The 57671-nt window shown below is 70.4% G+C and carries 51 protein-coding genes and 1 tRNA gene (1 of these 52 running past the window's edge); 34 read left to right on the top strand and 18 right to left on the bottom strand.

Annotated features, from left to right (window positions below):
- From IM770_RS08595 to IM770_RS08570, 6 genes are all read left to right on the top strand, one after another.
- A protein-coding gene (locus IM770_RS08595) for an alpha-N-arabinofuranosidase (RefSeq protein WP_203580732.1) crosses the window boundary here: on the top strand, nt 1–1039 show its 3' portion. Its footprint begins 488 nt before the window's first position; 1039 of the gene's 1527 nt are visible here — the last part of the coding sequence; the start codon falls outside the window, past its left edge; the stop codon is at nt 1037–1039.
- A gap of 34 nt (nt 1040–1073) precedes the next feature.
- The gene (locus tag IM770_RS08590) at nt 1074–2075 is read left to right on the top strand and encodes a LacI family DNA-binding transcriptional regulator (RefSeq protein WP_203580731.1); all 1002 of its coding nucleotides are present in this window, start codon (nt 1074–1076) and stop codon (nt 2073–2075) included.
- A 94-nt stretch (nt 2076–2169) separates the two neighbouring features.
- On the top strand, nt 2170–3156 hold the full coding sequence (locus tag IM770_RS08585; RefSeq protein ID WP_307785412.1) for a carbohydrate ABC transporter permease: 987 nt from the start codon (nt 2170–2172) through the stop codon (nt 3154–3156).
- Nucleotides 3153–4037, top strand: coding sequence for a carbohydrate ABC transporter permease (locus IM770_RS08580; RefSeq protein WP_203580730.1), 885 nt, complete (start codon nt 3153–3155; stop codon nt 4035–4037). The genes IM770_RS08585 and IM770_RS08580 overlap by 4 nt, the downstream gene beginning before the upstream one ends.
- A 75-nt stretch (nt 4038–4112) precedes the next feature.
- The gene (locus IM770_RS08575; protein ID WP_203580729.1) at nt 4113–5375 is read left to right on the top strand and encodes an ABC transporter substrate-binding protein; all 1263 of its coding nucleotides are present in this window, start codon (nt 4113–4115) and stop codon (nt 5373–5375) included.
- 94 nt (nt 5376–5469) lie between these two features.
- Complete coding sequence (locus IM770_RS08570; protein WP_203580728.1) at nt 5470–6654, top strand: alpha/beta hydrolase; 1185 nt, start codon at nt 5470–5472, stop codon at nt 6652–6654.
- Nucleotides 6655–6911: 257 nt separating this feature from the next.
- Here the strand turns inward: IM770_RS08570 and IM770_RS08565 are convergent, their stop codons facing one another.
- Nucleotides 6912–7766, bottom strand: coding sequence for an alpha/beta hydrolase (locus IM770_RS08565; RefSeq protein WP_203580727.1), 855 nt, complete (start codon nt 7764–7766; stop codon nt 6912–6914).
- A 224-nt stretch (nt 7767–7990) separates the two neighbouring features.
- Here IM770_RS08565 and IM770_RS08560 point away from each other — a divergent pair, with 224 nt between their 5' ends.
- The 3 genes from IM770_RS08560 (at nt 7991) to IM770_RS08550 (ending at nt 11426) form a co-directional block, all read left to right on the top strand.
- Nucleotides 7991–8584 carry a TetR/AcrR family transcriptional regulator gene (locus IM770_RS08560; RefSeq protein WP_203580726.1) on the top strand — a complete coding sequence of 198 codons (594 nt, stop codon included), beginning with the start codon at nt 7991–7993 and terminating at the stop codon, nt 8582–8584.
- A gap of 211 nt (nt 8585–8795) precedes the next feature.
- Complete coding sequence (locus IM770_RS08555; protein WP_045301792.1) at nt 8796–9083, top strand: HU family DNA-binding protein; 288 nt, start codon at nt 8796–8798, stop codon at nt 9081–9083.
- Nucleotides 9084–9395: 312 nt separating this feature from the next.
- Nucleotides 9396–11426: a bifunctional copper resistance protein CopD/cytochrome c oxidase assembly protein gene (locus IM770_RS08550; protein ID WP_203580725.1), complete on the top strand. Its 2031-nt coding sequence runs from the start codon at nt 9396–9398 to the stop codon at nt 11424–11426.
- A gap of 104 nt (nt 11427–11530) precedes the next feature.
- On the opposite strand, the gene IM770_RS08545 is transcribed toward IM770_RS08550, so the two are convergent.
- The 3 genes from IM770_RS08545 to IM770_RS08535 form a co-directional block, all read right to left on the bottom strand.
- Entirely contained in the window at nt 11531–13315 is a 1785-nt protein-coding gene (locus tag IM770_RS08545) for a SulP family inorganic anion transporter (RefSeq protein WP_203580724.1), read from the bottom strand.
- A 109-nt stretch (nt 13316–13424) separates the two neighbouring features.
- On the bottom strand, nt 13425–14576 hold the full coding sequence (locus IM770_RS08540; RefSeq protein WP_307785411.1) for a hypothetical protein: 1152 nt from the start codon (nt 14574–14576) through the stop codon (nt 13425–13427).
- An 85-nt stretch (nt 14577–14661) separates the two neighbouring features.
- Entirely contained in the window at nt 14662–15495 is an 834-nt protein-coding gene (locus IM770_RS08535; protein ID WP_203580723.1) for an NAD(P)/FAD-dependent oxidoreductase, read from the bottom strand.
- A gap of 54 nt (nt 15496–15549) precedes the next feature.
- Between IM770_RS08535 and IM770_RS08530 the strand changes: the two genes are divergently transcribed.
- Nucleotides 15550–16086: a helix-turn-helix domain-containing protein gene (locus IM770_RS08530; protein ID WP_203580722.1), complete on the top strand. Its 537-nt coding sequence runs from the start codon at nt 15550–15552 to the stop codon at nt 16084–16086.
- Between the two features lie 9 nt (nt 16087–16095).
- Nucleotides 16096–17460 (top strand): ATP-dependent DNA helicase, encoded by a 1365-nt coding sequence (locus tag IM770_RS08525; protein ID WP_203580721.1) that lies wholly within the window; start codon nt 16096–16098, stop codon nt 17458–17460.
- Between the two features lie 207 nt (nt 17461–17667).
- Here IM770_RS08525 and IM770_RS08520 read toward each other — a convergent pair whose 3' ends face one another.
- Nucleotides 17668–18330, bottom strand: coding sequence for a biliverdin-producing heme oxygenase (locus IM770_RS08520; RefSeq protein ID WP_203580720.1), 663 nt, complete (start codon nt 18328–18330; stop codon nt 17668–17670).
- A 45-nt stretch (nt 18331–18375) separates the two neighbouring features.
- Nucleotides 18376–18702: a DUF2470 domain-containing protein gene (locus IM770_RS08515; protein WP_203580719.1), complete on the bottom strand. Its 327-nt coding sequence runs from the start codon at nt 18700–18702 to the stop codon at nt 18376–18378.
- Nucleotides 18703–18783: 81 nt separating this feature from the next.
- Between IM770_RS08515 and IM770_RS08510 the strand changes: the two genes are divergently transcribed.
- Both IM770_RS08510 and IM770_RS08505 read left to right on the top strand, forming a co-directional pair.
- The gene (locus IM770_RS08510) at nt 18784–20052 is read left to right on the top strand and encodes a serine hydrolase domain-containing protein (RefSeq protein ID WP_203581059.1); all 1269 of its coding nucleotides are present in this window, start codon (nt 18784–18786) and stop codon (nt 20050–20052) included.
- Between the two features lie 170 nt (nt 20053–20222).
- On the top strand, nt 20223–21206 hold the full coding sequence (locus IM770_RS08505) for a Gfo/Idh/MocA family protein (RefSeq protein WP_203580718.1): 984 nt from the start codon (nt 20223–20225) through the stop codon (nt 21204–21206).
- A gap of 100 nt (nt 21207–21306) precedes the next feature.
- Here the strand turns inward: IM770_RS08505 and IM770_RS08500 are convergent, their stop codons facing one another.
- Together IM770_RS08500 and IM770_RS08495 are read right to left on the bottom strand one after the other, a co-directional pair.
- Entirely contained in the window at nt 21307–22413 is a 1107-nt protein-coding gene (locus tag IM770_RS08500; RefSeq protein WP_203580717.1) for a LacI family DNA-binding transcriptional regulator, read from the bottom strand.
- Entirely contained in the window at nt 22410–24716 is a 2307-nt protein-coding gene (locus IM770_RS08495) for a heparinase II/III domain-containing protein (protein ID WP_307785410.1), read from the bottom strand. The genes IM770_RS08500 and IM770_RS08495 overlap by 4 nt, the downstream gene beginning before the upstream one ends.
- Nucleotides 24717–24904: 188 nt before the next feature.
- Between IM770_RS08495 and IM770_RS08490 the strand changes: the two genes are divergently transcribed.
- The 9 genes from IM770_RS08490 to IM770_RS08450 all read left to right on the top strand — a co-directional run bounded on the left by IM770_RS08490 (nt 24905) and on the right by IM770_RS08450 (nt 35737).
- Complete coding sequence (locus IM770_RS08490) at nt 24905–27001, top strand: DUF2264 domain-containing protein (protein WP_307785409.1); 2097 nt, start codon at nt 24905–24907, stop codon at nt 26999–27001.
- Nucleotides 27002–27051: 50 nt separating this feature from the next.
- Entirely contained in the window at nt 27052–28359 is a 1308-nt protein-coding gene (locus tag IM770_RS08485; protein ID WP_203580716.1) for an ABC transporter substrate-binding protein, read from the top strand.
- A 155-nt stretch (nt 28360–28514) separates the two neighbouring features.
- Nucleotides 28515–29450 carry a carbohydrate ABC transporter permease gene (locus IM770_RS08480; protein WP_203580715.1) on the top strand — a complete coding sequence of 312 codons (936 nt, stop codon included), beginning with the start codon at nt 28515–28517 and terminating at the stop codon, nt 29448–29450.
- Nucleotides 29426–30412: a carbohydrate ABC transporter permease gene (locus tag IM770_RS08475; RefSeq protein WP_443673271.1), complete on the top strand. Its 987-nt coding sequence runs from the start codon at nt 29426–29428 to the stop codon at nt 30410–30412. The genes IM770_RS08480 and IM770_RS08475 overlap by 25 nt, the downstream gene beginning before the upstream one ends.
- A gap of 4 nt (nt 30413–30416) precedes the next feature.
- Nucleotides 30417–31169: a ferredoxin-NADPH reductase gene (locus IM770_RS08470; RefSeq protein WP_203580714.1), complete on the top strand. Its 753-nt coding sequence runs from the start codon at nt 30417–30419 to the stop codon at nt 31167–31169.
- Nucleotides 31166–32179 carry a hydroxyacid dehydrogenase gene (locus IM770_RS08465; RefSeq protein WP_307785408.1) on the top strand — a complete coding sequence of 338 codons (1014 nt, stop codon included), beginning with the start codon at nt 31166–31168 and terminating at the stop codon, nt 32177–32179. Before IM770_RS08470 ends, IM770_RS08465 begins: the two co-directional genes overlap by 4 nt.
- A 126-nt stretch (nt 32180–32305) precedes the next feature.
- Nucleotides 32306–33214 (top strand): sugar kinase, encoded by a 909-nt coding sequence (locus IM770_RS08460; protein WP_203580713.1) that lies wholly within the window; start codon nt 32306–32308, stop codon nt 33212–33214.
- A gap of 112 nt (nt 33215–33326) precedes the next feature.
- Nucleotides 33327–33989: a bifunctional 4-hydroxy-2-oxoglutarate aldolase/2-dehydro-3-deoxy-phosphogluconate aldolase gene (locus IM770_RS08455; protein ID WP_203580712.1), complete on the top strand. Its 663-nt coding sequence runs from the start codon at nt 33327–33329 to the stop codon at nt 33987–33989.
- Entirely contained in the window at nt 33986–35737 is a 1752-nt protein-coding gene (locus IM770_RS08450; protein WP_203580711.1) for a glycoside hydrolase family 35 protein, read from the top strand. The genes IM770_RS08455 and IM770_RS08450 overlap by 4 nt, the downstream gene beginning before the upstream one ends.
- Nucleotides 35738–35750: 13 nt before the next feature.
- On the opposite strand, the gene IM770_RS08445 is transcribed toward IM770_RS08450, so the two are convergent.
- The gene (locus IM770_RS08445) at nt 35751–36416 is read right to left on the bottom strand and encodes a hypothetical protein (RefSeq protein ID WP_203580710.1); all 666 of its coding nucleotides are present in this window, start codon (nt 36414–36416) and stop codon (nt 35751–35753) included.
- Between the two features lie 84 nt (nt 36417–36500).
- On the opposite strand from IM770_RS08445, the gene IM770_RS08440 reads away from it, so the two are divergent.
- Both IM770_RS08440 and IM770_RS08435 read left to right on the top strand, forming a co-directional pair.
- Nucleotides 36501–37370, top strand: coding sequence for a carbohydrate kinase family protein (locus tag IM770_RS08440; protein ID WP_203580709.1), 870 nt, complete (start codon nt 36501–36503; stop codon nt 37368–37370).
- Between the two features lie 120 nt (nt 37371–37490).
- Nucleotides 37491–38243 carry a class I SAM-dependent methyltransferase gene (locus tag IM770_RS08435; RefSeq protein WP_203580708.1) on the top strand — a complete coding sequence of 251 codons (753 nt, stop codon included), beginning with the start codon at nt 37491–37493 and terminating at the stop codon, nt 38241–38243.
- A gap of 164 nt (nt 38244–38407) precedes the next feature.
- On the opposite strand, the gene IM770_RS18245 is transcribed toward IM770_RS08435, so the two are convergent.
- The 5 genes from IM770_RS18245 to IM770_RS08410 form a co-directional block, all read right to left on the bottom strand.
- Entirely contained in the window at nt 38408–38689 is a 282-nt protein-coding gene (locus IM770_RS18245; protein WP_372430669.1) for an HNH endonuclease, read from the bottom strand.
- A gap of 1298 nt (nt 38690–39987) precedes the next feature.
- Nucleotides 39988–40158, bottom strand: a complete 171-nt coding sequence (locus IM770_RS08425; protein ID WP_203580706.1) for a hypothetical protein — start codon at nt 40156–40158, stop codon at nt 39988–39990.
- An 88-nt stretch (nt 40159–40246) separates the two neighbouring features.
- Nucleotides 40247–40876, bottom strand: a complete 630-nt coding sequence (locus IM770_RS08420) for a hypothetical protein (protein WP_203580705.1) — start codon at nt 40874–40876, stop codon at nt 40247–40249.
- 207 nt (nt 40877–41083) lie between these two features.
- Nucleotides 41084–41569, bottom strand: coding sequence for a tetratricopeptide repeat protein (locus IM770_RS08415; protein ID WP_307785407.1), 486 nt, complete (start codon nt 41567–41569; stop codon nt 41084–41086).
- Nucleotides 41566–42093 (bottom strand): GNAT family N-acetyltransferase, encoded by a 528-nt coding sequence (locus tag IM770_RS08410; RefSeq protein ID WP_203580704.1) that lies wholly within the window; start codon nt 42091–42093, stop codon nt 41566–41568. The genes IM770_RS08415 and IM770_RS08410 overlap by 4 nt, the downstream gene beginning before the upstream one ends.
- Before the next feature lie 71 nt (nt 42094–42164).
- On the opposite strand from IM770_RS08410, the gene IM770_RS08405 reads away from it, so the two are divergent.
- Nucleotides 42165–42779, top strand: a complete 615-nt coding sequence (locus IM770_RS08405; RefSeq protein WP_203580703.1) for a hypothetical protein — start codon at nt 42165–42167, stop codon at nt 42777–42779.
- A gap of 57 nt (nt 42780–42836) precedes the next feature.
- On the opposite strand, the gene IM770_RS08400 is transcribed toward IM770_RS08405, so the two are convergent.
- Nucleotides 42837–43622 carry a nucleotidyltransferase domain-containing protein gene (locus IM770_RS08400; RefSeq protein ID WP_203580702.1) on the bottom strand — a complete coding sequence of 262 codons (786 nt, stop codon included), beginning with the start codon at nt 43620–43622 and terminating at the stop codon, nt 42837–42839.
- A 31-nt stretch (nt 43623–43653) separates the two neighbouring features.
- The gene (locus tag IM770_RS17910) at nt 43654–45756 is read right to left on the bottom strand and encodes a DapH/DapD/GlmU-related protein (protein ID WP_239065972.1); all 2103 of its coding nucleotides are present in this window, start codon (nt 45754–45756) and stop codon (nt 43654–43656) included.
- Nucleotides 45757–46007: 251 nt separating this feature from the next.
- Here IM770_RS17910 and IM770_RS08390 point away from each other — a divergent pair, with 251 nt between their 5' ends.
- A complete protein-coding gene (locus IM770_RS08390; protein WP_203580701.1) occupies nt 46008–47207 on the top strand; it encodes an NAD(P)/FAD-dependent oxidoreductase in 1200 nt (399 codons plus the stop codon).
- Nucleotides 47208–47226: 19 nt separating this feature from the next.
- Here IM770_RS08390 and IM770_RS08385 read toward each other — a convergent pair.
- Nucleotides 47227–47300: transfer RNA gene (locus IM770_RS08385), tRNA-Gly, on the bottom strand.
- Nucleotides 47301–47470: 170 nt separating this feature from the next.
- Nucleotides 47471–49288 (bottom strand): family 43 glycosylhydrolase, encoded by a 1818-nt coding sequence (locus IM770_RS08380; protein WP_203580700.1) that lies wholly within the window; start codon nt 49286–49288, stop codon nt 47471–47473.
- Between the two features lie 293 nt (nt 49289–49581).
- On the opposite strand from IM770_RS08380, the gene IM770_RS08375 reads away from it, so the two are divergent.
- The 8 genes from IM770_RS08375 to IM770_RS08340 all read left to right on the top strand — a co-directional run.
- Nucleotides 49582–50295 (top strand): GntR family transcriptional regulator, encoded by a 714-nt coding sequence (locus tag IM770_RS08375; protein ID WP_203580699.1) that lies wholly within the window; start codon nt 49582–49584, stop codon nt 50293–50295.
- A 96-nt stretch (nt 50296–50391) separates the two neighbouring features.
- A complete protein-coding gene (locus tag IM770_RS08370) occupies nt 50392–51360 on the top strand; it encodes a sugar phosphate isomerase/epimerase family protein (RefSeq protein ID WP_203580698.1) in 969 nt (322 codons plus the stop codon).
- Between the two features lie 44 nt (nt 51361–51404).
- Nucleotides 51405–52352 (top strand): 3-hydroxyacyl-CoA dehydrogenase family protein, encoded by a 948-nt coding sequence (locus tag IM770_RS08365; RefSeq protein WP_203580697.1) that lies wholly within the window; start codon nt 51405–51407, stop codon nt 52350–52352.
- A 123-nt stretch (nt 52353–52475) separates the two neighbouring features.
- Nucleotides 52476–53846 carry an ABC transporter substrate-binding protein gene (locus tag IM770_RS08360; RefSeq protein ID WP_203580696.1) on the top strand — a complete coding sequence of 457 codons (1371 nt, stop codon included), beginning with the start codon at nt 52476–52478 and terminating at the stop codon, nt 53844–53846.
- 76 nt (nt 53847–53922) lie between these two features.
- Nucleotides 53923–54846, top strand: coding sequence for a carbohydrate ABC transporter permease (locus tag IM770_RS08355; RefSeq protein WP_203580695.1), 924 nt, complete (start codon nt 53923–53925; stop codon nt 54844–54846).
- On the top strand, nt 54843–55784 hold the full coding sequence (locus tag IM770_RS08350) for a carbohydrate ABC transporter permease (protein WP_203580694.1): 942 nt from the start codon (nt 54843–54845) through the stop codon (nt 55782–55784). Before IM770_RS08355 ends, IM770_RS08350 begins: the two co-directional genes overlap by 4 nt.
- Nucleotides 55785–55813: 29 nt before the next feature.
- Entirely contained in the window at nt 55814–57334 is a 1521-nt protein-coding gene (gene arfA, locus IM770_RS08345) for an arabinosylfuranosidase ArfA (RefSeq protein WP_203580693.1), read from the top strand.
- A 90-nt stretch (nt 57335–57424) separates the two neighbouring features.
- Nucleotides 57425–57671, top strand: a 247-nt coding sequence (locus IM770_RS08340) for a dihydroxyacetone kinase subunit DhaK (RefSeq protein ID WP_203580692.1), incomplete at its 3' end; no start/stop codon positions are given.

The following is a 57671-nucleotide window of genomic DNA, read 5'->3' as shown; positions in this document are numbered from 1 at the left end:
GGACGAGCCGTGGACGGTGCCGTTCTGGGGCATCGGCAACGAGGCGTGGGGGTGCGGCGGCAACTTCACCGCACCGCAGTTCGCGGCGGAGGCCCGCCGCTATGCGACGTTCTGCCGTGATCACGGCGGCAACAAGCTCTACCGGATCGCGGCCGGCGCGTCCGACGACGACGTCAGCTGGACGACCGCGCTCATGGAGGCGCTCAACTGCCTGGGCTGCCAGCGCGACCCGAAGAACATCTTCCAGGCCATCTCGTTCCACTACTACACGCTCGCCGGCACGTGGGAGCACAAGGGCAGCGCGACCTCGTTCTCGACCGATGAGTACTACGCCACCATGTCGAAGGCGCAGGACGTCGACCGCATCATCCGCGCGCACGCGCGGATCATGGACGCCTACGACCCCGGCAAGAAGGTCGGGCTCGTGCTCGACGAGTGGGGCACGTGGTGGGACGTCGAAGAGGGCACCAACCCGGGCTTCCTCTACCAGCAGAACACCGTGCGCGACGCCCTTGTGGCCGCCGTGCACTTCGACGCCTTCCACCGCAACGCCGACCGCCTCGTGATGGCGAACATCGCGCAGACCGTGAACGTGCTGCAGGCGATGCTGCTGACGGATGCCGCAACCGGCGCCCTCGTCCTCACGCCGACGTATCACGTCTTCGAGATGAACCGAGGTCACCACGACGCCACGTCGCTCGCCGTGCACGTGCTGGACGCGCCCGAGCCGCGCGACGCGGACGGGCGACCGCTGCAGGTGCTGTCGGCCTCGGCCAGCACGACCGGCTCGACCGCGCTGCTGTCGCTCAGCAACCTCGACGCCGAGGCATCCCTCACCATCGAGGTCGACCTTCGCGGCCGGCCCGTCGCCTCCGCGTCGGCCAGGGTGCTCACCGGCGACTCGGCCGCCGCGCACAACACCGCGGAGGCGCCCGATGCCGTCGCGCCCGTGGCGCTCGAGACCGAGCTGGACGCGGGGACGCTCCGGGTCACGCTGCCGGCGCACTCGTTCGCCACCGTGGCGCTGGAACTGGCCTGACGGTTCGCGGACGGTGCGCGGATAGAGTTCAGCAATGCCCACCCTGCACGACGTCGCCAAGGCTGCCGGCGTCTCGCCCATGACGGTGTCGAACGTGCTCAACCAGCACCCGCACGTGCGGGCGGAGACGCGTGAGCGGGTGCTCCGGGCGATCGACGAGCTCGGCTATCGCGTGAATGTCGCAGCCCGCAACCTGCGAGCCGGGCGCACCAACACGATCGGCTTCGCCGTGCCCGAGGTGGAGTCGCCGTACTTCGGTCAGCTCGCGTCGCGCATCATCGCGCGAGCGCACGACGCGGGCTACCGGGTCGCCATCGAACGCACGGGCGCGGACCGCGACAACGAGCTGTCGGCGATCACCTCGTCGCGCACGAGGATGTATGACGGGCTGATCCTGGAGGCGGTCGGCCTCGGCTCGGCGGACCGAGATCTGCTGCACACGGATGTCCCCATGGTGGTCCTCGGTGAGAGCGTGTTCGGCGCACCGGTCGACCACATCGCGCTCCCCAATGAGGAGGGCACTCACGCCGCGACGCTGCACCTGATCGACCGCGGCTGCCGCCGGATCGCGATGGTGCTCGGCGACGAGCTGCACCGGCTCAGCGTGACGTCGCTTCGGCACGCCGGCTACAGCCGGGCGCTCGCGGAGCGCGGGATCGCGACCGATCCGTCGTTGCTCGCCGTCACCCATGAGCTCACCGCAGAGGGCGGGCGCCTGGCGGCCCACCGGCTGGTGGATGCGGGCGCCGAGGTCGACGGCATCGTCTGCATCACCGACACGGTCGCCCTGGGCGTCATCCGCGGGCTCGCCGATCGCGGTCTCACCGTGCCGGGCGACGTTCGCGTGATCGGATTCGACGACCTGCTGGAGGGTCGTTACAGCGTTCCCAGCCTCTCCACCATCGACCCCGACGGCGACACCGTGGCGCAACTCGCCGTCGACCTCCTGCTCAAGCGCCTCGCCCCCGACCCGCACTGGGAGCCGCGCGACCACGTCACGAGCTTCCGCCTCGTCGAGCGCGAGTCGACCGCATGAGCCGCCGATGAAGATCCGTCCGCCGCTCTAGACCGCGTTGTAACGATACAGCTAGCATTCGAACCGCGAACCACACCTGATCGAAGGAGATCATGTGACAATCACCGAGGAAAGACCGCAGGCGGAGACGCGCGCGATCGTGACGGCGGGCCGGCGGATGTCGCGCTGGCTTCGTCAGCCCGTCGGCGGCCACGGCCCCGTCTACCGAGGCGACCGGATGCGCCTCAGCCTGTTCCTGGTGCCGATGATCATCGTCTTCATCGTGCTCTTCGCGATCCCGCTCGCGCAGTCGATCTGGTGGAGCTTCACGGATTTCGACGGGTACGGGTCGGACCCCCAGTTCGTCGGTCTCCGCAACTACGCCAACGTCTTCACCGACCCCTCGATGCTCGCGGGCCTGAGCTTCACGCTCCTGTTCACCGTCGCCACGACGATCATCATCACGGTGCTGGCGATCCCGCTCGCCGTCGTCCTCGACCGCGCGTTCTTCGGTCGCAACGCCGTCCGTGCGATCTTCTTCTTCCCCGCGATCCCCTCGGTGGCGATCCTGGGCCTGGTGTGGGGGTTCATCCTCAACCCGCTCGGCTCGGGCGCGCTCAACTCACTGCTGATGTCGGTCGCCGGGATCGGGCCGATCCCGTGGCTTTCGAACAGCACGCTCGCGCAGATCAGCGTGATCGCGGTCGCCGTGTGGACCAGCACGGGCTGGCACGCGATCCTCTACCTCGCGTACCTGCAGTCGATCCCCGGCGACTATTACGAGGTCGCTCGCATCGACGGCGCCTCGGGGCCGCAGCGCTTCTTCCACATCACACTGCCCCTCCTCCTGCCCGCGATGACGGTGAGCTGGCTGCTCCTCATGACCGGCGGGCTCAAGGTCTACGACCTGCCGATCACGCTGACCAAGGGCGGTCCCGGCTTCTCGACCTTCACCATCACCCAGACGATCATCCAGAACGGCGTGTCCCAGGCGAAGTACGGGCAGGCATCCGCGCTCGCGGTCATCTTCATGATCGCGGTCGGCGCGATCGTGGCTCTGCAGCTCTTCCTGTCCCGTCGCCTCGAGGGGAGGTTCTCATGAGCACGCGCGAGATCGCAGCGCCCCCGGCATCCGCTCCTTCCGTCACCGCTCCGCGACGCCGGCAACGGGTGCTGTCACGCCCGGGCGCGATCCTGACGAGCCTCATCATGATCCCGCTGGCGGTGCTGGTGGGGCTGCCGTTCTACTACCTCGTGGTCAACACGCTGAAGACGCAGGCCGAGACCACGGCGTCGCCGCTCGCGCTGCCGAGCACCTTCAACCTGGACAACTACATCGAGGTGTTCACCGAGGTTCCGGTCGCGCAGGCGTTCGTCAACACGCTGTATGTGACGGTCGCCTCGATCCTGCTGATGCTGCTGGTCGGGTCGATGGCGGCGTTCTCCGTCATCATGCGCACGTCGCGGCTCATGGTCGTGCTGCTGGTCATCGCGTTCCTCGTGCCCGGGCAGGTCACCCTCATCCCCCTGTACCGGCTCTTGAGCGACGCCCGCCTCGTCGACACGCTCGAGGGGCTGATCATCCTGTACTCTGCCGGCGCCGTGTTCTGCTACTTCCTCATCGTCGGTTACATGCGCACGCTCCCCGGCGAGGTCATCGAGGCGGCCCGCATCGACGGCGCCGGCCCGTGGCAGATCTACTGGCGCATCGCGCTGCCGTTGATCCGGCCGATCCTCGTGACGGTGGGCGTCTTCCAGACCATGTGGGTGTGGAACGACTTCCTGCTCCCGGTCGTCTTCATCAGCTCGACCGAGAAGCAGACCCTCGTGCTGCAGACCTACAAGGCGGTGGGCGAGTTCTCGACCGACTGGCCGATGTTCCTGACGCTCTCGGTCATCGTCCTGATCCCGATGGTGATCTTCTTCATCGCGATGCAGCGCCACATCGTGCGCGGCCTCATCGCCGGAAGCGTCAAGGGCTGAGATGCACCGCTCCGCGCAGCGGTCACCGCGGGCGACCCGCGACCTGTAACGATCCAACAACCGAAAGGCACGGCAATGACGCACACCTTCCCCGCCCCTCGCACCGCGCTCCGGCTTCTCGCCGGCGGCGCGGCCCTCGCCACCGTGGTCGCCCTGGCCGGGTGCTCGGGTGAACCGGCCGACGACCGCACCGTCGTCAGCTTCTTCTCGTGGTCCAACGAAGAGACGATGACGCCGGTGATCGAGGCCTTCGAAGAGGAGAACCCCGAGATCCGCATCGAGTTCTCGTCGGCGCCTCCCGTCGCCGAGTACATCTCGACGCTGCAGAACCGTCTCGGCTCGAACACGGCGGCCGACGTGTTCGTCATCGCCGCCGAGAACAAGACGAACCTCATCGAGGGCGGATTCGTCGAGGATCTCAGCGACGAGCCGTTCATGGACGTCGCCTCCGAATTCAACACCGCCACCTACGCCGGTCCCGACGGCGAGGCCTACGGCCTGTCGCTGTCGTCGTGGGCGTCGGGGATCATGTACAACCAGGACCTGCTCGCCGAGCACGGGTTCGACGAGTTCCCGACCGAGTGGGACGACTTCGTCGACATGCTCGCGACGCTGAAGGACGCCGGCGTCGTGCCGTTCCTGGAGTCGTGGCAGGGCTTCCCCACCTCGCTGGGATCCGCCGTGGGGCTCGCCAACTTCCAGCAGGGCGGCGACGTCGACGCGCAGATCTTCGCGGGCGAGTCGACGTTCGAAGACCTCTGGACCCCGCCGCTCACCCCGTGGGACGAGCTTCTCCAGCAGGGGCTGCTGAGCCCCGACATGGTGGGCCTCACCGGCGAGCAGGTGCGCGACGAATTCGTCGGCGGCCGGGTCGCGATGATCACGACGGGCCCGTGGGACGTCGGCACGATCCGCGAGGCCAACCCCGATCTGAACTTCACCTTCGCGGGCGTGCCGCAAGAGGGCGGGGAGCCCTTCTTCACCGGCGCCGCATCGCCGGGGTACGCGATCAACACGGCGGCGAAGGAGCCCGAGGCCGCCAAGACCTTCCTCGAATTCCTCGCCAGTGAAGACGGCGTGCGGATCTTCCAGGAGCAGACGAACGACATGACGACGACGTCCAACTACACCCCGACGATCGACGAGTCGCTCGAGGTGCCGTTCCAGGCGCTGCTCGACGGCAAGTTCTACCTGCCGATGATCTCGTGGCCGAACTACCAGGACGCCCTGTACACGGAGCTCGTCGCCCAGATCCAGCTGATGGCGCAGGGCCAGGCCACTCCGGCCGACGTCGGGGCCGCCCTCGACGCGAAGCTCGCGCAGGAGTCCGGCGAGTAGGCCGGGCGTGCGACGGCCCGGAGTTCCACGGAACTCCGGGCCGTCGCTTTGTCAACCGCCGTGCGGGCCGCGCCGCTCGCGCGAGGATGGGACCATGCGGCTGGATCCGTTCTTCGACGAGCGCCTCAGAGTGCACCGCAAGCACCTGTTCGACAAGGCCACCGGCGCGATGCGCACACGGCTGGCGGCGCTGTGGCCGTTCCCGCGCGTCGCGGCGCCGACCGCCGCCGCTGAGGCGAGCGCGGCGTCGGCCCCCGGGGCGCGCGCGTCGTCGGCGGGCGCGGCACGCGCGTCCGCTGCCGCGACGGGTGCGTCGTCCGCCACCGGGACTGCGGCGCCGGCAGCCGCGAAGAAGCCCGCCCGCCCGGCCGTCGGTCCGCGCGCGCAGGCCCGCGCGCGCAAGCGCCGCGCCGCTCTCGCGTGGGACCGCACCGAGCTGCGCACGGTCGGGGTGGCCGGCCCCGAGGTGCGCATCGCCGAGCACCGCGTGGAGGTGCCCGGTCGTCCCGCCGTCCGCGTGCGGATCTACTTCCCGCCCGAGGCGGACGACACCCCCGTGCCCGCCGCACTCGCGTTCTACGGCGGAGCGTTCCGCATCGGCGGCATCGACTATCCGACGACGGATGCCGCCTTCCGCCGCCGAGCCGTCGACGCCGGGGTCGCCATCGCCGCCGTGGACTACGCGCTGGCGCCCGAGCACCAGTACCCTGTCCCGGTCGAGCAGGGCTACGCGGCCCTGCGGTGGCTGTTCGCCGAGGCCGGGGACCTCGGCATCGACCCTGCGCGCATCGGGGTGCTCGGCACCTCGGCCGGGGGCAACATCGCGGCCGCGGTGGCGCTCATGAACCGCGACCAGGGTGGGCCGGATCTCCGCCTGCAGCTGCTCGAGGTTCCCGTGGTCGACCTCACGGGGGCGCACCTCGACCTGGCGGCCACGCGGGCCCTCGGCATCCCTCGATTCATCGCAGTACGCGAGCTGCGCTCGGTGGCCCGCACCTATCTGCCCGCGGCGGCCGCGGCACGAGAGCCGTACGCGTCGCCCCTGCGGTCCGCCTCTCTCGCCGGGCTGCCGCCGACGGTGATCCTCACCGCCGAGTACGATCCGCTGCGCGGGGACGGCGATGCGTACGGGGCCGCGCTGCGCGCCGCCGGCGTCGACGCGAGCGTCGTCCGCTATCAGGGCGTGACGCACGACACCTCGATCTTCCTGGCCGTCCTGCCCGCCGCCCGCCGGTGGCACGACGACATCGTCGCCGCACTCCGCCGCCTGCACTCCTGACCGACGCCGACCCCGGCCGGGAATCTCGCGGTGCCGATCTGACCTCAGCCGGCGCGGCGTCACGCAGCGCCGTGAGCCTCGCGCTGCACCGGGGGTCGCGCGCGGACATGCGAAGGGCCCGGGGTTCCGGAGAACCTCGGGCCCGGGCATCCCACCGCGGACACCGATCGAGACACCACTCGACCGTCGAGGCACCAGGCGGGCTGGTGGATCGACGGCGGAGTGGTTCCCCGTCGGCGCCGGGGCGGGGCATCCGTCTACTTCGCCGCCTCCGTCTCGGGAGCCTCTTCGGTCTCGCGCACCTGGTGCGTGGTGGCCCATTCGAGCGCGTAGTCGGCGATCTCCTCCCAGCCGTCCTGGCTCACCAGTCGGTGGGTGCGGCCGGCGTACTCCTTGTACTCGACGATCGCGGGGCTGCCGGACTTCTGATACTTCTTCACGATCGCCTTGCCGATGGCCGGCGGCACCACGTGATCGATGTCGCCCGTGATGATGAGGAGCGGGGCCCGGTCGGTGCGGCCGTAGTCGACGTGCGTGACGCCGCCCTTCTCGTTCAGCACCGACGAGACGCCCTCGAAGAAGACCTTGTTGTAGGAGTTGACCGCGTACTCCTCCCAGAGCTTGTCGGACTCCTCGCGCGGCAGGTCGTTGCCGAAGGTGAAGTGGAAGTGGCGCTTGCTGAGGGGCTTGGCGCCGTTGATGCCGAACGGGTTGGACAGGATCGGGGTGCCGGTCCAGAGCGTCGAGAGCGGGAGGCTCGTCACGCCGGCGGTCTGGCCGGGGGCGACGCCGACGTACGCGACTCCGAGACCCCGGTCGGCGAGCATCTGGGTGAGGACTCCCCCGAAGGAGTGGCCGATGATGATCGGCTTCTCGGGCAGCTGGCGGATGATGCGCTCGTAGTTGTCGGCGATCTGCTTCAGGCCGATGCCCTTCAGCGGCTCGGGGTTGTTGCGGATGTCTTCGACGGCGCGGTCGTCGATGCCGGGCCAGCCGGGGACGATGACCTGGTGGCCGGCGGCGCGGAAGCGGTCGGCCCAGGTGTCCCAGCTCTTGGGGGTCATCCAGAGGCCGTGGATGAGGACGATGGGGGTCTTGGTCGTGGTGTTCATTTCCTGCTCCTTGTGTGCGGTGCTGCGGTGGGCTATCTGTGGGTCTCAGGTCCGGAGCTGGTGTGTTCCGGCTGATGTATCCTGATGGTAGACCGAACGTTCTATCTACACAAGACTATTCCCAGAAAATCTCAGAAAAGATTCTGAGCAGAGTTCGCGTCACGGTTCCCCGGCCCGGTCAGGGCCGGAAACGATGGCACGATGGAGGGAATGGAGGGGGATCCATGAGCACCACCAGCGCCGCGACAGCCGCGGCATCCCGCCCGGCTTCCGCCCGTCAGCGACTGCTGCAGGCGGCCACCGACCTCTTCTACAACGAGGGCATCCACTCGGTGGGCGTGGACCGGATCATCGAGGAGGCGGGCGTCACCCGCGCCACGATGTACAAGCAGTTCGCGGGCAAGGAGGGGCTCGTCCTGGCGTATCTCGAGGGCGAGGACGAGGGCCTCCGCACCCTCTTCGCCCAGGCCGCAGAAGCATCGGACGATCCCGCCGTGCTCCTCGACCTCGTCGTCGGCGGGATCGAGCAGGACATCCGCGACCGGCACACGCGAGGGTGCCCGTTCATCAACGCCGCCGCGGAGTACCCCGATGAGGGACCCGTCCGCGAGCTCATCGCCGATCACCGCCAATGGTTCCGCGAGACCCTCCGGCGGCTGGCCGCTGGTGCCGGGCTGCGTGACCCGGAAGGGGTCGCGGCATCCCTCGTCCTGCTCCGCGACGCGGCGCTCGTCGGCGGGTATCTCGACGGCCACGACCGCGTGGGCCCCGCGTTCGCCCGCACCGCCCGCGACCTCATCGCGTCGCACAAGGCCTGAACGCTGTGGGCGTAATCGCGGCTCACGAGTCACATCTGTCACTCTTTTCACACGACACGCGGTCGTAATCGGCGGAAATCCGCAGAAATACGCGGTTCTGGCGGTCAATTCGGGTACATTCGGTCCCGGTCGACAGGACCAGCCGGGGGGCGAAGCCATCCGGTCCGAGCAATGACAAGACGGCACTCGTCGTCTTTGGAGGACATACCAAATGGCCGACAAGACCATCACCAAGACCGAGCTCGTCGCGAGCATCGCGAGCGCGACCGGCCAGAGCCAGTCCGCCGTCTCGGGCGTGCTCGACTCCCTCTTCTCCACCGTCTCCGACGCGGTCGCAGCCGGCAGCAAGGTTTCGATCCCGGGCTGGATCGCTTTCGAGCAGGTCGCCACGTCGGCCCGCACCGGCCGCAACCCGCAGACCGGCGAGGAGATCAAGATCCCCGCGGGCAAGCGCGTCAAGGTCACCGCGGGCTCGAAGCTGAAGGCCGCCGTCAAGTAATCCAGACGAGACCTCTGGAGAGGGGATGCCGCGACCCGCGGCATCCCCTCTCTCGTTCTGTGCGCCGCCCGAAAGCCTCTCCCTTGCCGCGGACCCTGGCCCGGTCCCTGTTCCTGTTCTCCCCGCGAGAATCCATCTGCAGGACGAGACCCTGGGTGTTGACCGCGGTCTCGTCGTCCAGATGGATTCTCGCGGCAAGGGACCGGAGCCGGGCGGGACCGGAGCCGGGCGGGACCGGGGCCGGGGCCGGGCGGGACCGGGGCCGGGCGCGGGCGGACGAGGCGCACAGGCGGCGCGACGTAGGCTGGACGGGTGAACTCCCGCGCGCTGCGGGCCGCCGGGCCCGCGCTCCTCGTTGTGGCCGCGCTGGCGGTCATGGTGTGGGCGCTCGCGTTCGGCGGCGGCGCGGACCCGCTCGCGATCGCCGACCCCGGCCCGTTCGTGCGCTGGGGCCTGCCGACCGCGAAGCTCTTCGTCAACCTCGCGGCCGCCGGCATGGTGGGCGTGCTCGTGACCGCCCTGTTCGCCCTCCGGGCCGGGGAGCGCGAGTTCGACATCGCGCTGGACACTGCGTCGATCTCAGCCGCCGTCTTCACGATGGCCGCGGCCGCCACCGGGTTCCTCACGTTCATCGATGCGTTCAACCCGGTGCTCAGCTTCGGGCCCGAGTTCGGAGCCCAGCTGGGCCGCTACATCGTCGAGACGGAGGTGGGCCGCACGTGGCTCATCACCACGATCGCCGGTGCCGCGCTCACCGTGCTGACCTTCGCCGTGCGCTCGTGGACCGCGACCCTCTTCGTCGCGCTGCTGGCCGCGGCATCCCTCGTCCCGATGGGCACGCAGGGCCACTCCGGCGAGGAGGCGTTCCATCACGAGGCGATGACCGCGCTCATCCTGCACATCCTCGCCGCCGCGGTGTGGCTCGGCGGGCTGCTCCTGATCGTCATCGTGCGGCCGCTGCAGTCCCGCGACGACAGCGCCGTCACCGTCGCACGGTATTCGAGCATCGCGCTCGCCGCGTTCGCGGTGGTGGCCGTGTCGGGTACGGTGCGCGCCGCGATCGGCCTGCAGGAATGGTCGGCGCTCATCTCGCCGTACGGCGCGATCCTCGGGCTGAAGATCGTGGCGCTGGTCGCACTCGGCCTCTTCGGAGCCTGGTACCGCTCGCGCCTCATCGGGCGCATGCGGACGTCGGATGATGGCGATGGACGACCGCGGACGACGTCCGCCGTCGCACTCGAGCCGGCGACCGCCACCCGCGCGTTCTGGAGCCTCGTCGTCTTCGAGCTCGTGCTGATGGGCGTCGCGAGCGGTGCCGCGGCGGCGCTCGCACGCACGCCTCCGCCGGTGGCGCCTCTCATCCCGCAGACGCCCACGCCCGCGGAGCGTCTGACCGGCGCGCCCTTGCCGCCCGAGCTCACGCTCGAGCGCTGGGTCACGGCCTGGAACGTCGACCTGCTGTGGGCGACCGTCGCCGGCTTCGCGATCTTCTTCTACCTCTCCGGCGTGTGGCGCCTGCGGCGACGCGGCGACGCCTGGCCGGTCTACCGGACCATCGTGTGGGTCGCCGGCTGGCTGCTGCTGGTGTGGGTCACCGGCGGTGTCATCAACGTCTACCAGGACTACCTGTTCAGCATGCACATGGTCGGGCACATGCTGCTGACCATGGCGATTCCGCTGCTGCTGGTCGCGGGCGCCCCGGTCACTCTCGCCGCGCGCGGCATACGCAAGCGCGAAGACGGCACTCGCGGCGGTCGCGAGTGGATCCTGTGGGCCGTCCACTCCCCGGTCGCGCGGGTGCTGACCAACCCGTTCGTCGCGGCGGGCCTCTTCATCGGCTCGCTGTGGGTCTTCTACTACACGGACCTCTTCCGGTGGTCGCTGTACGACCACCTCGGTCACGAGTGGATGATCGCCCACTTCCTCATCACGGGCTATCTCTTCGTGCTCACGCTGATCGGCATCGATCCGGTGCCGTACCGGCTGCCGTATCCCGGGCGCCTGCTGCTCCTGATCGGCATCATGGCGATGCACGCCTTCTTCGGCATCGCGATCATGATGCAGGAGGGCCTCATGGTCGCGGAGTGGTTCGGCTCCATGGGACGCACGTGGGGTGAGACGCCGCTCGAAGACCAGTACACCGGCGGCGGCATCGCGTGGTCGATCGGCGAGATCCCCACGCTGATCCTCGCGATCACGGTCGCGATCCAGTGGAGCCGCAGCGACGACCGCGAGACGAAGCGCCGCGATCGTCACGCGGATCGGACGGGGGATGCCGAGCTCGAGGCCTACAACGCGCGCCTCGCGGAGCTCGCCGAGCGCGACGCCCGCACCCGCGGCTGAGAGGACGCCGGCCGTACCGCGGTCGGAGCCGTCGGCGTATCGCCCGCGGATCTCCTCGGATCGGCGGCGAGCAACTCCTCTCGGATCGCGCAGATCTCCTCGGATCAGCTGCGATGCGGCGTCGGCTCGTCGCCCGTCGCGCCGGAATCCGGGGCGGAGTCCGGGGCCGCGGCATCCCATCTCGTGCCGCTGAGGTCGCTCCGCAGCGTGCCGGTGAGCTCGTCGACGGCGGCTCCCACGGTCGGCGCGAAGCGGTCGGGCGTGAACCGGCTCGTGAGCCCGTAGCGGACGAGCGTGTCGACGACCGGTGACTTCATCTCGGCGATGATGAGACGGATGCCGCGGGCACGGAGGAACTCGTCGAGCTCGATCAGCTCGTCGGCCGCGGTGGTGTCGATGTCGGTGATGGGCTCGGCGGCGAGGATCACCGTCCGCACGTCGGCGCCGGCCGCGCGCACGCGAGAACGGACCCAGTCGTCGAAGATGGCGCCGTTCGCGAAGAACAGCGGAGCGTCGAAGCGGACGATGACGATTCCGGGCACGCGCTCGCCCTCGGGGTTGCGGGCGAGGTCGTGGTAGCCGCGGAGACCCTCGACGCGACCGAGCTCGGCCCGGTACGGCCGCCAGGAGCGGTTGACGAAGGCCACGAAAGACAGCCCGATCGTGATGACGATCCCCTCGAGCACGCCGAACACGAGGACGCCGAGGAAGGCGGCCGCCGACAGGAGGGCGTCCACGATGTTGACGCGCACCAGCCGCACGACTCCGCGCACGTCGATCAGTCCGATCGCCGCACTCGTCACGACGGCGGCCAGCGTCGCCGAGGGGAGGAAGTCGGTGAGGCCGGGAAGCGCGAGGATGAACACCACCAGCAGCACGGCGCCGACGACACCGGTGAGCTGCGTGCGGGCACCCGCCTGATCGGCGACCGGCGTGCGGGAGGACGACCCCGACACCGGGAACCCGCCGAGCGCACCGCCCGCGACGTTCGCGATGCCGAGACCCGCCATCTCCTGGCTGCCGTTCACGCTCTCGCCGCGGCGGGCGGCGAACGTGCGCGACAGCACCGCGGTGTCGGCGAACGCGATGAGCGCGATGCCCGCAGCGGGGAGCGCCAGGGCGGCGACATCCGCCCACTCCAGACCGCCGAGCGCGGGGGCGGGCAGTCCTTGAGGGAGGGCGCCGACGACGGGGAGACGTTCCGAGAAGCCGAGCACCGCGACGAGCACCATCGACAGGACCACGACGACGAGCACGCCCGGAACGCGGAACTTCACCGCCTTCAGCGCGAAGATCACGATGAGGGAGCCGACGCCGAACGCGGCCGCGAGCGGGTCGACGGAGCCGGCCAGGATCTCGTCGACGATCGCCACGGCGCCGCCCCACAGCGACGAGGCGTCGACCGAGAAGCCGAGCAGCTTCGGCAGCTGCGACACGATGACGATGACCGCGATCGCGTTGAGGTACCCCACGCGGATGGGCTTGGAGAGCAGGTCGGTCACGAACCCGAGGCGCACGAGGCCGGCGAGGATCAGCAGCGCTCCGACCATGATGGCCAGGAGCCCCGCGAGGGCGACCGCGCGCGACTGGTCGCCGAGGGCGAGCGGCAGGATCGCCGCGGCGATGATGGGCGCGAGCGACGAGTCCGGCCCGAGCACGAGCACCCGCGACGGCCCGAAGATCGCGTAGGCGAGCAGCGGCACGATCGTCGCGTACAGGCCGGTCACGGGCGGCAGCCCGGCGACCTCGGCGTACCCCATTCCCGCCGGGATGAGGAGGGCGGTCACCACGATCCCCGCCCGCACGTCGGGCCACAGCCACGCGCGGCGGTAGTCCCGCACGGTCGCGACCGCCGGGATCCAGCGTGCGATGCCCGTGATCGTCGTCATCGTGCCCCCGGCACCATCTTGGCGGACCCGTGCGCGCCGCGCTCGCCGATTCCGGCGAGGCCGCCGTCCGTGCGGCGTCGTTGCGCACGGTGCCGCGGCGTTCGTGCGCTCAGTTGGTGTCGGGGCCGGTGACCACGATCGTGGCGGTGCCGTCGGGGCGGATCGCGATGGTGCCCTTGACGACGAACGGCACATCCTCGCTGACGGAGCGCACGCGGCCGTCGAAGAGGGAGCGGATGTCGACCTCGATGTGCGCGACGGCCTCCGTGGGGAGGATCGACCAGCCGGCGCCGTCGGCCTCGACCGACACGGTGGGCTGCTGCACGATCGACCACTTCGGGAGCGAGTCGATGCGATCCTGCACGAAGTAGCCGAACGGGCAGGCGGTGGGCTGCAGCACCTCCTGCGTCGCGCACGAGGTGAGGAACTCCTCCACCTTCTCCTGCACGACGCTGAGGAAGTTCTCGGTCGGCTGGGCCTGCACGTTCACCGGGATCGCGCGGAAGGGGCTGTCGGAGAGCACGGCCACCCCCGGGGTGGCGGAGATCGCCGTGTCGACCGACACGGAGTAGAGGCCGGGCGAGAAGACCAGCAGCGACACCGGGGCGGCGGGGTCGGCATCCGCCCCTTCCGGCGATACCTGCCGCTTGTCAATCTCGAAGCCGTTCACGTCGAAGACCATCGAGCCGGTGACGCCGAGGTTCATGACCGCCAGCGGGCTCTTGGCGAAGCGCCAGGTCGGGGCGAGCCCGATCGAGCCGTTGCGCTCGACCGTGAACGTGGTCTGTCCCTCGTAGCCGCGGGCCTCGTAGGCGACCGTGACGCGGGTGAGGTCGCCGTCCTGCTCGTGCGAGACCACGCGCACGTCGCTGATCGGTGCCAGCGCGGCGCTGCGCAGGAGCGCGTCGGAGGCGGTCGGCGGGAGCCCCGCAGCCTCGAGCTCGGCCGAGCTCACGGCGACACCCGGGAGCGCGAGCGCGTCGGCCGCGCGGCCCTCGGCGAGCAGGTCGCCGTAGCGCTCGACGAACGCGGACGGACTGTAGAAGTGACGCTCGATCGCACCCCAGGCGGCGAACACCGCGGCGACCAGCAGGGCGCCCACGATGCCGAGCAGCGTGAGGTCGAGCGCGAGGCCGGGGCGCTTGCGAGGCGGCTGGATCAGCTGCGTCGGGGCGGGTGCGGAGGCGTTCTGCGGGGTCGCCACGGTGGCCGGCGGCGCGCTCGCGCGACCGGACGCCGTGTCAACAGCCCCCTGGTCCACCCGCCCAGTCTAGGAAAGGGTGCCCGGGAGGCCCCTGTGGACGCAACCGTGCGACACGCGGCGGGCGTCTGACGCGGGCGGCGGCTCAGGCCATGATGTCGTCGCGCACGGCGCTCGCACCGGCGAGCTGGCCGGAGGCGATGGCGGCCGCCAGCGACACCATCGGTCCCGGCAGGGCGGCGAGGTGCGCCATGTCGCCGCCCGCGTACACACCCGGAGTCGTCGTGCGCCCGAGCGGGTCGATCTCGACGCCGCCGCCGGGAAGGATGCCGCAGCCGAGCTGCTCGGCGAACGGTGCGCGCTGCGTCGCGGTCGCGGCCGTGAAGACGCCGGCGACCCGCTCCACGCTCCCGTCGGCGAGGCGGAGTTCGAGCGCGCCGTCGACCTCGGCGACCTCCGCCACGTCGGCGGGACTCGCCAGGAAGGCGGACGCGACCACGGGGCGCAGCATCCGTTCGATCATCCCGGCGTGCTCGCCCTCGATGACGATGCCGACGCGCTGCCCGGCGAATTCGTGCCCGTGGCAGAACGGGCACTGCGCGACGCGGCGGCCCCACTGCTCCGCGAGGCCGGGGACGGCGGGCAGCTCGTCGCGCATGCCGGTGGCGAGCACCAGCCGGCGCGCGTGCGCGACGCCGTCGGCGGTGGTCACCGCGAAGTCGCCGAGCGACCCGCCGACTGCGGTGACCGCCGTCGTGCGCACCTCGACGGTCGCGTAGGCAGCGAGCTCGGCGCGGGCGATGCGGCGCAGCTCGGCGGGGTCGCGGCCGTCATTGGTGAGGAGGTTGTGGGCGTGCTCGACCGTCGCGTTGCGGTACTCGCCGGAGTCGAGCAGCAGCACGGTGCGGTGCATGCGGCCGATGGTCAGCGCGGCCTGCAGGCCCGCGGGGCCGCCGCCGATCACGATGACGTCGTACATGGGTGATCCTCTCGTCGGGTTGCGTCGGAATCGATCCTGTGACTTCATGTCGACATGAAGTCAAGTCTGCCGATCGGCGACGCGGCGGCGAGGTTCTCGCTGCCCACGCACGTGCTGCGGCACTGGGAGGACACGGGTCTGCTCCGGCCGGCCCGCGACGGGGGCGGTCGGCGCCGCTACGGCGACGACGACCTGGTGCGGATCGGCGTGATCGTCCGCAGCAAGAACGCCGGTATGAGCCTCGAGCAGATCGCGGTGCTCCTCGACGAGCAGGCGCCCGAGCGGCATCGCGTGCTGGAGGAGCACCTCGCCGATCTCGAGCGCCGCATGGCCGACATGGAGCGCTCGCGTCTCATGACCGAGCACGCGCTGCGCTGTCGGGCCCACGACATCACGACATGTCCGCGGTTCCGCGCGATCATGGACGAGGTGGTGGCGGGCACCGGGCGGTGGCGCGAGGCGGAGCCGCCCGCCGACGGAGGACCGTGGGCCGGCGCGAGCGATCGGGCGGCCGGCGCCGGCCCTGTGGACAGCGGGGCGGTGTCCACCGATCACGGCGCGCACGGCCGGGGCGCGGCATCCGCTCGTTAACATGAGTCGGTGAACACTCCGCCTCTGTCTACCGAGCAGGAGGCGCTGTTCCGGCTCATCGAAGACACCCGCGAGCATGTGTTCGTGACCGGCCGGGCCGGCACCGGCAAGTCGACGCTGCTGCAGCATCTCGCCTGGAACACGAGCAAGCAGATCGCGGTCTGCGCGCCGACGGGCGTCGCGGCGCTGAACGTCGAGGGCCAGACGATCCACTCGCTCTTCAAGCTGCCCCTCGGGATCATCGGCGCGCACGACGAGGACCAGTCCGACGCGACCCGCAAGCTGCTGAACGCGATCGACACCCTCGTCATCGACGAGATCTCGATGGTCAACGCCGACCTCATGGACGCGATCGACCGCTCGCTGCGCAAAGCCCGCGGGCGCCGTGCCGAGCCGTTCGGCGGCTGTCAGATCGTGATGTTCGGCGATCCGTACCAGCTCGCGCCGGTGCCGCCCCGCGGCGACGAACTGCGGTACGTGCGCGACCACTACCGCTCGTTCTGGTTCTTCGACGCGAAGGTGTGGGTGGGCGAGGCCGCCGGCGACGGCATCCTCGACGTCGGGTCGTACGGCGCCGACCTCAACATCCGCGAGCTCATCGACATCCATCGCCAGTCCGACCCGGCGTTCAAGGCGATGCTCAACGCGGTGCGATACGGGCGCGTCACCGCCGACATCGCCGAGGTGCTCAACACGACGGGTGCGCGCACTCCCCCGGATCCCCTCGACGGCGAGCACCCGATCATCACGCTGGCGACCCGCAACGACATCGTCAACAACATCAACCGCCGGCACCTGAGCGAGCTGGTGGGGCGGGAGCAGACGGCGACCGCGGAGGTCAACGGCGACTTCGGACGGGGGGATGCCGCGTACCCGGCCGATCTCGAGCTGAAGCTGAAGGTGGGTGCGCAGGTGATGTTCCTGCGCAACGACACCGCGTCGTTCGGCGAGCCGCCGCGCTGGGTCAACGGCACGATCGGCACGGTCACCCGCATCGCCGGCGAGACGGTGCGGGTCGACGTCGAGGGCGAGGAGTTCGACGTCGAGCCCTCGGTGTGGGAGAAGTACCGCTACTCGTACAACCCCGGCTCGAAGACGCTGTCGCGCGACATCGTCGCCGAGTTCACGCAGTTCCCGCTGCGGCTCGCCTGGGCCGTCACCATCCACAAGTCGCAGGGCAAGACCTACGACCGCGCGATCATCGACCTCGGCTCGGGCGCCTTCGCGCCGGGGCAGACGTATGTCGCGCTGTCACGACTCACGTCGCTCGACGGGCTCTACCTGTCGCGCCCGCTCCGCCCGCGCGACATCCAGGTCGACCCCGATGTGCAGCGGTTCATGCGGTCCGCCGTCCGCGGGACGCCGGTCGCCTGAGGCGCTTCGACGCGCTCGGCGACGTGTGGCGGGCTCAGCGGGCGGTTGCCGGGCCGCGGCCGGCGGGGGCCCGTCGTTCCGTGTGGACCGAAAACCTGGTCGGCGACGCCGACGCGCCGGTGACGGATGCCTGTGGCCGGCGTGTCGCGGTGCGGGCCAGGTTTTCGGCCCCGGGGCGAGCAGGCCGGGGCACCGGCGCCGGGTCGGTCAGGCGACGTGGGCGGTCTGGGTGGCCTTCGCGGTGGCGAGGTCTTCGAACAGCTCGGTGTTGAAGCGGTACGCGAGGAGCACCTCGTCGATCACGCGCTCCTGCTCGGCGGCATCCCACGGCGCGGCATCCAGCTGCTCGCGGTAGACGTCCTTGAAGGCCTTCGGGTCGGCGATGTCGTCGAAGACGTAGAAGCCGATGCCGTTGGTCTCGAACCCGAAGCGGCGGGCCATCAGGCGCCCGATGAACTGTCCGCCCGAGAGATCGCCGAGATAGCGCGTGTAGTGGTGGGCGACGAACCCGCCTGCCCATGTCGCGCCGACCTCGTTGATGCGGTCCACGTAGCGCTGGGTCGTCGGCAGGGGCTCGATCCGCTCGCGCCAGTCGGGGCCGACGAGGAACTCCAGGTCGGCTTCGAGCGCGGGCAGGCGCGTCAGCTTGTCGGAGATGAACACCGCGGCGACGGGGTCGTTGCGCATCTGGCCGGCGGTGCGCTCGAGCGCCTCGTAGATGAACCAGTGCTGCACGACGAGCGCGATGTAGTCCTCGCGCGTGCCCTCCCCCTTCATCAGGTCGGCCATGAAGCCGGAGTGCTCGCTCGACGAGTGCGAGCTGCTGGAGCGCTCGCGCAGCGCGGCGGAGAACGGGATCGGGTCGCTCATACCTTCATGCTAACTGAAGATAAGGCGAACCTAACTGCTAATTTCCTACGCGTGCGGTCGCGGCTCGACGCCGAGGCGGCGGCAGGCCTCGTCGTACAGCGCGACGATCTCGCGGCGCACCTCGCGCCGCTCCGAGATGGGTCCTCCGGGCCACGGCACGGCGACCTCTGCGGTCGAGCCGTCGGCGAGCGTCGCCTCCCACACCCCGCGGTCGCCGTCGAAGGCGGTCATGCGAGAGCCCGTGACCGCGGCATCCGTCACTCCCGCGTCCGCGGCGAAGGCCCGCGCGATCAGCAGGTTGTCGTCGCCGTGATCGCCGTTCATGTGGCCGAGCACGCCCGTGAGCGCGGCGTCGTCGAAGAGGAAGGTCATGATGTCAACCCTACGGACCGCCGTGCGGCGACCGGCATCGAGGTGTGTTTGAATTCATTGCACGATCATCGGGGGGTGAGAATGCGGACCCGATCCACTCGACGCCGCGCCATCGCGGTGGTCGCCGGTGCCCTGGCGTCTGCGCTCTTGCTCGCGGGCTGCTCGTTCGGGGGCGAGGTCGAGCCCGATCTGCCGCCGCAGGCGGCCGCGTCGCTTCCCGACGAGACCGTGCAGCAGCTGACGGATGCCGTCACCCATGCGATGGGGACCACCGGGTCGTCGGGTGCCATCGTGGGCGTCTGGGCGCCGTGGAGCGGAACGTGGGTCGCGGGTCTCGGCACGCAGCGCCCCGACGGCGGCGGAGACGTGAGCGCCGACCTGTCGTTCCGCGCCGGCAAGGTGACGCGCGCCATGACGTGCGATGTGCTCTACGAGGTCGCGTCCGCCGGCAAGGTCGAGCTCACCGACAGCGTCTCCGACTACGTCTCGGGCGTGCCCGATCTCGCCGACGTCACGCTGATCCAGCTCTGCGACGGCACGTCGGGCATCGGCTCGTACTCCGGGCAGCTGTACTCCTCATGGCTCACCAACCCCGCTCGCCAGTGGGAGCCGCGCTACCTCGCGAGCTTCGGACTGGGGCAGCCGCGCAGCGGCGCACCGGGAGCGGCTTATCGCGACTCCGACGCCGGCTACGTGCTCCTCGGCCTGGCGCTGCAGCGCGCGACCGACATGTCGGCCGCCGACCTGATCGAGACGTACGTCGCCGGCCCGCTGGGCCTCGACGCGACGGCGCTCGCGGCGCTGCCGTCGACGGGGGTGCTCAAGGGCGGGCAGTCGGTCAACAACGCCGAGGGGGCGCTCGACTGCGCCCAGCCGCTCGATCTCACGGAGGCGTCCACGAGCAGCGGGTTCACCGACGCCGGCGTCGTCACGAACATCGAGGACCTCGGCCGGTACGTCCAGGCGCTGGCCTCCAGCGCGCTCGTCGAGGACGACGACCGCTTCTCCGCCCCGGTGCCCGTCACGGCCGACGGGCCGTCGTGGTACACGGCAGACGGCGGCGCCCTGTTGGCGGGATCGCTCATCGGGCAGTACGGCAAGGTTCCGGGATACCTCACGGCCGCGTTCGCGGACCCGACGACCGGACTGACCGTCGCGGTCGTGCTCAACAACTCGGCCGCCGACGGCGCGGTGGGCGAGCACCTCGCGTGGGAGCTCGCCGCGATCGCGTCGAAGGCGCCCGCGGCCAGTGGTGAGACGATCCCCGAGGCCGGGCTTCCCTGGACCGCCGAGCAGTACCACGAGGCTGTCGCCGCCGCGGCGGTCTGCACGCCTCCGGCCCCCGAGTGAGCGTCGGATGAGCGCCGGACCCGGCTCCGGCGCGCCGGGCCGCGAGCATCGGCGCGATCCGCTCGTCCGCCCGTGCGGCGCGCGACGCGGCCGAGCCCCTCGCGTGACGCCGGCGCGCGGCATCCGTCGACGGAACCGCGGCGTCCGCGCGGGTCGCTAGCATCTGCATCATGACGCAGACGAGGTGGGCCGTGCTCGGGCCCGGGGCCATCAGCAGGGACTTCGTGGTCGGGCTCCGCGCCTCGGAGCACGGTGTGCTGCACGCGGTGGGCAGCTCGTCCGCCGAGCGCGCCGGGGCGTTCGCGGCAGAGCACGGCGCGGCGGCATCCGGGACCTACGACGAGATCCTCGCGCGCGACGACGTCGACGCGGTGTACGTCGGCACGGTCCACACCACGCACGCCGAGCTCGCGATCCGCGCGCTCGAGGCAGGCAAGGCGGTGCTGTGCGAGAAGCCGGCGAGCCCGACGCTGGCGGAGGTCGAGCTCATCCTCCAAGCGGCCGAGCGCGCCCAGCGGCCCTTCCTCGAGGCGTTCAAGACGCGTTTCGGCCCGTTCGCCGACGCGTTGCGCGAGCTGGCCGCGGGCGAAGAGCTCGGGCCGCTCGATCACGTCGCGGGTGCCTTCGGCTTCGACGCCGGCACGCGGCAGGGGCGCCTGTTCGACCCGGCGCTGGCGGGCGGAGCGATCCTCGACGTCGGCTGCTATCCAGTGGCCCTCGCCGTCGACCTCGCCGCGGCGGCGGGTCAGCCGATCGGCCAGCCGGTGTACCACGGGTTCGATGCGGAGGTGGTGGCGGGCGTCGACGGGTGGGCGACGGCCGGGATCGGGTTCGGCGCGGTGGCCGCCGAGGTCGCGACCTCCGTGGTCGAAGACCTGTCGGACCTCGGGCTGCTGCACTTCGCCGACGGCGATGTGCTGCTCCCCAACGTGTGGGGCAGCCGCACCGAGAGCCCGTCGACGCTGATCGTCCGGCGCGGCGCGGACGAGCGCGTGGTTGAGCTCCCGGTGGTGCAGCCGATGGCGGCCGAGGCGGACGCGCTGTCGCTCGCGCTCACGGAGGGCCGCCTCGAAGTGCCGCAGATGCCGTGGTCGCACACCCGCGCGGTCGCGCGCGTGCTCACGGACTGGCGCGCGGCCGCCCTCGCCGGCTGAACAGAACCCCGGCGAGTCCGTGCGCGGCGGGTGCGGCATCCGTCCCCCGCACGAACTGCTCTCTCCGCGGGCGGCCCGGGCGCGGGTCGATGGAGTCGCGTCAGGCGCTGCGCGGCGGGGCGGTCGAGCCGCGGACGTTCAGCGTCGGGTTGAGCACCACGCGATGCACGGGACGGGTCGGGTCCTCGATGCGGCGGGCGAGGAGGTCGACGGCCGCGCGGCCGACCGACGCGCGCGGCGGGCTGACGGCCGTGAGAGCCGGGGTGAAGAGCTCTGCCACTTCGTCGTCGTACGCCACGATCGACAGGTCCCCCGGCACCGAGATGCCCCGGTTCAGCGCCAGATCGACGAAGGCCATCGCCTCGGGGTCGGAGTGCACGAGAAGGGCCGTCACCGAGTTCGACAGCGCGACATCGAGAGCGGCGTCCACCACCGCCGAGAAATCCGGGCTCGTGAGCGGCGGCAGGCTCGTCTCGAAATGGTCGGCCGGGGTCAGACCGAGCTCGGCGCACGCAGCCTGCCATCCGGCGGCGATCTTGCGCGAGGTCGGCGACTCCCGGGCGATGATGAGGCCGACGCGGCGGTGCCCGAGCGACGCCAGGTGGCGGGCGGCCAGCACCGCACCGAGCGCGTGATCCGTCGTCACGTTCTCGACCGGGCTGCCGTCCGGCAGCCGCACCGCATCGCGCTCGACGAGGACGCTCGGCACACCGCTCTCTGCCAGCCACTGCACGACATCCTGCGCGTGGGGAGTGTCGGTGTTGGGGGCGACGACGAGTCCGCGCACGCCCTCCGTGTGCACCAGCCGCTCCAGCACCGGGCGCTCGTCCTGCAGTTCGTACGACGCTCCGCGCAGCACGAGACGGAACCCCTGACGCGCGGCTTCGGCCTCCGCCCCCCGGGCGACGCTCGGCCAGTAGAAGCTCAGCGACGGCACGAGCATCGCGATCGATCCCGTGTGCGAAGAAGCGGACGGATGCCCGGGCTCACCGTGCTCGAACGAGCCGGCAGCCGGGACGGCGCCGCCGTGGACGCGCACGAGCAGCCCCTCGCGCTCCATCTGCGCGAGGTCGCGGCGAAGCGTCACCGGGGCGACGCCGAGCTCGTCCATCAACTGCGCCACCCGGACGGCGCCGTCGCGCTCGAGCGTCGCCATCACGTGCGCCCGCCGCTCGGCGGCCAGCAGCGCCGGTGTCTGGTCGGTCATCGGGCGTCCTCCGCGTTCGTCAGGTCCAGTTCTACCGTCACCACGACGCCGTCGCGCGCGCTCACGTCGAGATCGAGCCGGGTGAGTCGCGACCCCCACACGCTGGTGAGCATCGGATCGTCGAGCTCGCGCACGACGAGCGCAGCGTCGACGCCGTCCGGCCACGAGACGCGCACCGGTGCGGCCCCGCCGAGAGGCGTGACGACGACGGATGCCGCGTCCCGGCGCACGTCGCCGGCGAGCAGCATCCGCACCTGGGTGGGCGCGTCGCTCCGGGGCGTTTCGTCTCGCTCGTTCCTCGCTCGCTCAACGGCCGGGGGCAGGGGTTGCGGTCGTTGAGCGGAGGGCGCTCCAGTGCCCGCAGACGAAACGTCTCTAGCGTGCGGGATCGTCCGGGGCGTTTCGTCTCGCTCGTTCCTCGCTCGCTCAACGGCCGGGGGCAGGGGTTGCGGTCGTTGAGCGGAGGGCGCTCCAGTGCCCGCAGACGAAACGTCTTGAGCGTTCGCGCGGGTTCGGGGCGTTTCGTCTCCCGCAACGGCCGGGGGCAGGGGTTCCGGTCGTTGAGCGGAGGGCGCTCCAGCGCCCGCAGACGAAACGTCTTGAGCGTGCGGGATCGTCCGGGGAGCGCCCCACGCGTCCTCGATGACCACGCGACGCGCCGGCCGCTCGAGCCGGACCGCGCGCTGCCACGGCCCCGCCGCACCGGCGTATGCACCCGAGAGCTCCAGCGACAGCGACGAGGCATCGGCGCCGACCCAGGCGTCGACGGCCGACGCGGCGAACCCGGCGCCCGGGCTCTGCTCGAGGCCGCCGATCACCGGCACGTTGTGCCAGCCGCTCTGCATGGTCCAGATCTCGTAGCGATCCGGCCCGAAGGTCTGCAGCGTGTAGGTCGGCCGTCCGGCGTCGACGATCACCGGCACGCCGTCTGACGCCACCACGAACGATCCGACGTCGTTGTGATTGTGGTGCTCGCCGTTGTGGCCGCCCTTCACGGCGACGGTGAGGCCCGCCGCGGTGCCGCCGTTTTCGCGGGCGACCAGAACCTCGGTCGAGGGCAGCCACACATCGCGGGGGAACGGCGAGGGCTCCTGTTCCGCGCCGACCCACGCCGGGTCGGTGATGCCCCGCAGCAGGCGGCCGAATCCCTCGTGCTCGGTCGCGGCGGGGATGCCTGCCCGGCGATGCGACGCGGCGTGGGCCGCGGCATCCGTGTCTCCCGCCGTCTGTGCCGCGCGATGGAGGGCGTGCCACGGCTGATCCGCGGGCGGGCGGGCCTGTCCGTCGGCGAGGTTGAGGTACCAGTCGCCGCCGAGATGCATGCGGTGCGGGAAGGCGACCGTCTCGCGCAGCGCCGGGATGCCCGAGGCGTCGAGCACTCCCCCGGTCGCGTGGCGCACGAGGTCGAGGGCCTCGAGCGCACGGCAGGCGCCGTTCCACCAGTACGCGTAGCCCTCGTCGATCGCGCCGTCGGCGGGCAGCACCGAGACGTAGCGGTCGATGCCCTCGAGCGCGAGGGCGACGATGCGCGCGCGCTCGGCGACCTCGGCCGGATCGTCCAGCAGGCGCAGCGCGGCGAGGAGCACGTTGCCGTGGATCCATGGGTTCCAGTTGTGGACGTCGCCGTCGAGCCCCAGCCAGTGCCAGTCGCGGCGCCGCGCGAACGGCTCGAAGACGCGCACGCGCGCCTCGCGGCGGATGCGGGAGCGGATGCCGGGATACCGGGCGTCGAGGCGGGCGCCGAGGAGCTGGTCGATCCAGGTCAGCAGGGCGACGGCCTCCCCCGCCCCGAGGTCGAGGTACGGCGCCGTCACGGTCGGGAGCACGGAGCCGCGCTCGCGGAACGCGTCGTCGTGCGCGGGCCAGCACCATGAGGTCTGCTCGCAGATGAGCCACACGCCGTCGAGCACCTCCCCGAGCCACACCGGACCGCGCTCGGGGTCGTCGAGGTGGTGCGCGGCGGCGATCGCGGCACGTGCGAGTCGGCGCTGGCGCTCGAAGACGACACTCTCCCAGCCCTCGCGGTCGCCGTCGTCGTGGAGACGCGCCGCAGCGGTGGCGAGGGGGATGCCCCACGGCCGGGCGAGGTCTTCGCGAGCATGGCCGAGGATGTCGGCGACGCTGACGGGGTCGGCGCTTCCGGTCGGACCCCACACGGTCCGATCGGTCGCGGGTGCGACGGGGAGCGCGCGCTCCGGTTCGGCGAGGAGGGTGGCCAGCGCCGCCTCGAAGCCCGCGATGTCGGTGCCCGACTGGCGGAGGTACACCGACGCCAGCGCGCCTTCGAACGTCGTGGTCGTCACTGGTGCTCCTCGTCGATCACCGTGGTGCGGTTGCCACGGATGGCGACCGCTCCGTCAGTGAAGCGATCAAAAACGATCATAACGAATCTAAATCAGCCTTGCAATGAACGAATCGGGTTGCTACAGTCCCAAACGTTCGCTTTCCGCTGATTCCTTCAGCGGCGGCACAAGGCATCGAAGGAGATCCCGTGACGGCCCCACACCCCACCGCGTCGGCGCGCATCTCCGCGGATCGCGGCTGGAGTGGGCGGGAGTGGAGCCGGGACGAATGGCTCGCGTACGCCGATCGCCTTCTCGACACCGCACGCACATTCGCATCGCCGGGCCACGGACGCATCCACTTCCCGGGCGCCGAGGGCGGCTACGGCCACGCGGTCGACGGCCTCGAGGGCTTCGCCCGCACCTTCCTTCTGGCCGGCTTCCGTATCGCGGGTGCGCGGGGGGAGGGGACCGAGGAGCTCGCCGACTTCTACCGCCGCGGCATCGTCAGCGGTGTCGACCCCGACGCCGCCGACCGTTGGGTCCGCCCCGACGAGCACGGGCAGGCCAAGGTCGAGGCGGCGTCGCTCGCCCTCGTGCTCGACATGACCCGCCCTTGGATCTGGGATCGGCTCGACGCCCTCACCCAGCAGCGGGTGATCGACTACCTCGCGCCCGTCGTCGGCGACGCGACGTACCCGAAGACGAACTGGCTGTGGTTCCGCGTCGTGGTGCAGACCTTCCTGCGCTCGGTCGGCGGTCCGTGGTCGGCGCAGGACGTCGCCGACGACCTCGCACTGCACGACGCCCTCGTGCGCGAGGACGGCTGGATCTCGGACGGCTTCGAGCGCTCGTACGACCACTACGTCGGCTGGGCGCTGCACACCTACCCAGTGCTGTGGGCGCGCATGCAGGGCGCCGACGAGCTCGCCGACGGACGCACCGCGGGCGATGTCGTGCGGCTCGATCGCTTCCTGCAGGACGCCGTCGCCCTCGTCGGCGCCGACGGCTCGCCGCTCGTGCAGGGCCGCAGCCTCATCTACCGGTTCGCGGCCGCGGCTCCGTTCTGGGTCGGCGCGCTCGCCGAGGTGCCCTCGGTGCCCCTCGGGCAGCTGCGGCGCGCGGCGAACGCCGTGGTCGCCCACTTCGAGGCCGCCGGCGTACCGGGTGACGACGGCGTCCTCACGATGGGCTGGCACCACGAGTGGCGCGAGCTCGCGCAGTCGTACTCCGGCCCCGGCTCGCCGTACTGGGCGGTCAAGGGGCTGCTCGGCGTGGCCCTGCCCGCCGACCATCCCGTGTGGGCGGCCGAGAGTGCGCCGCTGCCGATCGAGACCGGCGACGAGCTGCGCGCCGTGCGCCCCGCCGGCTGGGTGATCTCGGGCACACCGGCCGACGGCATCGTGCGCATCGTCAACCACGGCACCGACCACGCCGCCGAGGGCAGTCTCGTGGGCGACTCGCCGCTGTACGCGCGGATCGGGTACTCCACAGCCGCCGGTCCGCTCGCGAACCAGCGCGCGTGGGAGGAGCCCCTCGAGCAGTCGGTCGCTCTCGTCGACGGCGAGGGGCGGGCAACCCACCGCGCGGCGATGGACCTCGTCGACGTGCGCGTGCAGGACGACGGCGGCCGCGTCGGCATCGCCGCCTCGGTCTCGCGCGCCCACTGGATCTCGCCGCACCCGTCGGCCCATCGCCACGGCTCGGGCATCACCGGCGACGTCGACATCGCCGGCGTCGTCGAGGTGCATTCGCTCGTGCGCGGGCCGTGGGAGGTGCGCCTCGCGCGCGTCGACTCGCTCGAGGCCGGCGTCGACGCCTCGGCGCTGAGCCTCCGCGTCGGCGGCTGGGCGCTCGCCGCCGACCAGCACCCCCGGTCCCCGATTGAGGACCTGGGCGGGAATGAGGACCGAAACGCCGGGTCGGCCTCCTCATCTCGGCTCTCGTCCTCAGATGAGGATGAAGGGCGAGCGGATGCCGCGACCTCTGTGATCGCGAACGACCTGCGCAGCGGCATCCGTCCCCTCCTGGGTGCCGGTGCGATGAGCATCGAGACGCGCGAGGACGCCAGCCCGCTCGGGGCCTTCGCCGCCGTGCCGGTCGTCGCCTACCCGGTCGAGCCGGGCGTGTGGACCGCCACGCTCGTCGAGCTCACCGCGGCCGACCTCGCATCGCCCGCCGCCGCCGCCGCCGTCGCCCTCGACGCGGACGGCCCGCAGACCACCGTCACGGTCACCTGGCCGGACGGGACGGCGACCACGAGTCGCCTCGCACGCCCCGGCACCGCCCCCGGCGCGAACCGGTAAACCCCCTGGGCCCGAGGACGGGTCCGCAATCACAAAGGAGTACCCCCAGAATGAAGCGCTCATACGCTGCCGCGGCCGGCATCGCCGTGGTCGCAACGCTCGCTCTCGCCGGCTGCAGTGGCGGCGGCGACGACGCTGCTGCGCCCGAGGAGTCGTCGGGCCCCGTCACGCTCAGCCTCTCGGGCTGGAGCCTCGACACGACGCCGGAGTTCCAGGCGCTCGCCGACGCGTTCCACGAGGAGAACCCCGACGTCACGATCGAGCTCAAGGGCTACGACGCGGCCGAGTACAACACCCTGCTGACCGCCGACCTCGCCGCGGGCTCGGGCCCGGACATCATCACGCAGAAGGAGGTCAAGTTCGTCCCGACCTTCGTCGAGGGCGGCCAGCTCCTCGACGTGTCGGACGTCGAGCTGCCCGACGGCATCAGCGGCGCCGCCTCGTACGAGGTCGACGGCACGGCCTACGCGGTGCCCTACCGCAACGACTCGTGGGTGCTGTACTACAACAAGGCGCTCTTCGACCAGGCCGGTGTCGAGTACCCGGACGGCTCGTGGACGTGGGACGACTACGGCGACGCCGCCGCCTCGCTGACCGAGGGCCTCGCGGCCGCGGGCAGCGCCGCCAAGGGCACGTACCTGCACCGCTGGCAGTCGACCGTCCAGGGCTTCGCGAACGCGCAGGCCGAGGGCGACATCCTCGAGGGCGAGTACGACTACATGGAGCCGTTCTACGAGAACGTGCTCGCGCTGCAGGACGCAGGCGACCAGGTCGACTACAACACCAGCGCCGCCAACCAGCTCACGTACCAGGGCGAGTTCGGCAAGCAGAACGCCGCCATGCTGCCCATGGGCACGTGGTTCGTCGCGACGCTCATCGCCCAGCAGGCCTCGGGCGACGCGGACGACTTCGAGTGGGGCATCGCGCCCATCCCGCAGGCCGACGATGCGACCGCGGGTCTCGACAACACCCCGGTGACCTTCGGAGACCCGACCGGCTTCGGCATCAACGCCGGGATCGACGAGTCCAAGGTCGCGGCCGCGAAGAAGTTCCTCGCGTTCGCCGCGGGTGAAGAGGGCGCGCAGATCCTCGCCGGCATCGGCATCACCCCGGCGCTGCTGACCGACGCGGTCGTCGAGACGTACTTCGGCGTCGACGGTGCCCCCACCGACGACCTGTCGAAGTTCGCCTACTCGACGCACGACGTGTTCCCCGAGAACCCGACGTCGAACAAGACGGCGGCGATCCAGGGCATCCTCAACGACATGCACACGGCGATCATGTCGGGCTCGGCGTCGGTCTCGGACGCGATCACCGAGGCGCAGGACCGCGTGGCCAACGAGGTCGGCCTCGACTGATCCCTCCCTTCGACAGGCTCAGGGACCCGCACTGCGTCCCTGACCAGGCTGCGGTTCCTGAGCCTGTCGAAGGACCCCCTCCTCTCGGCGGGCTCGGTCGCATTTTCCGAGCCCGCCGAGCACCACCCTGTTCTTTCCCCACCTGGAGGTCCGCCATGGCGACCATCACCGCCACGGAGGCTGCGGCCACACCGCCGCCGCCCGCGCGCCGCCGGCGTTCGAAGCTGCGGCTGCGCAACACCCTGATCGGGTGGAGCTTCATCCTTCCGAACTTCCTCGGCTTCGGGCTGCTCACGCTGATCCCGATCGTCGTGCTGTTCTACATGGCGTTCACGAACTGGAACGTGTTCGGCAAGGCCGACTGGGTGGGGCTGGCGAACTTCGAGCGGCTGATCGGCGACGGCAGCTTCCGCATCTCGGTCGTCAACACGTTGTACTACTCGGTGCTGCACATCCCGCTGACGATCGCCGTCTCGCTGGGTCTCGCGCTGCTGCTGAACAACAAGCTGCGCGGGGTGGCGTTCTTCCGCACCGCCGCGTTCTTCCCCTACATCACCTCGATCGTCGCGATCGCCGTGGTGTGGAACCTGCTCTTCAGCCCCGAGTACGGCCCGATCAACGAGTTCCTCCGGTTCATCGGCATCCAGAACCCGCCCGGATGGCTCACCTCGCCCGAGTGGGCGATGCCCGCCGTCGTGATCGTCGGCACGTGGCGTGACATGGGCTACTACATGATCCTCTTCCTCGCGGGCCTGCAGACCGTGCCCCGCGAGCTGCACGAGGCCGCCCGCGTCGACGGTGCGAGCGTCTGGCAGCGGTTCGTCAACGTGACCCTGCCGTGCCTGCGCCCCACCATGTTCTTCGTCACCGTGATGCTGACGATCAACTCGTTCAAGATCTTCGACCTGATCCTCGTCATGACCGACGGCGGCCCGGGTCAGTCCACCCTCGTGATGTCGCAGTTCATCTACCGCAAAGGCTTCGAGGAGTCCCAGTTCGGGTACGCCTCGGCCGCCGCGGTGGCGCTGTTCTTCATGTGCATCATCGTGACGATCCTGCAGTTCCTGTGGAACAAGAAGCGGAGCAGCTGATGGCCGAGCAGATCGAGAAGGACGCCGAGCTCCTCGTCTCCGACTACACCGCCCCCGCCGCCGCGCGGCGCGGCCTCCGCAAGCTGGCCGAAGAGCCCGCCGAGCCCGCGGTCCAGGTGCCGACCGAGAAGATGACCCCCGGCCGACGGGTGGCGCGCATCGCGATGTATGTGGCGCTGATCATCTTCGCGATCGGCCTGCTGACGCCGTTCGCGTGGATGGTGCTGTCGTCGTTCAAGACCGCCAACGAGGTGTTCTCGGTGCCCGTGAAGTGGCTGCCCGAGACGTTCGTGTGGCAGAACTACATCGACATCTGGACCGAGTCGAACATGCTCGTCTGGATCCGCAACACGCTGCTGCTGGCGGTGGTGGTCACGTTCCTGCAGGTGCTCACCGGGTCGTTCGCCGCCTACGGGTTCGCCCGGATGCGGTTCCGTGGCCGGGACGTGCTGTTCCTGCTGTACGTCGGCACGATCGCGGTGCCGTGGCAGTCGTACATGATCCCGCAGTTCATCCTGCTGTCCAACTTCAAGGTGTCCAACACGCTGTGGGCGATCATCCTGCTGCAGGCGTTCGGCGCGTTCGGCGTGTTCCTGATGAAGCAGTTCTACGAGACGATCCCCGAGGAGCTGTCCGAAGCGGCGCGACTGGACGGCCTCAGCGAGTACGCGATCTGGCGCAAGATCATGCTGCCGCTGTCGATCCCCGCACTCGCGAGCCTCACCCTGCTGACCTTCGTCAGCACCTGGAACGACTACCTCGGGCCGCTCATCTACCTGCGCAACCCCGACCTGTGGACCATCCAGCTCGGACTGAAGAGCTTCGTCTCGAACCTGTTCGACACGAACTACGCGCTGCTGTTCGCGGGCCTGACGATCTCGGTCATCCCGATCGCGATCATCTTCCTGCTCGGCCAGAAGTACTTCGTCGAGGGCATCGCGACGAGCGGGCTGAAGGGCTGACGTCGTGAAGAAGTCCAGTCCGCTCAGCCGGCTCAACAGCCTGGTCCCGCACGACAGGTGGGCATCCCTCATCGGGATGATCTACCTCGCGCTCATCACCAACCTGCTCCTGGTCGTCGCGTGCCTGCCGGTGGTGGCACTGCTGGTCACTACCGACCCCGCGTATTCGTGGCCGCTGCTGGCTCTCGCCGCGCCGCTTGCGGCACCGGGTGTGACCGCCGCGTTCCGCGCCTTCCGCGAGCACGGCGCAGGCGGGCTCGGCCCCGTCCGCGCGTTCGCGGCCGGGCTGCGTGACACGTGGCGGCGCGCGCTCGTGGTCGGTGCGGCCGTCGCGGGGGTGGTCGTGATCCTGCTGGTGGACGTGCGGATGCTGTCGAACACGCCCGCCGCCGTGGTCACGGTCCCGCTGCTCGGGGTGCTGGCGCTCCTCGCGATCGCCGTCGGGCTCGTCGCCCTGGTCGCGATCGCCGAAGTCCCCACGGCTCGCCTGCGCGATGTGCTGCGCGCCGCCGCGTACCTGAGCCTGCGCCGCTGGTACCTCACCGCCCTCTCGCTCGCGGTGCTCGCCGTCCAGGCTGCCGTGTTCGCCGCGGCGCCCGCGCTCGGCCTCGGGCTCACCGCCTCGGCCGCCCTGTACTTCGCGTGGACCAACTCCCGTTACACGCTCCGCCCCGTCCTCGATCTCGACGAGGACCCGGCCGCGGCGGGCGCCGAGTCGGCGGGCGCCGGGCGGCTTCCGGCGGGGGCTCGCTCGTGACGGCGGGGTCGAAGCCGCTCGTCCGGGCGGCGATGGCTCCGGAGGTCTTCGAGCTGCTGTTCGACGAGACGCGGATGCAGCGGCTGGGCTCGATCGCCACCGTTCCCCCGCGATTCCTCATCGACCCGGCGACCGATCGCGACGGACGCGTGGAAGACACGGAGGTGCTCCTCACCTCGTGGGGTGCTCCCCGGCTCGATGCCGATCTGCTCGATGAGATGCCCCGCCTGCGTGCGGTCATCCATGCGGCGGGCAGCGTTCAGGATCTCGTCTCCGACGCCCTGTGGGACCGCAGCATCACCGTCACCTCGTGCGCAGATGCCAACGCCGTGCCGGTGGCGGAGTACACGTTCGCGACCATCATCCTGTCGTTCAAGCGCGCGTTCGTGCACGTGCGCCAGCCCGTCTCCGACAAGGGCAGCTGGGGTCAGCTGCTGAGCGAGCCGCGCTACGGCAGCATCGAGCGAACGGTGGGCATCGTCGGCTTCTCGCGGATCGGTCGTCGCGTCGTCCAGATGCTGCAGCAGCTCGACGGCGTGCGGGTGCTGGTCGCCGATCCCTTCGTCGATCCGGCGGCGGTCGCGGCGGCGGGCGCGAGCCTGGTGCCGTTGCCCGAGCTGCTCGAGCGCGTCGACGTGCTCTCGCTCCACGCGCCGGCCCTGCCGTCGACTCGGCGCATGATCGGGCGTACGCAGCTGGCGGCGCTCAGGGATGGCGCGACCGTCATCAACACCGCCCGGGGCTGGCTGCTCGACCACGATGCGCTGCTGGCGGAGTGCGCGTCCGGGCGCCTCGACGCGGTGCTCGACGTCACCGATCCCGAGCCTCTCCCCGCCGATTCGCTTCTGCACCAGCTGCCGAACGTGGCCATCACGCCGCACATCGCGGGATCGATGGGCACCGAGGTGCGGCGGCTCGCCGATCACGCCCTGCGGGATCTCACCGACTTCGTCGCCGGTCGCGAGCCGGAGGGCATCGTGCGGCAGCACGAGTTGGAGATGAGCGCGTAGCCGTGCGGAGGCACGCTCGACGACGTCGGAGGAAGGCCCGTCGATTCGACCGCGCGAGCGCCGTCCTCAGCGGGCTCCGCGATGTCGACGGGCAGACGGATGCCGCACCCTGACTACGCTGGCGGAATGGCCCGCACTCTCCTGACGATCGGCGAGACGATGGCGATGGTGACGCCGGTCGTCGCCACTCCGGTCGCCGATGCCGACGCCTTCCTGCTGGACGCCGGCGGCGCGGAGTCGAACGTCGCCGCGCACGTGGCGGCGCTCGGTCACCGCGCCGTATGGTTCAGCCGGCTCGGCGCGGACGCCCTCGGTCGCCGCGTCGCGCGCCAGCTGTCGGGCCGCGGCGTCGACGTCTCCCGGGTGGTGTTCGATCCAGCCCATCCCACCGGTCTCTACGTCAAGGATCCCGGCAACGGGGTGCTCTACTACCGTCGCGGTTCGGCCGCTGCGCACCTGTCGGAGGCGGACGCCGACGCGGTGTCGTTCGACGGCGTCGACCTCCTGCACGTGTCGGGCATCACGGCGGCGATCTCGGCATCCGCCTCGTCCTTCCTGTCTCGGGTGATCGCCCGCGCACGCGAGCACGGCGTGGCGGTCTCGTTCGACGTGAACCACCGCGCCCCGCTCTGGGATGCCGCCACCGCCGCGCCGGTGCTGCTCGAGCTCGCCCGCCGCGCCGACATCGTGCTGGTGGGTCGCGACGAGGCCGAGACCCTCTGGCGCACCACTGCGGCCGACGACGTGCGCACCCTGCTGCCGGACGTGGCGGAGCTGATCGTCAAGGACGGCGACATCGGCGCGACGGCCTTCGTCGGCGCCGAGGCCGTATTCGAGCCGGCGCTCGTCGTCGAGGTCGTCGAGCCCGTCGGCGCGGGCGACGCGTTCGCGGGAGGCTACCTCGCCGGCCTGCTGTCGGAGGAGCCCGTGGCCGACCGTCTTCGCGCGGGCCACGAGCGCGCCGCACGCACCCTCCAGACCACCACCGACTCGATCGACGAGCCCGCTCCGGCGGCCGCGGAAGCCTCGACATGACGGGTTCGGGCCGCCGCGCGAACGGTCCGGGCGCGCGTCGCTCGCTCCGATCGCGCGCGGTGCGCCCCGAGCCCGGCAAGATGACCGAACCCGACGCACGAAGGACTCCCGAATGACCTCCCAGCCCCACTCATCGACGGGAACGGATGCCGCCGCGCAGGCAGCCTGGTTCGACGACGCGTTCGCCGGCGCACCGCTCATGGCGATCCTCCGCGGCATGGGCGTCGAGCGCTCGGTGCGCCTCTCCGAGACCGCCTGGGATCTCGGGATCGACTCGGTCGAGGTGCCGCTGCAGACCGACGAGGACGAGCGCGCCCTGCGTGCCGTGGTAGAGGCCGCGAACGCCCGGGGCAAGAGCGTCGGCGCCGGCACGATCATCACTCCGGAGCAGGTGACGAGGGCCGCCGACGCCGGCGCGGTGTATCTGGTCTCACCGGGCATCGACGCCTCGGTGGTCCGGGCGGCGCAGGAAGCCGGCATCCCGATCCTTCCCGGCGTCGCCACCCCCAGCGAGGTGCAGCTCGCCGTCTCGCTCGGGCTCACGTGGCTGAAGGCGTTCCCGGCGACGTGGCTCGGCAGCGGCTGGTTCAGACACATTCGCGGGCCGTTCCCGCGGGTCCGGTTCGTCGCGACGGGCGGGCTCGACGCCTCGAACGTCGAGGAGTTCCTCGACGCCGGCGTGCGCGTGGCCGCCGTCGGGTCGGCGCTCGAGGACGCCTCGCAGCTCGAGCTTCTCGCCGAGGTCGTGCGCGCTCGCTCGGGTGCGGTGCGATGACGGGCGCGACGACCCGGTCGTTCGCGATCGGCGAGACCGACTTCCTGCTCGACGGAGAGCCCTTCCGGGTGCTCTCGGGCGCGCTGCACTACTTCCGGGTGCACCCCGGCCAGTGGGCCGATCGCATCCGCAAGGCTCGCCTCATGGGACTCAATACCATCGAGACATATGTCGCCTGGAACGCCCATGAGCCTGTGCGAGGGGAGTGGGACGCGACGGGCTGGAACGACCTCGGGGCGTTCCTCGACCTCGTCGCCGCCGAGGGTATGCACGCCATCGTGCGCCCTGGGCCTTATATATGCGCCGAATGGCATAACGGCGGTCTCCCGGTGTGGCTGACCGCGCTCGAGGGTGTCGGCCTGCGGCGTTCGGAGCCGACGTACCTGGCCGAGGTCACCGCGTACCTCGAGCGCGTCTACGAGATCGTCGTTCCGCGGCAGATCGACCGGGGCGGACCCGTCATCCTCGTGCAGATCGAGAACGAGTACGGCGCCTACGGCGACGACACGGCCTACCTCGAGCACCTCGTGAAGGTGACGACGGATGCCGGGATCACCGTGCCGCTCACCACCATCGACCAGCCCACCGACCAGATGCTCTCGGACGGCAGCGTGGCCGGCGTGCACCTCACCGGCTCGTTCGGGTCGCGGGCTGCCGAGCGGCTCGCGACGTTGCGGCGCCACCAGCCGACCGGGCCGCTCATGTGCGCGGAGTTCTGGGACGGCTGGTTCGACTGGTGGGGTTCGCACCACCACACCACCTCGGCCGCCGACTCCGCCGCCGAGCTCGACGCTCTGCTGGCCGCGGGCGCGTCGGTGAACTTCTACATGGTCCACGGCGGCACGAACTTCGGGCTCACCAACGGGGCGAACCACAAGGGCCGCTACCTGCCGATCGTCACGTCGTACGACTACGACGCGCCGCTCGACGAGCGCGGCGACCCGACCGAGAAGTTCTTCGCCTTCCGCGACGTGATCGCGAAGTACGCGCCGGTGCCCGACGAGGTCCCCGCGCCGAGCGGACCCGCGCCGCAGTTCGAGGTCGCGCTGAGCGCGGTCGCGGCGGGGGTGGAGGCATCCGTCACCCGTCACGACACCCCGCCGACGTTCGAGGATCTCGGCCACCTGAGCGCGCTGGTGTCGTACGAGGCCGACCTCGGCGGACGCGCTGGCGTGCTGCGGTTCGGCGAGGTGCGCGATCAGGCGTGGGTCTCCGTCGACGGGGTGTCAGTGGGCACGCTGTCGCGGACGCGTCACGAGGACGCCCTCGTCGTGCCGGCGGGGGAGCGCGTGCGCGTGCTCGTCGAGGAGCAGGGCCGCGTCAACTACGATTCGCGTCTGGGGGAGCCCAAGGGGCTGATCGGTGGGGTGACCCTCGACGGCGAACCGCTGTCGGGGTGGACGGCGACGGCGGTCGACGTCGCCGTCCTCGGTGCGGCGGTGACGGATGCCGCGCCCCCGGCGATGCCGAACGCCGGCGTCGCGCCGTTCGTGCTGCGAGGATCGTTCGCGCTGGAGTCGGCGACGGATCTCTTCCTCGACTCGACCGGCTGGGGCAAGGGCTACGCGCTCGTGAACGGGTTCCTGCTCGGGCGGTACTGGAGCAGCGGCCCGCAGCGGACGCTCTACGTGCCGGCCGCTGCGCTGCGCGCCGGGGAGAACGTGCTCGTGCTGATCGAGCTCGATCGCGTCGTCGCTCAGACCGCGCGCTTCGTCGCCGAGCCGGACCTCGGGCCGCTCGAGGAGTAGGCCCCGCGCCGCCCTACAGGTCCGAGAAGTCGTTCGCGGGGGCGTGGAGTTCTGTGACGACGTCGCCATCGAGGGCCAGGGAGATGTACACGCGTCCGACTTCTCCGGGGCGGGAGAGCGATGTCGTTCCCGGCGACTCCTGCTCATCGATGCCCAGGTGATCGGCGTGACCATCGCCGTCGGCATCCCACTCCTCCCATGCGCCCGCCGCGGTCGCGGCAGCCCGCGTCGCTCCGACCGCGATGCCGTCGGAGGTCTGCAGGGGGATTCCGCCGACGCGCGGTGCGACGACGCTCACGCTGGCGGCTCCGTCCTTTGAGACCGAGACCGAGATCTCGTCCCACCGGTACACCGTGCCCATCACCTCGCCGCCGCCCCACGGGTCCTCGAAGTCCTCGCCGCTCCGCGGCTGGTCGGTGAGCGTCTCGACGAGCTGGAGGAGCTGCTCCGGCTCGGCGAACGGATAGCTCCGGGATGTGCCGTCGTCGGAGAAGATGATGCCGTCGACGCCGACGACCAGCAGGTCTGCTGCAGCCGGGGTCTGAAGGGGAGTCTCGCCGGCAGTCGGAGCCGGCTGCGATGCGGAAGGACCCGGCGTCGCGCTCACCGCGCCGTCCGAGGCGCACCCGGCGAGCAGCAGAGCGGCGACGAGCAGGACGGGCGAGGCGCTTCTTCGCATCCTACGAATCTAGACGGTGTGTCCGCGTGCTCCGGTCGTCGGTGAGCGTCCTGTGAGAACGCGCGGAACTGGTTGACTGTTCGGATGCCCCTCGCCGCAGAGAGCCGGGTCGCCGTGTGCGGGCCGGCGTCATGGAACCACCTCATCGTGCTGGACCGGTTGCCCGAGGCGGTGCCGCACATGCAGTTCGCGCTCGCTGACACGCACACGCTGGGCGGCACGTCGGCAGGCAAGGTGCTGCACCTCGCAGATCTGGGCGTGGCGACCGCTCTCCACGGGCTCCTCGGCCGCGACGCCGACGGTGAGCAGGTCACGGCAGCGCTCGGGCGGGCCGGGGTGCGGCTCGAAGCCTACGAATCCGAGCGCACGGAGCGTCATGTGAACCTGATGACGGCGGCGGGGGAGAGGGTGAGCCTGTACCTGGCGACGCCGTCCGCGGCATCCGTCGACACCATCGACCGCGTCGAATCGGCGTTGGCAGCGGCGGAGGTCGCGGTCGTCGACCTGAGCGAGATGGGCGCCGCGATCGTGGAGCGCCGCCTGGCCGGCGGGACGGGCGCGCCGATCTGGACCGACCTGCACGACTACGACGGGGCGGCCGCGTTCCACGAGCCGTTCCTGCGGGCGGCGGACGTCGTCTTCATGAACGACGACGCGACCGACGACCCGTGGGCGCTGATGCAGAGCTGCCTCGACCGCGGCCCGCGGCTCGCCGTCTGCACCCTGGGCGCGCGCGGCGCGATCGCGCTCGCCGCCTCCGGAGAGCGCGCGTCGGTGTCGGCCGTGCCGGTCGACGTCATCGACACGAACGGCGCCGGCGACGCGTTCTTCGCCGGCTTCCTGGCCGCATCGCTCGCGGGAGCAGGAATGGACGGATGCCTCGCCGCCGGCGCCCGTCAGGCGGTCGTGGCGCTGTCGTCCGAGCACCTGCACCCCGCCGTCGAGGTGCGCTGACCCGGCGGCCTCTCGCGCGGTGCCCGCTGTGCGCAGCTCGGGGGCGGGCTGACTGGCGCGGCCGGTGCCGGGTGGTGCCGAGCATCCCCGCCCGTGGTCGTCGCGTCGTACGCTCGTGCGGTGGTCGATCCCCTGCACTTCGAGCGTCGAGCCGACGAGTACGCGGCAGCGCGGCCGCCGTACCCACCGGAGTTGTGGGAGCGGATGCGGGCTCTCGGCGCCCTGGAACCGGGCATCGCGGCGCTCGACCTCGGCGCGGGCTCCGGTCAGGCGACGGGTCCGCTGCTGGCCGCGGGCGTGCGGGTGACGGCGGTCGAGCCGGGGGAGAGGCTCGCGGGGCTGCTCCGCCACGCGTATCCCTCCGTCGAGGTGCTGACCGCACGCGCGGAGGACGTCGAACTGCCGACGGGAGCCTTCGACCTGGTCACGGCTGCGACCTCGATTCATTGGATGGACCTGGCCGTGGTGGTTCCTAAGGTGCATGCGGCGCTCGCGCCCGGGGGTCGGTTCGCCGTGTGGCGGAACGTGTTCGGCGATCCGGACGCACCGGTGACCTCCTTCCGGCGACGGGTCGCGGAGATCGTCGGCGACCGCACCGCGCCGCCACGCCCCGGGCCATCGGCAGAGGACCGCGATGCCACGGCAGCAGCGCTGACTGCTGCGGGTCTGTTCGTCGTCGAGGATGCGACGAGCTACCGCTGGCGCATCGCCCTGGACGCACCCGCTGTGGGCCGGCTGTTCTCCACCTTCAGCGACTGGTCCGAACCCGAGGTGGCGCGAGCCGTCGACGCCGTGGTCGATCTCGGTGGTTCGACGATCGAGCACTACTCCTCGTGGCTCCTGGTGCTGAGGCCGGTGCGAGCGGCGAGCTGATGAGCGTGACCGCGCGCTGCCGTGTCGCTGCGTTCATCTCCATCGCGAGCGGTCGTGGCTGCGCGTTCGCTTCCGGCGGGGCCGGCCGCGAGCTGCCGAGGTGCCGGCCTCGCCGACCCGGCGGCCGCCGGACTCCGCCGGCCTCTGCTGACCTGTCGGGGGCGTCACGCCGCCTCGAACCTTCTCGGGGACTTCGACCTGAGCTCGGTGGTCGCACCCAGTTCACCGGTCACCGGATCAGGTGGAGCGTGAAGCCAGTACGTGTCGGCAGTCGAGACCGGATCTCGCTGACGGATGATGCGCCAGCGTTGGTTGTGCAACCGGAGGTGGCAGTTGCGGCAGAGCGCGATGCCGTCATCGACGTCGGTGCGGCCGTGGTCCTCCCACCAGTGGTCGATGTGATGGAACTCGCACTGTGAGATCGGTGCGCTGCACGACGGCCACATGCAGCCGCCGTCTCTGATTCCGATCGCGATCCGCTGCTTCCGCGTGAAGAGCCGCAGTTCGCGCCCGACGTCGAGCGGGCGTCCGTCGGCGTCCCACAGCACCGGAATGGCCCCGGCGTCGCACAGCCGCGCCTCGATCACGCCCGCGGGCACAGCGTGCCCGCCGTCCTGGTAGTGACCGACGCCCGTCGCCTCAGCCGCTCCCCGCTGGCCGATGCGAGTGATCATGGTGGCGTCGATCACGATGCGCACTCCCGGTTGCCGGTCGCCGAACGCCTGCTGCGGGTCGGCGTTCGCGCCGGTGCGCAGGACAGCCATGACGGTGTCGTACTGAAGCTGGTCGCTGGTGCGCTCGTCGGCATCGGCCGCCCGCGCCTGCGGATCGGCGTCGGAATCGACGAATCGGGGCCCGCGCCGTGGCCGGAGCGCCGCCTGCAGCAGCGCGTCGACCCAGGCCGCTGCTTCGTCGTCGAAGACGATGTGCGCGTGGCGCTGCCCCGACTGATCCGTCCAGGTGCGGAAAGAGCGCGCGGCGAATCTCTCCTCGAAGCGGAGCGTGACGCCGACCGGGTCGAGCCGATCCCGGGCGATGCGGGCCTGGCTGCGGAGATCCTCAACCGACAGCTGTGCTGATTCATCGAGCAGCAGGTGAACGGCGCGCGTCCACGCCTGCGGCAGGAAGTCCGGCGCGAGCTCGGGGTACCGGTCGACCGGTGGTTCGCCCAGCCCGGTGCGGATGGCCTGGAACTGCGCCTGCGACAGGCGGCCGGTCGCAAGTGCGCCGCGCAGCTCGGAGAGCCATTCCGGCACCGGAGGTGCGACCGTGGACGCCCCAAGGTCAGGTGGCGCGTCGGGTGCGCCCGATGAGCCGGCCATCTCCCGCGCCCCCGAGGCTGGAGTGGGCGCCAGCTCGGTGCCTGCTTCGACAGCGCGCGCGACATCCGCCCGCGCAAGCCCGGTGATCTGCTGCACCAGGGCGTTCCCGGTTCGCAGACCTTTGCGCTGCGCGAGCCCGCCGTACCCCAGGTCGCGCGCGGACCGGCGCGAGATCTCCGCTGACGCGCCCGCGACGATCAGCTCGAGCGCCTTCCGCGCGTCCGTCGCGTCGGCGAGGAGCGTCAGGAGCTCGTCATCGTCCAGTCGGCACACGTCGGACGCGCCGGCCCCGAGCCGCCCTGCGACGCGTGCCGCGGCATCCGTCAACCGCTCGGCGGCGGTGGATGCGGGGACGAATTCCATAGAACAAAGATACGAACAACCGCCGACATCGCGCCGCGGTGCCCAGTCGGAGCGTGCGTCTACGCGGAGGCGAGGCTGACCGCCTTCTCGGTGAAGTACCTCACCTCGCCGTCCTCGTCCTCGACTCCGATGACGAACTTCCCCGATGGAGTCGCGCGCACGTCGACGACGTGGCCACGGCCCCGGGGCGTGACGACATCTGCTCCGGGCTTAAGAACCGAATCGCTCATACTCGCGATTATGCAGGCGCGAAGTCGTCTCACCGAACCCAGACAGACCCCGGACTGCCCGTGGGAGGTGCGCGAGCGCGGCCGACCGCTACACGCCGTCCAGCGCCTCGCGCAGGTGCTCGCGCCAGAACTCGTAGACCGCGTATGCCTGCTCCACCCGGTCGCTCGCACGAACGGCGGCGACGGCGGGCGCCAGCGACGCCATCACAAAGGCGCGGCGCTCCTCACCGAACTCGACGTTGTGATGGCGGAGGGTGAAGACGTCCATCCATTCCAGAACGAGGTCCCCGTCGTGGGGCAGCGAATACCGGTCGATCCGGCCGCGCTCGTTGCGGACGATGTTCCACCCGCCGCCGGGACGAGGCGAAGCCTCGTACTCCGGGTCGTACAGCCATCGCCAGGTCTGCCCGCTCACGCGCGGATTCCACTGCGCAGGCCGATGCCGGTCGAGCGCGGACGCGAAGGCCTCCGGCGTCCACGGAGCGGGGAAGAAGGTGGAGACGGCGACGTCGAACTCCAGTCGCGACAGCTGCTCACCCTGGCCCGACGCAGACAGGAGCGCGTCCACAAGCGCACGGGTGACGACATCCGGCCCGTCGTCGAGCATCTGCACGTGCTGCGCGAGGGCTCGGACGAACACCGCACGCTGCCCCAGCCCGAACGGTGGGAGCGGGATCCAGTCGACCGTGGGCCTGCCCCACGGGATGCCGTCACGCAATGCCGTCGTCCTTTCTGGCGCACCACGCGCCGGCGGTCGCCATCGCGGTGCAGGTGCCGATGATCTTCGGTGGTACCCGCGGATGCCGACGATCCGGCAGGCCCGCAGCCGGCACGCGCGAAACGACGCGCGGTATACGCACTGACAGGCTACGCGGCGCCAGACGTCGAGCGCGCCCCGCGCGCCCGCCCCGTCACGCCTCGGTCGTCAGTCCTGGTCCGTCAGCTCGGCGGCGTACGCGAGCACGGCGCGGTTGTAGAGCGGGAGGTGTGGTGCCAACGCGGTGAGTGCCACCTCGAGGGCTTCGTCCGCGCGGCCCGCGCTATGAAGCGCGAGGGCGAGGAACGCTGCGGGCGCGCCGCCCAGCTCCGGCGCATCGAGGCCTTCCAGCAGTGCGATTGCCTGCTCGTGCTGGCCGAGGTTGCGGAGCGTGCTTGCCAGCTGCAGTGTGACCTGATGCTCCTCGACGGCATCGAGACCCGTTGCGAGGGCACGACGATAGGGTTCGACCGCTTCCTCCTCGAGGCCGAGCGCGTCGTGCACACCGCCCCACTCCGCGAGTGCGCGCGCGTCGCCGGGAGCGCGTTGATCCACGAGTGCGCGCATCTTCGCGAGCATGCCGGCCGGGTCGCTGTCGTCGAACGTCGCCCAGAAGGCCTCGACACGGGCAGTCCAGTTCGCCTCGTCGGTCACGTCATCACGCTCCCCGCGACGTGGTACTTGAACCCGACATGGGAGTCGACGAAGCCCAGCCGCAGGTAGAAGCGGTGAGCGTCATGACGCTGGCGATCCGACGTGAGCTGCACGAGCGTGGCGCCGCAGGCGGGGGCCGCGACCTCGGTGACCCAGCGCATCATGGCGCTTCCCAGTCCCGCCGAACGGTGGTCGCCGGCCACCCGCACCGCCTCGACGAGGAGGCGAGTGCTGCCGCGGCGGGCCACCCCGGGGATCGCCGTCAACTGCAGCATCGCGATCACGCGGCGGTGGGCATCGACCGCGACGATCAGCTCGTTGGAGGCATCCGCGATGATCCGCGACAGTCCAGACGCGTACGCGTCTTGGTCCGCGTCGGCATCCACGTCGCCTCGAGCGGCGCTGATCGGGTCGTCCGACAGCAGCCTCATCAGCGCGTGCAGGTCACCCATCTCGGCCCGTCGCAGCGCCACCTGCCCTCCGCGCAGCGTCAGATCGGCGGGGAGGGCGAGCGCTTGCAGCATGCTGTCCATCATCCCAGTGAGGCATCCACCGGCCGTCCCGCGCCGGCGCCACGTCCGGCTACCGTGGAGCGATGACCCGCGGCTATGAAGACGACGGATGCCCCACCGCGGCGCGCAGCTACATCCCTCGGTCGCACCGCGCGCTGCCGATGCTGCGGCTGTACCTTCCGTTTCGCGACCCGTCGCTGCCGACCGGCGACGACGTGGTGCGGTGGTCGCGTTTCGTGGACGTCGAAGAGCAGCCCGCGTCGCTGAGCTGGTTCGAGGTCGCCGACCGCGTCGCCGAGGAGAAGCCCGAAGTCCGCGACCTCGTGGCGTCCATGGGGGTGCTCGACGACGACACCGCTCAGGCGCTCCGCGACGCGATCGGCGATCGAGCGCTGCGATGCCTTCGTTGGGTGGGCTACGCGGGTGAGACCCCGTTCACCGACGCACCGGTACGCGTTCACGGCGAGGACTACTTCGAAGCCGATCTCACCCCCGACGACGTCCGCGCCGAACACCGGATCCCCGAATTCGCGTGGGATGCGGACGGATGCCTCGCCTGGGGTGCACTCCTCTACCCCGACTCGCTCGTGATCGCGGCCGAGCTGCCGCTGTTCCGGCAGCTGCGCAACGATCCGCGCGTCGACACGGCCACACTGCGGCCGGACCGGGACGCGATGCCGCCCAGCGCAGGAGACTAGGTCGTCGTTCGGGCCGCGACGCCCGCGACGCCCGGTCGGCCTGCCCGCCGTGCGGGCTCAGCCTACGAGCCGCCGGAACAGCGCATCGGCCCGCGCCTGCGTCTCCGACGGGTCCTTCGCCGGCGGCATCGACTCGTAGGCCTCGGCGCGCTCGAGCTCGGCGGCGACGAAGCGCTCCAGCACGCGGGGCGCGGCGCCGGCCCCCATCTCGCGGGTCACCGACTTGAGGGCGATCAGCTCGGTCGCGGCATCCGTCACCGCCGACTCCGCGGTGCTCTCCGACAGGAGCGTCGGCAGATCCATGGGCGGGACGGCGTCGTCGGGGTGGTCGGCCAGCCAGCGGAGCGCGGCGGCGGGGCGCAGCACGTAGAAGAAGCGCTTCAGCGAGGCCGGACCCGCCTGCTGGTGCCGGGCGACGTGCAGGTAGTGACGACCGACCGCCGCGCGCTCCACCACGGCCGCCGCGAACGACAGGACGTCGTCGCGGAACGACGGCTCGCCCGCGTACACGATCGGCGAGCGGAGCCACTCGATCGCGGTCGCATTGCCCTTGGCGATGAGGCGGAGCGCCTTCGCGAGATCCCAGCCGTTGACGTCGAAGGTCTTGTCGAGCGGCGTCTCGATGACGTCGCGCGCCGGCCACAGCGAGAGATACCCGTCCCGATCCCGCACGAACAGGAAGCGGCAGTCGTAGTCGCTGTCCGGTGAGGGGAAGCCCCACGCCCGGCTGCCGCTCTCGATCGCCCAGGGGATCCGCACGCGGTGCTCGGCTGCCACCGTCGCCAGGCGCCGGTCGATCTCGGCGACGACGTCGGGGTCGAGGCTGTCGGGGATCGCGCGCATCGCTCGACCCTACCGGGGCGTCGCGCCGGCGCTACCGCAGCGAGGCCGCCGGCTCCGGCCGGTGCACGCCGCGCGGACGATAGCCGAGCGCACCCGACACGCCCGCCAGATCGGCGAGGTACCAGATGATCGCGAGCCACATCTCGGTGCCCTGCAGGCCGGGCTCGGTCTCGGCGAGTCCTCGCGCGGCGGGGCTGGGCTCGCGGAACGAGAACCCGGCGCCCGGCACCCACGTGGCGACGGCATCCGCCAGCAGGCGACCGGCGAGCTCGCGCACCTCGTCGCCGCGATAGCCCGTCGCGCGGGTGAGCCAGAGGGGATGCGCGATGTCGAGCACATTGCAGGCGTTGCGCGCGCCCGTGGTGAACCAGCGGGGTTCGCGTGCGTGGCGCAGCACCGTGTCGACGACGCGTTCCGGGCGCGGGACGGGCACGCCGAACTGCGCGAAGGTGCCGCGCGAGGCGCGGTAGAACCCGTTCACGATCGGCAGCAGGTCGCCGTCGGGCGCGGCCGCGCCCCACATCCCGCTCTGCGGGTCGGTGTTCAGGAGCAGCCAGCCGAACAGCGCCTCCTCCACACCGGAGGGAATCGGATGCCCCGCCCGCCGTGTCCACAGCAGCGCGGTGCCGAACCCGTCGATGTGGTGGCCGGCGCCCCATGCGTCGGTGGCCCACGGCAGACTCTCGCAGAACGCGACGACCCGCTCGGGCGTCGCGGCCGTCACCCACGTGAGGGGAGCGGGGAACGCCGAACCCAGCAGATCCAGCGCGTATCCGGTACTCAGCACGTGGTACGCGACGTCGCCGTGCGAGAAGCCGAGGCCCTCCTGCTGGCGTCCCTCCGCATCGAGAGGCGCCACCGCGCCGGTCGACGGATCCTGCCACTCCTGCAGCCGCCGGATCTGGTCGGCGGCCGATGCCTGCGTCGGCGCCGTGCCCAGCAGCAGATCGGCGATCTCCACGGCGTCGCCCTGCGCGCGCACCGTGGGTGCGGCACCAGGGCGGTCGGTGAAGAGCCCCAGGTCGTCGCGCCAGGCGCGATCGAGGAGGGCGGATGCCTCGTCCCGTGCGCGTGCGGCGAGCTCGGCCACGCGCTCCGCGAGGCCGGCGAGGTCGTCCGCGGGTGCGCCGGCGCTCATCCCGGAGCCGCCGGCGCTCGCCAGGGGTGCAACGGCGCTCGCCGCGGGTCGGCTGGTGCTCGCCGCGGGAGCGGAGGTGGGGGCCGTGGCGCGGCCGGCGACGGTGGGTGAGCCGGCGATGGTCGAGGCAGCGAGGTCGGCGTCCGGGCCGGAGCGGTCCGGCTCCGCGTCGGCGTCCGTCGCGCCTGCGACGGTCGGCGCGGACTCGGAGGCTGCCGCTGCCCGGGTCTCGAAGACGGCGGGAGCAGGCCCCGCGTGCGCGGAGAGCAGGGGCGACGCGTTCGCGCGCGGGGCTGCGGCATCCGTCTCCGCCGCTCCGGACTCGGCATCCGCGCGCGGTGCGTTCGTCATCGGGGTCGCTGTGGTCGCACCCGTCGTGCCACGGGCTGCGGCGTCGGCCGCTGCGTCGGGCGCGATGCCGGTGTCGTCGGGCTCGACCCGCCAGCGGATGAAGCGCGCAGGGTTCCCGCCGACGACGGCTCCGTCGGGCACGTCCTTCGTGACCACGGCGCTCGCCGCGAGCACCGAGTGGGACCCGACCCGGATGCCGTCGAGGATCACGACGTGGGAGCCGATCCAGACGTCGTCGCCGATCTCGATGCCCTTGGACGTCAGCGGCTGGCGGAAGACGGGCGTGCCCGACTCCATCGAGTGATTGAAGCCGAGTATCGACGTGTGCGCCCCGATGCGCACGCCGTCGCCCATGCGGACGCGCCCGCGGATCACGGTGTACGGGTTGATGCTGCAGTCGGCGCCGGCATCGAGGTCTCCGGTCAGATAGGCGCCGGCGGCGACGTACGTGCGGTCGCCGAGACGAAGAGAGTCGTTGTCGACCGACGCGAGCTCGGAGATGAAGCACTGCTCGCCGAGCCGGTGATCCTTCCGGCCGGCGACGACGGTCTCCTGGAGGGCGAGCTGCGCCTCGCGTTCGGCGGGGCTCGCCTCGCTCCAGAAGTCCCAGGGGGAGTATTCGTGGGCGGCGATCGCGGGAGTCATAGGAGAGGGGGCGAACGGCCCGCGCGTCGGCGCGGGGAGCGGGTCGTTCGCCCACACTAGCGCAGCACACCGGTCGACCCGCCCGCCGCCGTCGGCCGCGCCGGGCATCATGCGACGCCGCGGCGCTGGGCACAAGCCCCCTGCGGAGGGCGATCGTCGCACCTAGCCTCGGCGCCACGGACAACGGACGCCTTCGCGGCCGGCGCCATCGCCGATCCCGCCAGCGCCGACGCCTCGATCGGGGAGGGATCGTGACCGACAACACCGCGCACCACCGTGTCATCGTCATCGGAGGTGGCAACGGCGGCATCTCGATCGCCGCACGCCTGCGAAACGCCGGCGTCGACGACATCGCCATCGTCGAGCCGCGTGAGGAGCACCTCTACAAGCCGCTGTTCTCGCACGTCGCAGGCGGCACGGCGCCCGCGAGCATCACGGTGCGTCCGCAGCGCGACGTGATGCCGAAGGGTGTGCGGTGGATCCAGGATGCCGTCGCCTCGGTCCAACCCGAAAGCGATGCCGTCCTGCTCGAAGGCGGAGACCGGCTCACCTATGACCAGCTGGTCGTCTGTCCCGGCATCCAGCTCGACTGGGACCGCGTGCCGGGACTGGTGGATGCGCTGCGGACGCCGTCGGCGGCATCCCACTACGAATTCGAACTGGCGAAGAAGGCCTCCTCGCTGCTGCGCGACGTGAAGGAGGGGACGGTCGTCTTCACGCAGCCCGACGGGCCCGCGTCGTGCGCCGGCGCCGCGCAGAAGCCGATGTACCAGGCGTGCGACTACTGGCGGGCGACCGGAGTGCTCGACGCCATCCGCGTGGTGATGGTCGTGCCGACGCGGACCCCCTTCCTCGCGCCCTTCGATCGCGAACTGGAGCGCAAGATCGCCGAGTACGAGATCGAGCTGCGCACGCAGAGCGTACTGCTGCGCGTGGACGCGGATGCGCAGGAGGTGGTGCTGGGCGGTCCCGACGGTCCGGAGCACCTGCACTACGACGTGCTCAACGTCGAGCCGCCGCAGTCGGCGCCCGACTGGCTCAAAGCGTCGTCGCTTGCCGTGCCCGGAGTATCGGGCGGCTTCGTCGAGGTGGATCCGCGCACGCTGCGGCATCCGCGATTCCCGAACGTGTGGGCTCTGGGAGACGCGGCGGCGACCACCAACTCGAAGTGCGGGGGCGCCCTCCGCAAGCAGACGTGGGTGGCGGCGAAGAACATCAAGAAGGTGTTGCGCGGAAAGGAGCCCACCGCTCGCTACGACGGCTACGCGGTGTGCCCGTTCACGGTGTCGCGATCCACCGTGGTGTGGGCGGAGTTCGACGACCAGGGACGGCAGAAGCCCACGATCCCGTTCTTCACGCGGATGTATCGCGAAAGCCGGCTGTCGTGGCTCTTCGACCGGCATGTGCTGCCCTGGGTCTACTGGAACCTGATCCTGACCGGTCGCGTGTGACGGCGTGGTCGTGTCGATGTGGAGGGGCTGACGGGAATCGAACCCGCGCTGTCTGCTTGGGAAGCAGAAGTTCTGCCATTGAACTACAGCCCCGGACGCCGGCATCCCGGCGTTCGCGCGCCTGTGACAGCGCCCGGCCAGCATAACAGCACCACTCGGCAGGGTCCGCGTGGTGTGGCGCCGCGCGGCCGGACGCGCGGGATCCGGATGCCCCGCGTCGAGAAGGGGCGCCGTTGTCCACGGCGCCCCTTCCGATCGCGGTCCTACCTGAGTCCGCGCTTGCTGGTGACGACCTCGTCGCTGACATTGCCGACCGCGTCGGTCGCGCGAACGGTCAGCGTGCTGGCGGCATCGATCTGGACGGGGCCTTCATAGACCCGCCAGCCGGCGTCGGCCTGGTTGGGCTTGCTGATCCGGTACTCGATCACCTCGACGCCGGACATCTCATCGCTCGCCTCGACCACGAGCCGCTGCCGCTGGTCGAGCGAAGCGGTGACGGTCGGAGCGGCCGTGTCGTAGGTCATCTCCAGACGCCACTGCTGCGGCGGCCACTTCGCGGCCTGCGTCAGGTTGCCCGCCTGGTGGTCGCCATCGCGCCGGAATCCGCCGACGATGCCGGACCCGGTGGACAGGCCGGGGTCCGAGACCTCGAGCGCGAGGTTGGATGCCTCGCCGACGAGCCGGTGGAATCCGTGACCGGTGTCATCGAAGTACCACCGCTGCGCGGCGCTGTCGTCGCACGTGGCCAGCGCGATGGGCGTCCCGACCGTGCCGTCGAGCGAGGTCATCGTGATGCAGTCATCCTTCGAGCCCGCCAGGCTCCGCCAGCTGTAGAAGCCGTCGCCCTTCCGCTGCAGCTGGAAGTACTGCGCGTTGTCCTCCTCGCATTCGGCGAGCATGAGGTCGCCGTCCGACGCTGCGAGACAGTTGTCGGAGGCCACGGGGTTCTGCAGGCTGTTCGGGTCGGCGAGGCTGCCTGCCTGGACGCGGAGGCTGTAGAGCGCACGGTCCTGGATGTCGTACGCGCCACCCCCGGGCTCGTAGAAGAACGGCCAGCCGTCGTCCCAGTTGAACGGACGGATCCCCATCACCGTGCCCGGTCGATGGGCGTGATACGTGAGGTAGATCTCACCGTCCTCGCGGAAGTAGTCGGGGGCGCCGGGGGACCGGTAGAGACCCTCCGGCGTCACGCCTTCCTGCGCGACGCGGCTGTTGAGGATGATCGTCCCCCCGCCCTCAGCGAGATCGACGCCGTTCTTGTCGAGGTAGGGGCCTTGGATGTCCTTCGACCGGCCGGCCACGATCTTGTAGGTGTTGTCGTTCCCGCTCGCGCGGCAGCACCAGTCCCACGCGGTCAGCAGATAGAACCAGTCACCGTGCTTGAACACCGAGGGGCCCTCGATGCGGTTGAAGCTGGGATTGGTCCACGGGAATCGTTCGCTCGCACGGTCCGCGACCTTCACCGGCTCGCCGAGCAGAGTCACCATGTCGGGGGCGAGCTCCTGAATGAAGATGCCGTCGTAGTGGGAGCCCCAGGTCATCCACCAGTTGCCCTCGTCGTCCTTCTCCAGCGCGGCGTCGATCGCGTTGAACGTGTTGTTCTCGGGCGACCGGGTACCGGACGCGACGATCGCGCTCCCGTGGTCGACATAGCTGGAGGGGATCTCGGGCGTCGTGGTCGTCTTCAGCCCGATCGCGGAGTTGTTCGTTCCGAACGAGGAGGTCGAATAGTAGTAGTACGTCGTGTCACCGATCTGCTGAACATGCGGAGCCCAGACGGCGTTGCCCGCCCATGGCGCCGTCGGAACGCTGCCGATGTTCGTCCAGGGACCCTCCAGCGACGGCGCCGTCCAGATGCCGCGGTGGCTCGGCGCCGCGAAGTACGTGTCGCCCTTCTTCCACACGGTCGGGTCGTGCAGGTTGAGGTTGCCCGACAGGGGGAGCTGCCCGGCGGGTTCGATGTCGATTGGGGGTGGGGGTGCCGTCTCGGCTGCCGCCGGTGCAGCGGCGAGGAGACTCGCCCCCAGGACGAACGCCACTGCTGCGGCGATCGCGCGTCTCGAGCTTCGTTGGAGTTTCACTTGTGCCTTTCCTTCTCAGCGCTGAGAGGACCGCCATCCGGCGTCGGCTGGCCGGGTCACCGCCGGGCACGACACCTCGGGCGAACGGAGGAGTTATGAATGACTCCGTCGTTCATCCATCCCGCATTGTATTTCCTATAGGATAGTGGCGCTGCCGCGTCCGTCAAGTGTCCATCGCCCGACGCCGCTATGACCGCATCGGCGGACGGGCGGTTGCGCGCGTTCCTCACCGAGATACGCTTCCAGGTGCGTCGGCGGATGCGGCGACCGAGAGAGAAGGGCCGGGTGACACGATGACGATCCCTCGCGCGAATGCGAATGTGGACGAGATCGAACGTCGCGGACTGCGAGAGCAGGTATACGACTCGGTGCTGCGCCGACTGCTGGATGGTCGGCTCGCCTCGGGTGAGCGGCTGTCGATCGAGGATGTCGCTCGCTCGCTCAACGTGTCGCCCACGCCCGTGCGCGAGGCCTTCGTCATGCTGGAGCGGACGGGCCTGGTCTCCCGGGTCGCGCAGCGCGGGTATCGGGTGGCGCCGCCGCTCGACGACGCGCAGCTCGCCGAGCTCTTCGATGCCCGCCTACTGCTGGAGGAGCACGCGGCTCGTCTGGCGTACACGCGGCGCACGGAGCTCCTCTCCGCGCTGAAGCGCATCACCAGGGACCACGACGAGCACGCCGACGAGATCGTCGCCTACGGCCCTCAGTCCGCCGTGCCGATCGAGGCCACCCAGGCGTACTTCACGAGTGACGCCGAGTTCCACAACGCGATCTTCGAGATGGCCGGCAACCGCTATCTGATCGAGATGTACGGCTCGCTGGGGGCGCTCACGCACCGCATGCGGCAGATCGCGCTCCGCGGCCCTGAAGATGTGCGGGACGCGACCAGCGAACACCACGCGATCGTCGACGCCTTCGAGTCCGGCGACGCAGAGGCTGCCGCCGCAGCGATGCGGGAGCACATCCAGAACGTGCGCGCGCGCTCTCTCAAGCGCGCCGACGGCTGACCTTCCAGGGCGAGCATCCGCGTTCGCCGGGTTGTCGCGCGGGCGCTATACTTCCAATATCCTATTGGAAATTGTTTTCCGCGCAGGGAGGCGGCGATGCCCACACCATTCACGGCCGACGGTTGGCCGATCGCGACCTGCCTGCACGGCGTGCCTACGACGGCATCTTCGGGCGAACCTCTGCACGAGGCTTCGGATGAGGAATGGTCGAAGGCCCTGCGGCTTGTCGCGTCCGTCGGCTTCGGCGTGGCGGAGCTGGCTGACAGTCACGCCCGGATCGGCGACATGTCGCCGTCTCGCCTGCTCGAGCTGAAGGCGGTCTTCGCCGAGAACGGCATCATCGCTCCGTCCGTGCACGTGCAGCGGAAGAGTGTCATCGAGCCCGGCAAGGGCGAGGAGAACCTCGCCTACGCGCACCGGACGATCGACGCCGCAGCCGCGTGGGGCATGGAGGTGGTGTCGACCGGACTGCATCAGCCGTTCACGGCGGCCCAGCGCCGTGCGCTCTGGTTCTGGACCGAGCCCGGCCCGCGGGATCCCGACGACCCCGAGATCTGGGCTCTCGCCGTGTCGCGGCTGCGCCAGCTCGGCCGGCATGCCGCCGACGTCGGCCTGGAGCTCTCCCTCGAGATGTACGAGGACACCTATCTCGGATCGGCCGACGACGCGGTGCGCCTCGTCGAAGCGATCGACCTGCCGAACGTCGGCCTCAATCCCGACATCGGCAATCTCGTCCGTCTCCATCGTCCGATCGAGGACTGGCGGCTCGCATATGCCAAGACCCTGCCGTATGCCAACTACTGGCACATCAAGAACTACAACCGCGACGAGGCGGCCGGCCTGACGACGTCGACGCCGTCGACGTTGGAGCAGGGGATCATCAACTACCGCCAGGTCATCTCCGACGCGGTGAGCGGCGGCTACCGGGGAATCTTCCTGATGGAGCACTACGGCGGCGACAGCCTCGGCGTCTGCGCGACCAACCGTGAGTACGTCCGGGACGTGCTGGCCCATGCGGTCGCCGAGGTGAACCGAGCCGAGGCCCAGGCGTCCGCCGCGCATTGACCCGCCGTCCGCGGTCCCGCGCCGCCGAACAGAGAGAAGAACACATGAAGTCCTACGCCGTCGTCGGATCCGGCTACATGGGCGGGGGCATCGCCCAGTCGCTCGCCCTGTCGGGCGCTCGCGTCACGATCTCGGATGTGTCGGGCGACGTCGCCCGGAACAACCTGACCCGCCTGCTCGAGGAGGCCCGCGTGTTCGAGGCCGAGGGGCTGTTCCCCGAAGGCGCGCACGCGACGATCGAGGCCAACCTCACCGCGGCCGAGTCGATCGAAGAGGCCGTACGCGATGCGTCGTTCATCGAGGAGGCGGTTTCCGAGCGACTCGAGATCAAGCACGATGCGCTGCGGCGCATCAGCGCCGCGTGCGCCCCGGATGCCGTCATCGGGTCGAACACCTCGACCATCCTGATCTCGTCGATGGCCCCCGCGGTGAGCCGCCCGGAGCGTTTCCTCGGGGTGCACTTCTCGAACCCGGCTCCCTTCATCCCCGGTGTCGAGATCATCGCTCACGACGCCACCGACGAGAGCGCCATCCAGCTTGCGGAGGACGTCGTGCGCGCGACGGGCAAGCTGCCCGCCCGCGTCGCGGATGCCACCGGCTTCGTGCTCAACCGGCTGCAGTACGCGCTCTTCCACGAAGCGTCGCAGATCGTCGAAGAGGGGATCGCCTCCGCGGAGGACGTCGACACGATCGTCCGCACGACGTTCGGCTTCCGTCTGCCGTTCTTCGGGCCGTTCGCGATCGCCGACATGGCCGGTCTCGATGTGTATGCGCTGTGCTATGCGTCGCTGCAGACGAGGTGGCCCGAGCGGTTCGCCACGCCGCCGTCGCTCGAGGAGCACGTCGCGGCCGGTCGTTTCGGCACCAAGACCGGGGCCGGTTACCTGGCGATCCCGGCCGAGCGGACGCCCGAGCTCGTGGACTACCGGAATCGCGCCTACGTCCAGATGGCCAAGCTCCTCGCTGAACTCGGGCCGGCTCCGACTTCGTGAACCGCTGGACATCGAGCCCGATCATCTCTATCCTATAGGAAAGATGAATCACTCCCGAGGGTCCATCGGTGGGCTCTGCAGCGTGGTGACGAAGAAGTCCGTGCACTCGGAAGGAAACAGCAGATGAACAAAAAACGCTTGATCGGGCTGGCGGCGACGGCCGCGGCCGCTCTCGCCCTCGCTGGATGTGCCGGCGGCGACGCCGACGGTGGCGACGCGGGCACCGGTGGGGGTGGCGGCGACGCCGCCGCGTGCGCGAACACCATCGTCAACGCCGATGCCGAGCAGGTGACGGTGTGGGCGTGGTACCCGGCGTTCGAAGGCGTCGTCGACGTCTTCAACGAGAACCACGACGACGTTCAGGTGTGCTGGGTCAATGCCGGTGTCGGCAAGGACGTCTACCCGAAGTTCTCGACGGCGCTCGAGGCAGGCAACGGCGCTCCCGATGTCATCCAGCTCGAGAACGAGGTGATCCCGAGCTTCACCATCCGTGAGGGTCTCGTAGACCTCGTCGAGTACGGCATCGACGAGAAGGAGGACCAGTACGCGCCCGGAGCATGGAGCGACGTGTCGAGCGGTGACGCGGTCTACGCCGTGCCGGTCGATCTTGGTCCCGTCGGGATGCTTTACCGTGCCGACATCCTCGAGGAGTTCGGCATCGAGGTGCCGACCACCTGGGACGAGCTCGCAGCCGCATCCCAGCAGCTGAAGGACGCCGGTTCGGAGAGCTTCCTCGCCAACTACCCGACGAACGGCCGGTCGTTCAGCCAGGCGCTGTTCGCCCAAGCCGGGAACGTGCCGTTCGACTTCTCCACGGAGAACATCGAGGAGATCGGCATCGAGGTCGACGACGCCGCGACCAAGCAGGTGCTGGAGTACTGGTTCGAACTGATCGACGCGGGCGTCGTCTCGGCGGACGACCGGTCCACCCCCGACTTCAACACCGCGGTGGTCAACGGACGTCACGCCACCTACCTGGCGGCCGCGTGGGGACCGGGATACCTCATGGGACTCGAGGAGGAGGCCGACCCCGACGCGCGGTGGGCGGCCGCACCGCTTCCGCAGTGGGATCCCGAGAACCCGGTGTTCGTGAACTGGGGAGGCTCGTCCTTCGGCGTCACGAGCCAGGCTCAGAATCCCGAGCTCTCGGCGCTCGTCGCATCCGAGCTCTTCGGCACCGAGGAGGCCTGGAAGGTCGGCATCGAGGAGGGCGCGCTCTTCCCGACGTACCTGCCGGTGCTCGAGTCGGACTACTTCGTCGAGATGGAGTACCCCTTCTTCGGCGGCCAGAAGATCAACAAGGACGTCTTCCTCGAAGCAGCCGCGGCCTACGAGGGCTTCACCTTCAGCCCGTTCCAGACGTTCGCGTACGACAAGCTGACCGAGGCTCAGGCATCCGTCCTCCAGGGTGCGGCCACGATCGACGAGGCGCTCGCCACCTACCAGAAGTCGCTCGAGGACTACGCGACCTCGCAGGGCTTCACCCTCAAGTAAACCCACGTCCAGTGGCGCGGCCGATCCTGCCCTCCGGCAGGATCGGCCGCCCCCCGGATCGAAGGAGTTCCGACTCATGACCGTGTCCACAGCTGAGCGCGTCCGACGCAAGGGCATGTCGCCGGCCACCCGGACGTCGCTTTACGGCTGGTCCTTCGTGGCGCCGTTCGGGCTGGTGTTCCTCGCCTTCCTCGCGGCGCCGCTCATCTATGCCTTCTGGCTCAGCCTGAACACCCGCACCTTGACCAAGGGCGTCGTCTTCACCGGCTTCGACAACTATGTGCGGGCGTTCACCGACCCCGCGTTCCTCAACGGCGTGCTGTGGGTGGTCGGCTTCTCGGCGGTGCTGATACCGCTGCAGATGATCGTGTCGCTCGCCGCCGCGCTGGTCATCGACGCATTGGCCACGCGCCTCGCCAGCTTCTCGCGGCTCATGATCTTCATCCCGTACGCGATCCCCGTCGTCATCGGCGCGCTGATGTGGGGCTTCCTCTACAGTCCGCGCTTCGGTCCGATCGCAGAGATCGCCGCCATCTTCAACGTCGAAGCGCCGTACTTCCTCGACCCCGAATGGGTCTTCTTCGGCCTCATGAACATCGTCACGTGGCAGTGGGCCGGCTACTACATGATCATCATCTATGCCGCTCTGCGAGGGATCGACCCGTCCGTGTACGAGGCGGCGAAGCTCGACGGAGCCAATGCCTGGCAGATCGCGCTGCGCATCAAGGTGCCGATGATCTCGTCCGCGATGGTGCTGATCCTCGTCTTCGCCCTCATCGGCACCCTGCAGTTCTTCACCGAGCCGCAGGTGCTGCGCAACATCGCGCAGGGTTCGATCACGGCATCCTTCACACCCAACATGTACGCGTTCTCGCTCGCGTTCTCGTACGACCAGATCAACTACGCCTCCGCGATCTCGTTCGCGCTCGGCCTGTTCGTGGTGGTCGGTTCGTACCTCTTCATGTTCTTCAACCGGAAGCGAAGCGGGCTCAGCTCATGACCGTGCAAGAAACCCAGCCCTCGACCCGGACGCTCGTCCGCGCGAACGCCTCGAAGCGGACGAGGGAGCAGCCTCCGACATCCGCTCGCCGCCGTGTGGGGCTGATCCCCGCGCACGTCTTCCTGCTGATCCTGGTCTTCTACTTCGTCATGCCGCTGTGGTGGCTGATGGTCGCCAGCACCAAGTCGACCGCCGGCCTCTTCAACGGCGACGGGGGCCCGCTGTGGTTCGACAGCGAGATGAACCTGTGGGAGAACATCGTCGGCCTGGCGACGTACAACGGCGGCGAGTACTTCCGGTGGATGGCGAACTCGGCGCTGTACGCCTTCGTGGGCGGCATCGGCGCCACCGTGCTCGCGGTGCTGGCCGGCTATGGCCTGGCGAAGTACAAGTTCCGCGGGCGCAACCTGTCATTCGCCATCCTGCTCGGATCGGTCATGATCCCCAGCACCGCCCTGGTGATCCCCACCTTCGTGCTGCTGAGCCAGGTGGGCATGGTCAACACGATCTGGGCGGTGATCCTGCCCTCGCTGCTCAACCCCTTCGCGGTGTACCTCATGCGCGTGTACGCGGCGGACGCGATCCCCGACGAGCTCCTGGACGCCGCGCGCGTCGACGGGGCAGGGGAGTACCGCACCTTCCTGCAGGTGTGCCTGCCGCTGCTGCGCCCGGCCATCGTCACCGTGCTGCTGCTGTCGGTCGTGTCGACGTGGAACAACTACTTCCTGCCGCTGGCGATGCTCAACGACTCACGACTGTTCCCCATCACCGTCGGCCTCGGCGTGTGGCAGGGTCAGGCGATCCAGAACTCGGGCGGCCAGCAGATCTGGAACCTCATGATCACGGGGGCGTTCCTCTCGATCATCCCGCTCATCATCGCCTTCCTCGCGCTGCAGAAGTACTGGCGCGGCGGGCTCGCCCTCGGAAGCGTGAAGTGACGTACGACACCACTCAGAACGGAGATCACATGGCCGCCCGATCCGAAGCGCGGGTTCACCTCGACCCTCAGCGACGCGTGGGCTCCCTGGATCGCCGCCTGTTCGGCTCGTTCGTCGAGCACCTCGGACGCGCCGTCTACAACGGCATCTACGAGCCCGGCCACCCGGCCGCCGACGAGGACGGCTTCCGCACCGACGTGCTCGACCTCGTCCGTGAACTGGGTGTGTCGACCGTGCGCTACCCCGGCGGCAATTTCGTATCGAGCTACCGCTGGGAGGACGGCGTCGGCCCGCGCGAGGACCGACCGAACCGGATCGACCTCGCGTGGCACACACTGGAGACGAACGACGTCGGCCTCGACGAGTTCGCGCGCTGGTCGGACCGGGCGGGCACCGAGTTGATGCTCGCCGTCAACCTCGGCACGCGCGGGATCGAGGCGGCGGTCGACCTGCTCGAGTATGCCAACGTGCGGTCGGGGACGGCGCTCTCGGACGCGCGCATCGCCAACGGGACGCCCGCCCCTCACGATGTGCGCATGTGGTGCCTCGGCAACGAGATGGACGGGCCTTGGCAGGTCGGATACACGGATGCCGACTCCTACGGTCGTCTGGCAGCCCAGACCGCGCGAGCGATGCGCCGGGTGGACGAGACCCTCGAGCTCGTGCTCTGCGGCAGCTCGAAGCCCGACATGCCCACCTTCGGCGCGTGGGAGCGCACGGCGCTTCGCCACGCGTACGACGTCGTGGACTACATCTCGTGCCACGCGTACTACGAGGAGCTCGACGGCGATCGCGCCAGCTTCCTCGCCTCCGGGGTGAGCATGGACCGGTTCATCGAGGCTGTCGCCGCGACGGCCGACCAGGTGCGCGCCGAGCTCAAGCACGAGAAGGTCATGCAGATCTCGTTCGACGAATGGAACGTATGGTACAACCGGCGCTTCCACCGCGAGGACAAGATCACCGACCCGCACACGTGGCCCTACGCCCCGAGGCTGCTGGAGGACCAGTACTCCGTGGTGGATGCCGTGGTGGTGGGTGGTCTCCTCATCTCGCTGCTCAACCACGCCGACCGGGTGCGGGCCGCCAGCCTCGCGCAGCTCGTCAACGTGATCGCCCCGATCATGACGGAGCCGGGCGGGCCCGCGTGGCGTCAGACGATCTTCTATCCGTTCGCCGACGCGTCGCGCCTCTCGCAGAGCGAGGTGCTGGATCTCGCGCTCGCCGCCCCCACGTACACGACGGAGCGCTACGGCGAGGTTCCCGCCGTGGACGCCGCGGCGACGTGGGATGCCGCCACCGGTCGCACGTCGGTGTTCCTGGTGAACCGGATCGAAGAGCCGGTCACCGTGTCGGTCGACGTGCGGGCGCTCACCGTCACCGCGATCGCCGAGGCTCGAGGCATCTGGCACGACGACCCGGACGCCGGGAACACGCTCGACGCACCCGACGCGGTGACGCCCCGTGCCAACGAGAGCGCGGTGCTCGAGGACGGATTGCTCACCGTCACGCTGCCGGGCATCTCGTGGACGGCGCTCGATCTCACTGCGTGAGACCTGTTGCACATGACGTCACCGCGGCTACTGTCGCGGCGTGGGTCGGGCCGCTCGAGATCGGCGGCTCCGTCGAGATGAGAGGGCGCGATGACGCGGTTGTGGAATGAGTCGGCGGATTTCGCCGATGAGATGATCGACGGTTTCGTGGCGGCGAATGGCCGGTATGTGCGTCGGGTGCCGGGTGGGGTGGTGCGCTCCACGGTGTCCCCGGCCGGGCAGGTTGCGGTGGTGGTGGGCGGCGGTTCGGGTCACTATCCCGCGTTCGGCGGGCTGGTGGGGCCGGGGCTGGCGCATGGTGCGGCGATGGGCAACCTGTTCGCCTCGCCCTCCACGC

The sequence above is a fragment of the Microbacterium hibisci genome (assembly GCF_015278255.1).
GTDB lineage: Bacteria > Actinomycetota > Actinomycetes > Actinomycetales > Microbacteriaceae > Microbacterium > Microbacterium hibisci.
Note: the sequence above shows the minus strand (reverse complement) of the source record. Positions and strands in the feature narration are given on the sequence as shown.

What these genes read in the sequence shown, in the direction of transcription:
- IM770_RS08590 (WP_203580731.1), top strand. Translation starts at nt 1,074, where the DNA reads ATGCCCACCCTGCACGACGTCGCCAAGGCTGCCGGCGTCTCGCCCATG.
- IM770_RS08580 (WP_203580730.1), top strand. Translation starts at nt 3,153, where the DNA reads ATGAGCACGCGCGAGATCGCAGCGCCCCCGGCATCCGCTCCTTCCGTC.
- IM770_RS08575 (WP_203580729.1), top strand. Translation starts at nt 4,113, where the DNA reads ATGACGCACACCTTCCCCGCCCCTCGCACCGCGCTCCGGCTTCTCGCC.
- IM770_RS08570 (WP_203580728.1), top strand. Translation starts at nt 5,470, where the DNA reads ATGCGGCTGGATCCGTTCTTCGACGAGCGCCTCAGAGTGCACCGCAAG.
- IM770_RS08565 (WP_203580727.1), bottom strand. Translation starts at nt 7,766, where the DNA reads ATGAACACCACGACCAAGACCCCCATCGTCCTCATCCACGGCCTCTGG.
- IM770_RS08560 (WP_203580726.1), top strand. Translation starts at nt 7,991, where the DNA reads ATGAGCACCACCAGCGCCGCGACAGCCGCGGCATCCCGCCCGGCTTCC.
- IM770_RS08555 (WP_045301792.1), top strand. Translation starts at nt 8,796, where the DNA reads ATGGCCGACAAGACCATCACCAAGACCGAGCTCGTCGCGAGCATCGCG.
- IM770_RS08545 (WP_203580724.1), bottom strand. Translation starts at nt 13,315, where the DNA reads ATGACGACGATCACGGGCATCGCACGCTGGATCCCGGCGGTCGCGACC.
- IM770_RS08535 (WP_203580723.1), bottom strand. Translation starts at nt 15,495, where the DNA reads ATGTACGACGTCATCGTGATCGGCGGCGGCCCCGCGGGCCTGCAGGCC.
- IM770_RS08530 (WP_203580722.1), top strand. Translation starts at nt 15,550, where the DNA reads ATGAAGTCAAGTCTGCCGATCGGCGACGCGGCGGCGAGGTTCTCGCTG.
- IM770_RS08520 (WP_203580720.1), bottom strand. Translation starts at nt 18,330, where the DNA reads ATGAGCGACCCGATCCCGTTCTCCGCCGCGCTGCGCGAGCGCTCCAGC.
- IM770_RS08515 (WP_203580719.1), bottom strand. Translation starts at nt 18,702, where the DNA reads ATGACCTTCCTCTTCGACGACGCCGCGCTCACGGGCGTGCTCGGCCAC.
- IM770_RS08510 (WP_203581059.1), top strand. Translation starts at nt 18,784, where the DNA reads ATGCGGACCCGATCCACTCGACGCCGCGCCATCGCGGTGGTCGCCGGT.
- IM770_RS08505 (WP_203580718.1), top strand. Translation starts at nt 20,223, where the DNA reads ATGACGCAGACGAGGTGGGCCGTGCTCGGGCCCGGGGCCATCAGCAGG.
- IM770_RS08500 (WP_203580717.1), bottom strand. Translation starts at nt 22,413, where the DNA reads ATGACCGACCAGACACCGGCGCTGCTGGCCGCCGAGCGGCGGGCGCAC.
- IM770_RS08485 (WP_203580716.1), top strand. Translation starts at nt 27,052, where the DNA reads ATGAAGCGCTCATACGCTGCCGCGGCCGGCATCGCCGTGGTCGCAACG.
- IM770_RS08480 (WP_203580715.1), top strand. Translation starts at nt 28,515, where the DNA reads ATGGCGACCATCACCGCCACGGAGGCTGCGGCCACACCGCCGCCGCCC.
- IM770_RS08460 (WP_203580713.1), top strand. Translation starts at nt 32,306, where the DNA reads ATGGCCCGCACTCTCCTGACGATCGGCGAGACGATGGCGATGGTGACG.
- IM770_RS08455 (WP_203580712.1), top strand. Translation starts at nt 33,327, where the DNA reads ATGACCTCCCAGCCCCACTCATCGACGGGAACGGATGCCGCCGCGCAG.
- IM770_RS08450 (WP_203580711.1), top strand. Translation starts at nt 33,986, where the DNA reads ATGACGGGCGCGACGACCCGGTCGTTCGCGATCGGCGAGACCGACTTC.
- IM770_RS08445 (WP_203580710.1), bottom strand. Translation starts at nt 36,416, where the DNA reads ATGCGAAGAAGCGCCTCGCCCGTCCTGCTCGTCGCCGCTCTGCTGCTC.
- IM770_RS08440 (WP_203580709.1), top strand. Translation starts at nt 36,501, where the DNA reads ATGCCCCTCGCCGCAGAGAGCCGGGTCGCCGTGTGCGGGCCGGCGTCA.
- IM770_RS18245 (WP_372430669.1), bottom strand. Translation starts at nt 38,689, where the DNA reads ATGTGGCCGTCGTGCAGCGCACCGATCTCACAGTGCGAGTTCCATCAC.
- IM770_RS08425 (WP_203580706.1), bottom strand. Translation starts at nt 40,158, where the DNA reads ATGAGCGATTCGGTTCTTAAGCCCGGAGCAGATGTCGTCACGCCCCGG.
- IM770_RS08410 (WP_203580704.1), bottom strand. Translation starts at nt 42,093, where the DNA reads ATGCTGCAAGCGCTCGCCCTCCCCGCCGATCTGACGCTGCGCGGAGGG.
- IM770_RS08405 (WP_203580703.1), top strand. Translation starts at nt 42,165, where the DNA reads ATGACCCGCGGCTATGAAGACGACGGATGCCCCACCGCGGCGCGCAGC.
- IM770_RS08400 (WP_203580702.1), bottom strand. Translation starts at nt 43,622, where the DNA reads ATGCGCGCGATCCCCGACAGCCTCGACCCCGACGTCGTCGCCGAGATC.
- IM770_RS17910 (WP_239065972.1), bottom strand. Translation starts at nt 45,756, where the DNA reads ATGACTCCCGCGATCGCCGCCCACGAATACTCCCCCTGGGACTTCTGG.
- IM770_RS08375 (WP_203580699.1), top strand. Translation starts at nt 49,582, where the DNA reads ATGACGATCCCTCGCGCGAATGCGAATGTGGACGAGATCGAACGTCGC.
- IM770_RS08370 (WP_203580698.1), top strand. Translation starts at nt 50,392, where the DNA reads ATGCCCACACCATTCACGGCCGACGGTTGGCCGATCGCGACCTGCCTG.
- IM770_RS08365 (WP_203580697.1), top strand. Translation starts at nt 51,405, where the DNA reads ATGAAGTCCTACGCCGTCGTCGGATCCGGCTACATGGGCGGGGGCATC.
- IM770_RS08360 (WP_203580696.1), top strand. Translation starts at nt 52,476, where the DNA reads ATGAACAAAAAACGCTTGATCGGGCTGGCGGCGACGGCCGCGGCCGCT.
- IM770_RS08355 (WP_203580695.1), top strand. Translation starts at nt 53,923, where the DNA reads ATGACCGTGTCCACAGCTGAGCGCGTCCGACGCAAGGGCATGTCGCCG.
- IM770_RS08350 (WP_203580694.1), top strand. Translation starts at nt 54,843, where the DNA reads ATGACCGTGCAAGAAACCCAGCCCTCGACCCGGACGCTCGTCCGCGCG.
- arfA (WP_203580693.1), top strand. Translation starts at nt 55,814, where the DNA reads ATGGCCGCCCGATCCGAAGCGCGGGTTCACCTCGACCCTCAGCGACGC.